General features: G+C 68.0%; 47 protein-coding genes and 5 pseudogenes. 29 read left to right on the top strand and 23 right to left on the bottom strand.

Features of this window, described 5'->3' with window-relative positions; all coding sequences use genetic code 11:
* Positions 1 to 91 precede the first annotated feature (91 nt).
* The gene (locus ACF06X_RS34290) at positions 92 to 523 is read right to left on the bottom strand and encodes an ATP-binding protein (protein ID WP_392291248.1); all 432 of its coding nucleotides are present in this window, start codon (positions 521 to 523) and stop codon (positions 92 to 94) included.
* Between the two features lie 522 nt (positions 524 to 1045).
* Between ACF06X_RS34290 and ACF06X_RS34295 the strand changes: the two genes are divergently transcribed.
* From ACF06X_RS34295 to ACF06X_RS34335, 9 genes and pseudogenes are all read left to right on the top strand, one after another.
* Positions 1046 to 1216: a hypothetical protein gene (locus ACF06X_RS34295; RefSeq protein ID WP_392291249.1), complete on the top strand. Its 171-nt coding sequence runs from the start codon at positions 1046 to 1048 to the stop codon at positions 1214 to 1216.
* Positions 1213 to 1449 (top strand): hypothetical protein, encoded by a 237-nt coding sequence (locus ACF06X_RS34300; RefSeq protein WP_392291250.1) that lies wholly within the window; start codon positions 1213 to 1215, stop codon positions 1447 to 1449. Before ACF06X_RS34295 ends, ACF06X_RS34300 begins: the two co-directional genes overlap by 4 nt.
* A 31-nt stretch (positions 1450 to 1480) precedes the next feature.
* Positions 1481 to 1684 (top strand): hypothetical protein, encoded by a 204-nt coding sequence (locus ACF06X_RS34305; protein ID WP_392291251.1) that lies wholly within the window; start codon positions 1481 to 1483, stop codon positions 1682 to 1684.
* Between the two features lie 564 nt (positions 1685 to 2248).
* A complete protein-coding gene (locus tag ACF06X_RS34310) occupies positions 2249 to 2473 on the top strand; it encodes a hypothetical protein (RefSeq protein ID WP_392291252.1) in 225 nt (74 codons plus the stop codon).
* Positions 2470 to 3039, top strand: a complete 570-nt coding sequence (locus tag ACF06X_RS34315; protein WP_392291253.1) for an RNA polymerase sigma factor — start codon at positions 2470 to 2472, stop codon at positions 3037 to 3039. Before ACF06X_RS34310 ends, ACF06X_RS34315 begins: the two co-directional genes overlap by 4 nt.
* Positions 3039 to 3800, top strand: a complete 762-nt coding sequence (locus tag ACF06X_RS34320) for a hypothetical protein (protein WP_392291254.1) — start codon at positions 3039 to 3041, stop codon at positions 3798 to 3800. The genes ACF06X_RS34315 and ACF06X_RS34320 overlap by 1 nt, the downstream gene beginning before the upstream one ends.
* Before the next feature lie 750 nt (positions 3801 to 4550).
* Positions 4551 to 5086 (top strand): annotated as a pseudogene (locus ACF06X_RS34325) (Tn3 family transposase); the annotation flags it as partial.
* Positions 5087 to 5435: 349 nt separating this feature from the next.
* The gene (locus tag ACF06X_RS34330; protein ID WP_392291255.1) at positions 5436 to 5609 is read left to right on the top strand and encodes a hypothetical protein; all 174 of its coding nucleotides are present in this window, start codon (positions 5436 to 5438) and stop codon (positions 5607 to 5609) included.
* Between the two features lie 94 nt (positions 5610 to 5703).
* Positions 5704 to 5895, top strand: coding sequence for a hypothetical protein (locus ACF06X_RS34335; RefSeq protein WP_392291256.1), 192 nt, complete (start codon positions 5704 to 5706; stop codon positions 5893 to 5895).
* Between the two features lie 181 nt (positions 5896 to 6076).
* On the opposite strand, the gene ACF06X_RS34340 is transcribed toward ACF06X_RS34335, so the two are convergent.
* Entirely contained in the window at positions 6077 to 6358 is a 282-nt protein-coding gene (locus ACF06X_RS34340; RefSeq protein WP_392291257.1) for a hypothetical protein, read from the bottom strand.
* Positions 6359 to 6773: 415 nt separating this feature from the next.
* On the opposite strand from ACF06X_RS34340, the gene ACF06X_RS34345 reads away from it, so the two are divergent.
* Positions 6774 to 6995 carry a hypothetical protein gene (locus tag ACF06X_RS34345; RefSeq protein ID WP_392291258.1) on the top strand — a complete coding sequence of 74 codons (222 nt, stop codon included), beginning with the start codon at positions 6774 to 6776 and terminating at the stop codon, positions 6993 to 6995.
* Positions 6996 to 7004: 9 nt separating this feature from the next.
* Here the strand turns inward: ACF06X_RS34345 and ACF06X_RS34350 are convergent, their stop codons facing one another.
* Positions 7005 to 7670: an ATP-dependent Clp protease proteolytic subunit gene (locus ACF06X_RS34350; RefSeq protein WP_392291259.1), complete on the bottom strand. Its 666-nt coding sequence runs from the start codon at positions 7668 to 7670 to the stop codon at positions 7005 to 7007.
* A 405-nt stretch (positions 7671 to 8075) separates the two neighbouring features.
* Entirely contained in the window at positions 8076 to 8504 is a 429-nt protein-coding gene (locus ACF06X_RS34355) for a hypothetical protein (RefSeq protein WP_392291260.1), read from the bottom strand.
* Between the two features lie 396 nt (positions 8505 to 8900).
* On the opposite strand from ACF06X_RS34355, the gene ACF06X_RS34360 reads away from it, so the two are divergent.
* Positions 8901 to 9668 carry a Ku protein gene (locus ACF06X_RS34360; RefSeq protein ID WP_392291261.1) on the top strand — a complete coding sequence of 256 codons (768 nt, stop codon included), beginning with the start codon at positions 8901 to 8903 and terminating at the stop codon, positions 9666 to 9668.
* A 59-nt stretch (positions 9669 to 9727) separates the two neighbouring features.
* On the opposite strand, the gene ACF06X_RS34365 is transcribed toward ACF06X_RS34360, so the two are convergent.
* Positions 9728 to 9952, bottom strand: a complete 225-nt coding sequence (locus ACF06X_RS34365) for a DUF6233 domain-containing protein (RefSeq protein ID WP_392291262.1) — start codon at positions 9950 to 9952, stop codon at positions 9728 to 9730.
* Positions 9953 to 10361: 409 nt separating this feature from the next.
* Here ACF06X_RS34365 and ACF06X_RS34370 point away from each other — a divergent pair, with 409 nt between their 5' ends.
* From ACF06X_RS34370 to ACF06X_RS34405, 8 genes are all read left to right on the top strand, one after another.
* The gene (locus ACF06X_RS34370; RefSeq protein WP_392291263.1) at positions 10362 to 10601 is read left to right on the top strand and encodes a hypothetical protein; all 240 of its coding nucleotides are present in this window, start codon (positions 10362 to 10364) and stop codon (positions 10599 to 10601) included.
* A gap of 29 nt (positions 10602 to 10630) precedes the next feature.
* Positions 10631 to 11596 (top strand): hypothetical protein, encoded by a 966-nt coding sequence (locus ACF06X_RS34375; protein ID WP_392291264.1) that lies wholly within the window; start codon positions 10631 to 10633, stop codon positions 11594 to 11596.
* A 676-nt stretch (positions 11597 to 12272) separates the two neighbouring features.
* A complete protein-coding gene (locus ACF06X_RS34380; RefSeq protein ID WP_392291265.1) occupies positions 12273 to 13412 on the top strand; it encodes a 2-epi-5-epi-valiolone synthase in 1140 nt (379 codons plus the stop codon).
* Positions 13409 to 14206: a hypothetical protein gene (locus ACF06X_RS34385; protein WP_392291266.1), complete on the top strand. Its 798-nt coding sequence runs from the start codon at positions 13409 to 13411 to the stop codon at positions 14204 to 14206. The genes ACF06X_RS34380 and ACF06X_RS34385 overlap by 4 nt, the downstream gene beginning before the upstream one ends.
* Positions 14207 to 14294: 88 nt before the next feature.
* Complete coding sequence (locus ACF06X_RS34390; RefSeq protein ID WP_392291267.1) at positions 14295 to 16061, top strand: aminotransferase class III-fold pyridoxal phosphate-dependent enzyme; 1767 nt, start codon at positions 14295 to 14297, stop codon at positions 16059 to 16061.
* Positions 16062 to 16095: 34 nt separating this feature from the next.
* Complete coding sequence (locus ACF06X_RS34395) at positions 16096 to 16893, top strand: phytanoyl-CoA dioxygenase family protein (protein WP_392291268.1); 798 nt, start codon at positions 16096 to 16098, stop codon at positions 16891 to 16893.
* A gap of 37 nt (positions 16894 to 16930) precedes the next feature.
* Positions 16931 to 17977, top strand: a complete 1047-nt coding sequence (locus tag ACF06X_RS34400) for an ornithine cyclodeaminase family protein (protein ID WP_392291269.1) — start codon at positions 16931 to 16933, stop codon at positions 17975 to 17977.
* Between the two features lie 297 nt (positions 17978 to 18274).
* Positions 18275 to 18628, top strand: coding sequence for a hypothetical protein (locus tag ACF06X_RS34405; RefSeq protein ID WP_392291291.1), 354 nt, complete (start codon positions 18275 to 18277; stop codon positions 18626 to 18628).
* 231 nt (positions 18629 to 18859) lie between these two features.
* Here ACF06X_RS34405 and ACF06X_RS34410 read toward each other — a convergent pair whose 3' ends face one another.
* From ACF06X_RS34410 to ACF06X_RS34440, 7 genes and pseudogenes are all read right to left on the bottom strand, one after another.
* Positions 18860 to 19120 carry a hypothetical protein gene (locus tag ACF06X_RS34410; protein WP_392291270.1) on the bottom strand — a complete coding sequence of 87 codons (261 nt, stop codon included), beginning with the start codon at positions 19118 to 19120 and terminating at the stop codon, positions 18860 to 18862.
* Between the two features lie 361 nt (positions 19121 to 19481).
* Positions 19482 to 19658 carry a hypothetical protein gene (locus tag ACF06X_RS34415; RefSeq protein WP_392291271.1) on the bottom strand — a complete coding sequence of 59 codons (177 nt, stop codon included), beginning with the start codon at positions 19656 to 19658 and terminating at the stop codon, positions 19482 to 19484.
* 110 nt (positions 19659 to 19768) lie between these two features.
* Positions 19769 to 19948 carry a hypothetical protein gene (locus ACF06X_RS34420; RefSeq protein WP_392291272.1) on the bottom strand — a complete coding sequence of 60 codons (180 nt, stop codon included), beginning with the start codon at positions 19946 to 19948 and terminating at the stop codon, positions 19769 to 19771.
* A 236-nt stretch (positions 19949 to 20184) separates the two neighbouring features.
* On the bottom strand, positions 20185 to 20703 hold the full coding sequence (locus ACF06X_RS34425; RefSeq protein WP_392291273.1) for a GNAT family N-acetyltransferase: 519 nt from the start codon (positions 20701 to 20703) through the stop codon (positions 20185 to 20187).
* 379 nt (positions 20704 to 21082) lie between these two features.
* Positions 21083 to 21486: pseudogene (locus ACF06X_RS34430) on the bottom strand (NAD(P)-binding protein); the annotation flags it as partial.
* Between the two features lie 17 nt (positions 21487 to 21503).
* Positions 21504 to 23150: a phytoene desaturase family protein gene (locus ACF06X_RS34435; protein WP_392291274.1), complete on the bottom strand. Its 1647-nt coding sequence runs from the start codon at positions 23148 to 23150 to the stop codon at positions 21504 to 21506.
* A complete protein-coding gene (locus tag ACF06X_RS34440) occupies positions 23137 to 24000 on the bottom strand; it encodes a thioesterase domain-containing protein (protein ID WP_392291275.1) in 864 nt (287 codons plus the stop codon). Before ACF06X_RS34440 ends, ACF06X_RS34435 begins: the two co-directional genes overlap by 14 nt.
* 491 nt (positions 24001 to 24491) lie before the next feature.
* Between ACF06X_RS34440 and ACF06X_RS34445 the strand changes: the two genes are divergently transcribed.
* The 4 genes from ACF06X_RS34445 (at position 24492) to ACF06X_RS34460 (ending at position 27636) form a co-directional block, all read left to right on the top strand.
* Entirely contained in the window at positions 24492 to 25622 is a 1131-nt protein-coding gene (locus ACF06X_RS34445; protein ID WP_392291276.1) for a cytochrome P450, read from the top strand.
* A complete protein-coding gene (locus tag ACF06X_RS34450; protein ID WP_392291277.1) occupies positions 25619 to 25864 on the top strand; it encodes a ferredoxin in 246 nt (81 codons plus the stop codon). Before ACF06X_RS34445 ends, ACF06X_RS34450 begins: the two co-directional genes overlap by 4 nt.
* 186 nt (positions 25865 to 26050) lie before the next feature.
* Positions 26051 to 26347 carry a hypothetical protein gene (locus ACF06X_RS34455; protein ID WP_392291278.1) on the top strand — a complete coding sequence of 99 codons (297 nt, stop codon included), beginning with the start codon at positions 26051 to 26053 and terminating at the stop codon, positions 26345 to 26347.
* 233 nt (positions 26348 to 26580) lie between these two features.
* Complete coding sequence (locus ACF06X_RS34460) at positions 26581 to 27636, top strand: methyltransferase (RefSeq protein ID WP_392291279.1); 1056 nt, start codon at positions 26581 to 26583, stop codon at positions 27634 to 27636.
* Between the two features lie 143 nt (positions 27637 to 27779).
* Here ACF06X_RS34460 and ACF06X_RS34465 read toward each other — a convergent pair whose 3' ends face one another.
* Positions 27780 to 29075 carry a cytochrome P450 gene (locus tag ACF06X_RS34465; RefSeq protein WP_392291280.1) on the bottom strand — a complete coding sequence of 432 codons (1296 nt, stop codon included), beginning with the start codon at positions 29073 to 29075 and terminating at the stop codon, positions 27780 to 27782.
* 1382 nt (positions 29076 to 30457) lie between these two features.
* Between ACF06X_RS34465 and ACF06X_RS34470 the strand changes: the two are divergent.
* A pseudogene (locus ACF06X_RS34470) lies at positions 30458 to 31726 on the top strand (hypothetical protein); the annotation flags it as partial.
* 41 nt (positions 31727 to 31767) lie between these two features.
* Here ACF06X_RS34470 and ACF06X_RS34475 read toward each other — a convergent pair.
* Positions 31768 to 32079 carry a hypothetical protein gene (locus ACF06X_RS34475; protein ID WP_392291281.1) on the bottom strand — a complete coding sequence of 104 codons (312 nt, stop codon included), beginning with the start codon at positions 32077 to 32079 and terminating at the stop codon, positions 31768 to 31770.
* A gap of 339 nt (positions 32080 to 32418) precedes the next feature.
* A complete protein-coding gene (locus ACF06X_RS34480; RefSeq protein WP_392291282.1) occupies positions 32419 to 33276 on the bottom strand; it encodes an IS5 family transposase in 858 nt (285 codons plus the stop codon).
* 568 nt (positions 33277 to 33844) lie between these two features.
* Between ACF06X_RS34480 and ACF06X_RS34485 the strand changes: the two genes are divergently transcribed.
* The gene (locus tag ACF06X_RS34485) at positions 33845 to 34759 is read left to right on the top strand and encodes a hypothetical protein (protein ID WP_392291283.1); all 915 of its coding nucleotides are present in this window, start codon (positions 33845 to 33847) and stop codon (positions 34757 to 34759) included.
* Positions 34760 to 35262: 503 nt separating this feature from the next.
* Positions 35263 to 38328 carry a hypothetical protein gene (locus ACF06X_RS34490; protein WP_392291284.1) on the top strand — a complete coding sequence of 1022 codons (3066 nt, stop codon included), beginning with the start codon at positions 35263 to 35265 and terminating at the stop codon, positions 38326 to 38328.
* 348 nt (positions 38329 to 38676) lie between these two features.
* Here ACF06X_RS34490 and ACF06X_RS34495 read toward each other — a convergent pair whose 3' ends face one another.
* Complete coding sequence (locus ACF06X_RS34495; protein ID WP_392291292.1) at positions 38677 to 38994, bottom strand: trehalose-6-phosphate synthase; 318 nt, start codon at positions 38992 to 38994, stop codon at positions 38677 to 38679.
* A 301-nt stretch (positions 38995 to 39295) separates the two neighbouring features.
* Here ACF06X_RS34495 and ACF06X_RS34500 point away from each other — a divergent pair, with 301 nt between their 5' ends.
* Positions 39296 to 40642, top strand: a complete 1347-nt coding sequence (locus tag ACF06X_RS34500; RefSeq protein ID WP_392291285.1) for a peptide ligase PGM1-related protein — start codon at positions 39296 to 39298, stop codon at positions 40640 to 40642.
* Positions 40643 to 41231: 589 nt separating this feature from the next.
* Here the strand turns inward: ACF06X_RS34500 and ACF06X_RS34505 are convergent.
* On the bottom strand, positions 41232 to 41402 hold the full coding sequence (locus ACF06X_RS34505) for a hypothetical protein (protein WP_392291286.1): 171 nt from the start codon (positions 41400 to 41402) through the stop codon (positions 41232 to 41234).
* Positions 41403 to 41804: 402 nt separating this feature from the next.
* On the opposite strand from ACF06X_RS34505, the gene ACF06X_RS34510 reads away from it, so the two are divergent.
* Positions 41805 to 42950 (top strand): glutamate dehydrogenase, encoded by a 1146-nt coding sequence (locus tag ACF06X_RS34510; RefSeq protein WP_392291287.1) that lies wholly within the window; start codon positions 41805 to 41807, stop codon positions 42948 to 42950.
* Between the two features lie 602 nt (positions 42951 to 43552).
* On the opposite strand, the gene ACF06X_RS34515 is transcribed toward ACF06X_RS34510, so the two are convergent.
* Entirely contained in the window at positions 43553 to 44011 is a 459-nt protein-coding gene (locus ACF06X_RS34515) for a hypothetical protein (RefSeq protein ID WP_392291294.1), read from the bottom strand.
* A 700-nt stretch (positions 44012 to 44711) separates the two neighbouring features.
* Between ACF06X_RS34515 and ACF06X_RS34520 the strand changes: the two genes are divergently transcribed.
* Positions 44712 to 45311 carry a replication-relaxation family protein gene (locus tag ACF06X_RS34520; protein WP_392291293.1) on the top strand — a complete coding sequence of 200 codons (600 nt, stop codon included), beginning with the start codon at positions 44712 to 44714 and terminating at the stop codon, positions 45309 to 45311.
* Here the strand turns inward: ACF06X_RS34520 and ACF06X_RS34525 are convergent.
* The 5 genes and pseudogenes from ACF06X_RS34525 to ACF06X_RS34545 form a co-directional block, all read right to left on the bottom strand.
* A pseudogene (locus ACF06X_RS34525) lies at positions 45282 to 45452 on the bottom strand (IS5/IS1182 family transposase); the annotation flags it as partial. The gene ACF06X_RS34520 and the pseudogene ACF06X_RS34525 overlap by 30 nt on opposite strands.
* Before the next feature lie 362 nt (positions 45453 to 45814).
* Positions 45815 to 46597 (bottom strand): class I SAM-dependent methyltransferase, encoded by a 783-nt coding sequence (locus tag ACF06X_RS34530; protein WP_392291288.1) that lies wholly within the window; start codon positions 46595 to 46597, stop codon positions 45815 to 45817.
* 1355 nt (positions 46598 to 47952) lie between these two features.
* Positions 47953 to 48240: pseudogene (locus ACF06X_RS34535) on the bottom strand (transposase); the annotation flags it as partial.
* A 282-nt stretch (positions 48241 to 48522) separates the two neighbouring features.
* Positions 48523 to 49737, bottom strand: coding sequence for a hypothetical protein (locus tag ACF06X_RS34540; protein ID WP_392291289.1), 1215 nt, complete (start codon positions 49735 to 49737; stop codon positions 48523 to 48525).
* 129 nt (positions 49738 to 49866) lie between these two features.
* Positions 49867 to 51096 carry a P-loop NTPase fold protein gene (locus tag ACF06X_RS34545; protein WP_392291290.1) on the bottom strand — a complete coding sequence of 410 codons (1230 nt, stop codon included), beginning with the start codon at positions 51094 to 51096 and terminating at the stop codon, positions 49867 to 49869.
* Positions 51097 to 51393: the final 297 nt, after the last annotated feature.

Consider the following 51393-nt stretch of genomic DNA (forward strand, 5'->3'; position numbering starts at 1 on the left):
AACTCACCCCGGAGCCGTTCCACCTCCCCAAGCCTCATACCGAAGAAGATGCCCACCACCAGGCGAGATCACCCGACGTAACGAAGCACTACTAGCCCGTCGCAGGTTCGAGAGGCACGCAGGCCTTGATCCGCTTGCCGATGGGCTCACGTCGCGCTTCGAAGCCCTGGCACAGGATGGTGACGATCTCCAGGCCATGCCCGCCGATCCGGCCCGGATCCGGCGCGCACACCTGCGGCATGGCCGGGTTCGTGTCCCACACCGTGATCTCCAGGGCCGGGCCGGCCAGCTCCACGTTCACGACGCACGGGCCGGGAGCGTACTTGCATACATTGGTCACCAGCTCACTGGCGACCAACTCGGCCGCGCCAGCCGCCGGTGAGGGAACTTTGATCCGGTGTTCCCGGCGCAGGCGGGTCAAGAAGCCGACGACGAACCGGCGGACGTCACCGATCGACTCAAGATTCCCCTCGTACGCCACACCCGCCCAGGCAACCGGAACTTCCCGATCCTCAAGTGTCATCAATGTCTTCCCCTGGGCTCCGCGGTTCTCTCCGACGAACGCGAGTGCGTCTACCCTCGCTTCGCCACAGCATCCCCGCAAACAGCGCGTCGCCGGGTCATTCGTTATAAGGAGCGCTCCACCGCGGCTCACTGCCGGCCTCTTGGACGAAGCCCGGCACCGTCGCTCCCGCCGGCGCGCTGAGCGTGGGCCTGGGAACAGGTCTTCGTTGAACCGAGCGGGCAGCAGGAGGAGTGCTTCGGTGTCCGCCCGTTGGGCCAGTCGCTCAAGCAGCAGCGCAACACGCCCCCAGGGGCCGCGCAGCCTGCATTTACGCAGGTCAGACCGCAACACTGTTGGGCCTCCTGTTGCACCCGGTGTCGCGTGGGTCCGTCCTCCGGCGGCGGGCGTGACGCCCTCGCTAAACGGGGGCACGCCCTCCGCCGTGACGTTCACGCGCAGCCGCGTGAATCAGTGACCGCCTTCGGTGATCCGGCGCCGTCTCGCCGCTGGTCCGGCCACCAGCCGCATAAGGTGACGGACGTGATTCCGCTGCCTCCGCACCGCATGCAGGGCCCCGGCGCCCTGGGTGCCACACCCGAGCAGCCCGACGGCCCGTTCGGCCGCTGGCCGGACCCGTACGCCGATGAGGACGACGAAGCCCTCGTACCCGGCATCACCCTGCCCGCTGCCCGTGACGGGAGCACGCGGTGAGCAGCACCCTGTGGCGGCGCGTCCTGACCGCGCTCGCGGACGAAAGCCTCGATGACGCCGAACGCGAACGCATCCTCGCCCTGGGCGCCGCCCACCTGGTTCGCACCCGCTGCAAACAGGAACACGAGCCGACCGTCGAGGACGTGATGACCGCGGCTTTCCACGAATTCGCCCTATTGCTGGACGCCGACACCGCACGCGCCGCCCTGCGGGAAGCGGCCCGCCGTGGGTAACCCGGAACGCCCCGGTCGCGTTGAGCCCCGTGTGACGACCACGACGATGCGCCTCGCTCCCGCCATCGGCGTGCAGCGACGCGGACACGGCGACGAAACGGTTCACCGGCCCGACCTGGAGCCGATCTTCACCGAACTCGCCCGCCGGTGGGAAAGCGACGGACGGCTCGTCCCCGGCCAGCCGGATGAGGAGTGGACGATCCTCGCCCGCCAATACCCCTGGCCGAGGCTCTGACCGCACAGTGCGGGCACAGCCCCCAGCGCCAACCGCACTGACAGGAAGGGGTGGGTGAACGAGCTCAAGGAGCACCTGGCCCAGACCGTAGTCCGTTACGAACGCGGCCAGTGACGCCTTCTGCTCTGATGCGCCAGTCCGACGGCGGTGAACACCGTGACGTCGTAGTTCACGCCGCTCCTTCGCCGAACACGCAACGCACCTGGTAGGGGAAGAACTCCGGCAGGACCGGTCAGCGGGCGAGGCCGGGGTGTGCGCGGGCGCGGAGTGGGGCCGCGATGGCCCTGGCGAGGTCCAGATCGGCTGGTGATCGGGGTGGTGCGCGGGTGGCGCGCCTTGGCGGCCAAACCTGATCGATCTGTGATCTAGCTCACACGTTCGGAAAACAGTGCAGGTCATGGGCACTGTCCGTAACCGGATCAGTACGTTCCACAGAGAACGTGAGTCCCGGAAGTAACCCTAATGGCGCCTCCTCTCGGTGAGTAAGGGTGAGGACACGCTGTGTTCTGCCCGGGCCCGCAGCGTCGCGACCCCGGGCTCCAACTGCTTGATGAAGGAGGCTTCGTGGAGCTCCACTGGGCCTGGTACGCGCTGGCGTTGGTCGGCGTCTACCGGATGATCGCGGTGTGCTTCGAAGCCGTGGTGCGGCGAACGGTCCATATCGCTCGGCAGTCGGCCGCCGAGTCCAAGACCCGTCCCGAGCGGTCGGCCACCCAGTCGAACGGCGCGCCGTTCGAGCGGGGATTGCCGCCGGGGACCGCCCCGGGGGAGGGGTGGGGGCAGCTGTGAACGATTCCTTCGGCCAGGGGTACGACCTGATCGAACCCGACCCGGAGCGGGCTGTCCTGTCCGTCTCCTTCGAGGCCTTCTTCCGACAGCACAAGGACAAGTTCTTCCGCATAGCGCTCAACCGGCTCGTGGACCCACGCGATGCCGACGAAGCTCTCAGCGACGCCGCGCTGGTCATGCACAAGAAGTGGGAGCGGATCCTGGCCCATGCGAACCCGATGGCCATGGCGCTGCGCATTCTCGACCACAAGATCATCGACTTCTACCGGGCCCGTGCCCGCCACGCCGGACGCGAGCAGGCACTCACCGAACGACCGGACGCCTCGTACCTGATGGACCTGCGCGAGCAGGACCGCCTCGACCGCGCTCTCGAGGCGCTGCGGAAGATCTCGCCGCAGCAGGCGCAGTGCTGGGAGATGCACAAGCTCCTCGGCGAGTCCTACAGCGACATCGCCGAGCACCTCGGCATCAGCTACGGCGCGGCCAAGACGAGCGCCTCCCGAGGACAGAGGAAGCTCAAGGCGCTTCTGGCCGAGCTCATGGACACGGAGAAAGGGGACTCCTGATGCTGGAAGACCTTCTCAACAAGCAGGTGAAGTACCTGCGAGAACAGGCGGACCGGCACGACACCGACGACTTCATGGACCGGCTAGCCGAACGCATCGCCAGGGACGCGCGGCGCCCCGCCCGCGTCGCCTACGGCACCCCGGACGCCGTCCAGAGGCCGAGTGCGGAACTGCCCGACGCCGAGAAGGCGACGCCACCGGTCAGCCAGCTCCCGCCTCCCGCCCAGCGCCCAGGCTTCACCACCGCGCACCCGCGCGGTTCGACCCGCCCGGGGGCCCGCCGCGAGATGCGCAGACGCCCCACTCCGATCATCCAGGCCGACCCCCGCGCCTCCCAGTTCGCCGTCCTCGCCTACGTGCAGCTCCTGTGCGAGAACGTGCTGCGCTCCAACGACATCGACGCACTGGCCGACTTCGCCGCCGACTACGACGAGACCGGAGCCCGAACATTCGCCTGCCTGCTCTACAGCCTCGACCGGCGCGAGAGCGCCCTGTACTGGTGGCGTTTCGCCGCCGGTGCCGGCGACCCGCTGGCCGCGCACCTGCTGGCCGCACACCACGCCGCAGTCGGGCAGAGCCCCGACGCCCGGCTCTGGCGCGCGAGCGCGCAGATGCTCGGCTTCACTGACAAGCACCTGCCCCACCCGGTTCGGCACACCACCGAGATCGCTGAAGGATTCGCCCGCGAGATGCCCTGGGACACCGAGATGCGTGTCTTCATGCGGTCCTCGCGACTGCCCGAGGAGCTCGTCGCGCGCTGATATAGGGGACCTGGTGGTGAGCCACGCAGGCCCACCACCAGGCCACGCTGCCCCGGCGTGCTCGTTCAGAGGACATCAGGACCTCGACCGGCCCGCTCGCCGAGAACCCGCTTAGTTTCGGGACGAGTTCGGGATCGACAGTGTCGTGACAACGAGACGCCGATCGGCCCGGCCCTCGCCGAACTCAACGGCCGCTCCCTGTCCCCAATGCAGCCCTCGACGTGGTGACGGACGAGGACTACCACTGGGTCTGACTGGCCGATCCCGAAGCACACCGGAGCTCAGGCATGGGGGAGCGCCCGCTACTGCCCTACATGGTCCCGGTCGTGGACCCGGCGGATCAGATCTTCTGACCCTCACGAGTCGGTGCCCGCCCGGGCAGCACGCGGGACGGGCGCAGTGCATATACCTGGGGTTCTTTCATGCACGCCCCTGTTGCGCACCAGGCGCCGGTGGCAGGCTGTGCGCACGCGGTCCTCGCGACCACCCCCCGGAGAGGGACCGTGCCCTGGCCCCGCCTGTCCCGAGCTGGCGGGGCCGCGCCGCCCCTCCCGGCTCCCCACGGGAGGGATCAGGCGTGTGCCCCGACCTCACTGTCAGCCCCGGCTCGTACCGTCGTGAGCGTGGGCCAGGCCCTGCCGGCCACCGGACCACGGGAGAGACGCGCACCGGCTGGGCATGGCGGTGCAGGTCTGCACCGCCCGCTACATCGGCCGGTTCCTGGGCGACGATCCGTTGGCCGTGAACGAGGCACTGACTCGCTCGCGCCTCTCGCACGTCGACCAGAACTACCTGCGCGCCGACACCATCGCCGCGGCGAACGCCGCGCTGATCGGCGCACAGTCCGCGATCGAGCTGGCCCAGATGTGGGGCGGTGGCCTCCTCGCCTCCGTCGACGGCCTGCGCTTCGTCGTCCCCGTCAAAAGCATCAACACCGGGCCCTCACCCAGGTACTACGGCTACAAACGCGGATCTGCCACGGCGGCCGGGGCCAGATCCGCCAGGCGTACCGCGAGGGCCAGGAGGACCAGCTTGCCGCGCTCGGCCTGGTCCTCAACGCCGTGGTGCTGTGGAACACCCGCTACCTGGACGCTGCGGTGGCCCGGCTTCGCGCTGAGGGCCACGAGATCAAGGACGAGGACGTCGCCCGTCTCTCCCCGCTCAAGGAGCGGCACATCAACTTCCTGGGCCGCTACCTGTTCAACATCAAAGCCAGCGGCCCCGGCCAGGGCCTGCGCCCCTTCCGCGACCCGAACACGTCCGAAGACGGTGACGAGGAGGAGTAGCCCCGGTCAGTCCGTCTCGAAGGCGTCCTTCCGCAGGTGCGCGGTGAGGATCTCCGCGATTGGTATCGGGGGCGTCCTTGAATGGCGACGTGGTCGACGCCGTTGATCGATCGTGGCGTCCAGAGGCACCGCCCTTGTCATGCAGGCACCCTGCTTCCTCGCCGGCCTGGTGGCGTCTTCCGCCGGGGGCCGCCAGGCCCACTGCTCGGGCGTGAAGAAGAGCTTGCCGTGCTGGGGAGTCCTCGGCCCCCAATGGAGTGAGACGCGGGCGCGGGGGACCCCATGTCGCCCGGAGGCGGGAAGCCATCAACCGCCAAGAGACCGCGCGACAAGGAATGGAGAAGCCCCCATGGGTGATCCGATTAGTGACCTGGCAGACGCCGCAGTAGAGGCACCCCAATCGGCGATCGACACGCTCACCGCAAGCGATGACCCGAAGACGGTCAAACTGGGCAACGCAGTGGCGACGGTCAGGAAAGCTCACGGTGCCTTCCTGCTGACTGACGACGCCGACGACGACTAGCCTCTCGATCTTTCGCGGCGGAATGAATGAGCTGACCCGCATTCAAGGGTTGGCACACGAAGAGCCGGGGCCCCGCAAGGTACCCCGGCCCTTCGTGCACCTGCTACTCCTCAAGCAGCGGACCGCTCCGGCCACCAACCTCCTGCGCGGGCCCGCTCCCACGATCGGCGCCATCGCGGCACAGGTCGGCTTCTCCAGCACCTGCGCCCTTAGCGTCGCGGTCAACAACGTACGCGGCACCAGCCCGAGCAAGTACCGCACAGCCGAGGCGCAGATCGGGGACTGACCACACATCCCAAGAGCCATAAGCACGGCGTGACCACCATCGCGAACGGCGGTTCCCACAAACGGTCGTTTGTGAGAACCCAGCACCGCACGCGGCACCGAGGCTTAACGGCGCGGGCCAGCCTCATGGCGAGCAACCCATGCGGCGTGGCTGGCGCCCGCAGCGGCCCGCCCGGGTGCGCCTACGGCTTGTACAAGATGTGGGTGAACTGCTCGTCGACAGTCTGGTTCGGGGCGACCTCATGAAAGAGCTCACCCAGCTCCTGCCCCGTGTACTGGACAGCTTCCCCCACAGCGCCGATCGGGTTCCAGTTCCCGCCACCGCCGTGATCGTACAGCTGCACGGTGGCGTCGCTGTTGTTGGTGACGGAGGAACCCTGAACAGACCACATCTGATTCGGCTCCGGGTCCTCGATCAGACGCTCGTTGCCATCCGCGTCGCGGACGGTGATGTTGAATCCCATGTAATCCTCCTGCGTGTACCCCATGTGGCCGACTCGGCAGCGCCGCACACTGGCCCGATCGAACGGGTGAGCACGCTATGCAAGAGGCAACTGACCCCTCTTGAGACTGGCGCCGTGCGATGCCACACAAGACGGCTCCGGCCGGGGTCCGACGGTCACACCGAGGCCAACGGGCGGCCTTGCCCGCCGCAGGCCAGGTGGATCTTAGTACTCTGCCCAGGGCCAGATTCACGCCACGTCACAACTTCGGACAGCAACGCCGGTTCCCTGTTCGGATTACTACCCGGACCCCAGAGGCCAGCGCCGGCCCCGGGTTCCGCTCGTCATCCATCTGGTCCAGCTCCCGGCGCGGAGGCCCGCCGCAGGCGTAAGCATCGAAGAAGGCATTACCGCCTGATCCCGAGGAGATCCCCCAGTGACTGTTGTCGCCGACGCAAGCATGAGCGAGGAGCGGCGCGAGCTCCTCTCCGAAGAGGCCGAAGTCTGGCTCAAGGCGTTCACCGCCCACCCGGCCACGGAGGCCAGAGGCGGCGACGAAGACGAGGGCAGTGACGAAAACGGCGGTGAGAACGAGGACGACGCCCCGCCCGAGGACGACCCGGACTCCGACAGCAACACCAACCCCTTCAACCCCTGACCCGACCAATCACCCGCCGGGCTGATCGTGGCACAAGTGTTGGAGATCGGCGGAGCACTCGTCAGCGCGGCCGTCGGCGGCTGAGCTCGGACCGGCTGGCGCGGGGGCGGTGAGGATGGCGTCGATGAGGCCGTAGTCCTTGGCTTCGGCGGGGGAGAACCATCGGTCCTGTGCGAAGTCACGGATGACCTGGTGGGTTTCGCGCAGTGTGTGCCGGGAGATGAGGTGGGTGATCCTCTGCTGGGTATAACGCAGCTCCTTGGGGCGGTTTCCCGGGCTGTGGGGGGAGGCGGTTTCGGTGAAGGCCGGCAGGTGCAGCATCATTCTTGTGTTCGGCAGGGCGAACCGTTTGCCTGGAGTCCCGGCGGTCAGGAGGAGCTGGGCCATGGAGGCGCAGAACCCCAGGCCGATAGTGGTGATGTCGTTGCCGATGTGCTGCATGGTGTCGTAGATCGCCAAGCCGGCCGTCACCAGTCCGCCCGGTGAGTTGATGTAGAGCGTGATGTCGTCGTCCGACTCGGCACCCAGGAGCAGCAGCTGAGGGATGACACGGTCGGCTGTCTCGCTGTTGATGGACCGGCCGATGCAGAGGGTCCGGTGACGCAGCAACCGCTCCACGACGCAACCCGCGGAGAGAGGCTCGCAGGTTGCGGCGGCCTGGGACATGGACGGCATGCCGATCCTCCTTCCTCCGGCAGGCCTCAACCCGCCCGACTTGCTGCTGCTGAGCACAACGTGCCCTTCTGGGCCGGTGAGATATCGGGCCGCCGCTGTCGGTGCCTCTGCGGTGGGCACGAAGCGCCGAGCGGGCTCGCAACGAAGGCCGCCGACGGGCGCGCTGCCGTGGAAGAGCAGCTGCGGCCGCCGGGGGCCCTCGGTGCTGCCGGTCGGTCGGCTTGCCCGCGGCGTGTGACACCACGGGCTGGGGCGCCTCAAGACGGCTGGGCCGGTGTGCGACAGCGCGTCGGCGGGCGGTTCATCTGCCCAGACTGCGGCAGGTCGGGACGCGTCCGACGGTGGCTGCCTCAACAGGCCGCCGCCCTCGCCGGCCTCATCCGGCGCGACCGGTGGGTGACCACCCTAGTTCTGGGCGTCGCGGGAGGCGTCGTAGCCACTGTCGTACTGGCCCGGCTTACGGTCGTTGCCGCCACCACCGCCGAAGACGCTTGCCAACGCTTCAGAGGCATGTTTGACCATGATTTCCTGGGCCAAGAACATGCCCATGGCGATCTCCGGCGTCTCCGCCTCCCACACACCGAAGGGCTTGGTGGCCCCACCGAGGGTGTCTTCGGCGGCCCCGCCGGCCTTCTGCGCTCCGCCGACCATCGCCTTCAGCTCCTGCGGCATCAGCGACGTGATGCAGCGCTCGATATCGACGCCCTGCCCGTTGGGCTGCGGGTCCTGCGCGATCTTGGTCAGGGCCTGCCTGATCTTGCTGTCGGAGTTTTCCCTGAGCGCCCGGACCAGCTCTTCCAGCTGGGCCAGACCCCCGGTGGTGACTGTGGTCATGCCGTACCTCTTTCGTGGGTGGGACACAACGAGCTGCCGGACATACCTGCGTGTCCGGCAGTACAGCCCTTCCACTGGAGATGCGGCGTCGACCATGCTGCACCCGATTGGTAGGTGGAACAGCAGGAGCGTTAGGGGGCACGCCGTCTTCCGACGCTCACCGGGGCCGGGCCCCGGGCGGAGATCCTCCCGCTGCTGCGCGCGGCCGCCGACCGGGCCTTGCTCGGTTTCACGCCCGCCGACCTTCAGGAGCAGGTGGAGGCGATCAGCAGCGGCCGCCCGTACACCCTGCGTGTCGTGGTCACGGGCCGCTGACCAGCGGCGGAAGGTGTGCGATCACGACGACGGTCTGCATAGCCTGAGAGTCCGTCCCCAGGGGGGTGCCTGGGAGGTCGCATGCCACGCCCCATCTGGTCCGGAGCTGTCAGCTTCGGCCTGGTCACCGTGCCGATCAAGCTGGAGCCGGCCACTGAATCGCACGCCGTCGACTTCCGGCAGATCCACAGCAAGGACGGCGGCCGGATCTGGTACCGCAAGGTGTGCGGCATCGACGGCAAGGAGCTGCGGCAGGACGAGATCGGTAAGGGGTTCGAGTACGGCGACGAGATCATCCCGATCACCGACGAGGATCTCGCGACCATGCCGCTGCCGACGGCGAAGGCCATCGACATCGTGGCCTTCGTCCCGTGGGACTCCATCGACCGACGGCACATCGGTGAGGCCTCCTACTATTTGAGCGCCGACGGCCAAGTCGCGGCCAAGCCGTACACCCTTCTTCGTCAGGCGCTGGGCCGGAACGAGAAGGTGGCGGGGATCGCCCTGATGGAGGCCCTGAGCGTGGACCGCTTGGACGACGTGGAGCTCGTGGACCACTACCGCGACGCGCTGGTGGAGGTCATCGAGGCGAAGGCGGAGCAGCGTGAGGTCCGGCCGGTGGAGGGCGAGGAGGAGGCGCCGTCGGGCCGTGTCGTCGACCTGATGGCCGCGCTCCAGGAGTCGGTGGCGAAGGCGAAGGAGTCTCGCGGCGAGACCGCAGGGGGCGACGCCACCGTCCACGAGATGCCAAAGTCCAAGAAGCAGGCCGCGGCCAAGAAGACGCCGGCGAAGAAGACGGCCGTCAAGATGACCACGGCGAAGAAGACCGCCCGGAAGCGGGCGTCCTGAGAAGATCGCGTCTTCGGGCTGGCCACGAGCAGCTACGCCGCCCCACCGGCCACGACTGCTCAGTCCAGGATGCCGAGGTCGGAGTCGGGCCGACAGATCTCGCAGGCTCGTATCCCGCCGGCCGTGAGCGCGTGGCGGGCCTCGTCGCGGCTGATCGGCTTGGTGTGGGTGCCTGCCATGCGGCAGTCGCCGATGTGGATGCTGTCCACGACCGGGCGGCCGCCGACGCGCAGGTAGGACGAGACCCAGCCAGGGCCGGTCGGCAGAACTCGGACCGGGCGCATTGCGGCCTCGCGCGTCTCGACCTCGGCGATCCGGGTCCGCGGTCCAGGACACCACGAGCCACGTCTCCAGGGTCCGCAGGCGCGGCAGGTCGGGAGGCAGCTCGGACACCGGGGATCACGCCCCGGCGTGGGCGCGCTTGGGCTTTTGCAGCTCGGCCACCTCGGCCTGATGGGTCTGGCACAGCGGTGAGCCACCGACCCCGTAGCGGTGGCAGGGGGCCAGGCAGCGGGCGCAACGGCCGAGGAGGTGCGGCGGGCACATGTTCGCGGGCAAATTGCGTGGCGCGGGGACGGGGCTGGTCATGGCGCTCTTCCTCGGGTCGGGCCGGGCGCAGAGTAGAACTCGCGTCTGTCGATCTGGTGCGGCACAGCGTGCCCAGGTATTCGAACACATGCTCTACTGAAAAGTATGAGGCACGACCCCTTCCCTGACGACCTCGTCGCCGCCCAGCGATCCTGGGCCGCGACCTACGAGGAGCTCGCCCGCCCCGGCACCACGCGCTCGACCGTGCTGCGCCGCCGGCTCATACGGCTGTCGGGACAGGTGTACTTCCACCCCTCCTGGGACCAGCCGCGCCCGGGTGCCGGGCGGCCGGAGCTCGCGCAGCTGATTCGTGCCGAGCGCGATCACGTGGGCGGCGCGGCATGAGCGCGGCGCCGACACACACCCTGTGGCATGTGCGGTGCCGACCGGACACGTCGCCGGAGGATCACCGCCGCGTCCTGGAGCTGCTTGCCGGGTTCACGCCCCAGGTGCAGCCGCTCCCGCCGCTCGCCGCGCTCGCACAGGTGAAGGGATCGCTCAGGTTCTTCAGCGTGGACGCCGGTGAACTCGCCCGGCGCTTCAGGGTGCAGGGCCTAATCCAGGTCGGCGTCGACACCCACATCAGCGTGGCCGACACCTGGGCCACCGCCGCCACCGCATCCGCGCGGGTCGGCCCGTCCGGCGTGCTGCACCTGCCCGACCACCGCGCGGTCGACAGCTTCCTCGGCCCACTCCCGATCCAGGCCCTGCACGGCATCGGGCCCGCCCAGGCCCGGCAGCTAGAGGCCTACGGGCTGCACACGATCGCCGCGCTCGCCGCGATGCCCGAGCCGGTCGTGTGCCGGATCCTCGGCGGCAAGGCAGGCCGGACCCTCCTCGACCGGGCCCGCGGCATCGACCCGAGGGCCGTTGCCGTCCACCGCATGCCGGAATCAACCAGCGCGAGCTTCGCCTTCGACCGCGACATGTACGACCCCGTCCTCGTCCGCGCCGCGCTCCTCGACCTCGCCGTCACCCTCGCCGGCCGGATCCGAAGCCGCGCACAGATCGCCCGCGGCCTCACCCTCACGGTCCGGCTCGCTGGAGGCGCCACCGCACAGCGCACCAAACGCCTGCCCATACCCTCGGCCCACACCGACGACCTGCGCACGGGCACCCTCCGGCTCCTGGACTCCATGGCGTTCCAGCGGGCACGGATCCGGCGCCTGACCCTCATCGCCGAAGACCTCCGACCGGTCGAGGAGGGCCCGGGCACCCAGCTCTCGCTGGACCGGGCCCGCGAGATGCGGCTCCGGCTGGAACCCGTGATGGATGAGCTCAACGCCCGGTACGGGCACCGGGTCGCCGGGCCGGCGGCCGCCTACCGGCGGGCGAGCTGAGACCCGGAACGACGAAGCCCCGGACGTTGCGGCGGGCCGGCTGGTGGCGGTGATGAGCTGGCGGGTGTGCTGGTGCCGGCCCTCCCCCGGCGGGGCCGGGGCCCTGGTCGTCGCCGTCCTCCTGGCCGTCGCCGTCGCCGTCGCCGTCGCCGCCGTCGCGGTCGGCATCGGGGTACCAAGGGGGGCGTCCGCCAGGTCGGCGTGGACACGGCTTTCTCCTTGGCAGGACGGCTCGAAGGGGGGTGCCCGTAGCCGCACGCGGACGCCATAGGGGTTGGCTGACGGGCAGCCAGACGCTAGCGGCGTACCGCTGCGCCCCGCCGCCGATCACGCCGGCGGGACGCAGGAACGATCCCCCTCACCAGGACGGCCCTCGTCTTCGTCGTCGCCGGTCTCGCCAGCAGACGGGGTGGTGCCGATTACCCGGTTCATGGCGGCGCGCCAACGATGCGGGGCTTCCTTCGGGCGCGGTCGACGTCGGCTGGCCAACGATCACTGAGCCCGTCGGGCCGCGACTTCATACATCGCTATAAGTAGCCCCTTCGTCACGGTGTGCATATGTTGTAGTCAAGTGCGCTGCCCGGCCCCGCTCATCAGGCGGATGTGGTCCTTCCAGACCAATTCGAGGTGCCGCACACCGCTACGGCTGACGGTCCCCGAGCCCGAAGGAAGCGACGTGCCGCTTCACGAACACAGCGAAGGCTGGACGATTACCGCAGAGCAAAGCGTGACCTACGAGGTCCGGGTTCACCCCCGCATTCTCGATGTTCCGCAGCCATCCGCGGTCATGGACGATGGTCGACTACCGCCCAGGCGCCTTGCTGTGGTCGATGCCCAGGTCTGGGCGCTTTATGGCGACCGTATCGACGCGTGGCTGGCTCGCTTCGATGCGCCCTACCGGGTGCTGACTGTCACGGCGGGCGAGACCCGAAAAACGCGGGCGAGCGTGGACGAGATTCAGCGCATGGCCATCGACATGGGACTGAGCCGCCGTGACGAGCTGGTGGGCATCGGTGGTGGCTTCACGATCGACCTGGTCGGCTTGGCCGCCTCCGAGCTCCGCTGCGGCACGCCGTACACGCTCATCCCGACGACGGTGGTCGGCCTGGTTGATGCCAGCGTCGGGCCCAAGCGTGTCATCAATCAGTTGGGCCGAAAGAACCTTCTGGGCACGTACCACCCCGCCCGCCTGATCGTTCTGGATACAACCTTCCTTGGGACCCTGGATGCTCGGGGCCTGGCAGCTGGCCTGGCGGAAGTCAAGAAGGTCGGGGAAATGGTTGACCCTGGCCTGGTCAACCTCCTCGACCGTCATGGCGCCGACCTGATCACCAGTGCATTCACCCATCCGGCTTCGACCGAGGTGGTGCAACGCGCCGTGCGAAGCCATCTCGAGCATTTCGCCGAGGATCTGCGCGAGCGGGAGCTTCGGCGGTGGCCCAGCTACGGACACACCGTTTCCCCGGCCTTGGAGATGGAGACGAGGGGGGCTGTCCTCCACGGCGAGGCCGTCAACATCTGCTCCCTTCTGAGCAGCGTCCTGGCTGCTCGGCGTGGTCACGTGGACGCGGAGTATCCGACGCGCATGGCGCGTCTCAGCCGTCGTCTGCGGCTTCCTCTGCATCATGAACTGCTCCATGAGCCGGCGTTCCTCGAGCAGGCACTCGGCGGTGTGATTCTTACCCGCGGCGGGCAGCAGCACTGGCCCGTGCCGTCGACCGACCCGCTTGGTCATGCCTTCATCGAGGACGCCACGCCTGGCGAACTGGTGGCGGCATCCGAGCACCTTCGCGCGCTGGCAAGGGAGCTGACGTGAGCGCACTCCTTAAAGATCGCAAACATATTCTCGCCCTCCAGCACGTCAATGTGCGGGACGAAATTCGACTGCTGGGAGGCGCTGCTCCTGACTCTTCCGTGTACGAGCGTGACGGAATCTTCGCCGCCGTAGTGCCGTCCTTGCCGCATCAGACCATGGTCAACACAGTTACCTATGAACCTGGGGCCTGTCTCCTGGATGGGCTCGACGGACTGACGAAGGCCTACGACGCCGCGGGAGTCTCCTCCTGGAGAGTCTGGGTCCCAGAGCACGATCCAGACACCGGCGCTGCGCTTGAGGCGAAGGGCTACCGCCTCGCAGCCCGTTACCCGTTCATCGTGCTAGACCTTGCTGCGTACGAGCCGCCGGATCTCACGGGTTTCGTCTATGACGCCGAAGGTGACATGGCAACCCTTGGGCGGGTCAACGCGCTGGCATATGAGAACGGACAGGGACTGACAGCGGCACTGCGGACGACACCGCCCGGGCTGGACGTGCACCTCTACCAGGCGCATCACGACGGCCACCCGGCCACCGTGCGTGTTTGTGTGGATCACTTGGTCGACGGCCAGCTCGACAACGGTGCCTATTTCGGGGCAACGGTCCCAGCTGCCCGCGGCAAAGGGCTGGCTCGGATGCTGGGCGCTGCCACCCTGGTCGACGCAAGGGCGAGAGGCTGCGTGACGTCCTCGGCGGTGTCGTCCGCCATGGGCCTACCCGTGTGGACCGCCATGGGCTACCGACCAGTTCTCAACGTGGGCGCGTATGAACCCCGCCCACTGAGGCCCTCCTGAAGTCGCCTGACAACAGGGCCTTGCCCGGCCCACCAGCGTTGTCAGCACCGACGACGGATGACGACGCCCACACCCCGAAGGGACCCCCATGCTACGGCTTGACCACGTTGGGCTCTGCGTGCCCGACCTGAACGCCGCCGTTGCCTGGTACGTCGAGCACTTCAAGTTCCGCGTCCGCTCCACCGAAGTGGTGCCCGCGCATGGCGTCATCCTCGACTCTGGTTCGGCGTACCTGCGACTCTATGAAGCGGCCGACCAGAGCGAGCACGTCCAGCGCAACACCGGCCACAGCGGTACCGGGTGCGTCTCACTGATCGTGAACGATCTCGAGGCAGAGATCGACCGACTGGCCGCCGCCGGAGTGGAGTTCCACCTCCCGGCACTGCGGGGCGAGACCGGTGATCCAGCGCGGCTGCGCTGGGCTGACGGCCGGGATCCGTGGGGAAACAGCATCCAGCTGCGTCAGTATCCGCCGCTACCTGCCAACGACCACGCGATGCGCACCGACGAAGCGCCCAAGCAGTGCGGCACACAGCCAGAGCGAACCCAGGCCCTGATGCGGCGAGCCGGCCGCGTGGTACCTGGCGCGGTCCACTCCGGCCGGCGCCACCTCGATCCGCCGTTCTGCGTCCGCCGCGCCTACGGCGCTTACATCGAAAACCTCGAAGGCCGCCGCTACATCGATTACCACGCCGGTTTCGGCGCCGTCGTCCTCGGCCACGCCGACGCTGACGTCAATGCACAGGTGGCGGAGGCCGCTGCACGCGGCACCCTCTTCGGAGTCGGCACCACGGAGGACGAAGTCAGGCTTGCAGAGAAGATCGTCTCGTACGTGCCCTCCATCGAGCAGGTTCTGTTCTGCAACAGCGGTTCCGAAGCAACACTGCACGCAATCCGACTCGCGCGAGCCGCCACGGGCCGTCAGCTGATCCTGAAGTTCCAAGGGCACTACCACGGCTTCCACGACTTCGTTCTGCGCAACTGCGACAGCACCGCGCAGAACATCGGCCGCCGCGACCCACACTCGCGCGGCATGCTCGACGCAGCCGTGGACGCGACCTTGGTATGCCGCTACAACGACCTTGAAGACGTGAAGGCGGCTCTGAGCGACCATCCCGACCAGGTCGCCGCGATCATCGTCGAGCCCATCGCTCACAACGGCCCGGGAATCCCCCCCGCACCCGGCTTCCTCGAAGGGCTGCGGGATCTCGCCAACCAGCACGGTTGCGTCCTGATCTTCGACGAGGTCATCAGCGGGTTCCGTCACCACCTCGGCGGCTACCAAGCCATCGCCTGCGTGACCCCTGACCTGACGACACTCGGCAAGGCAATCGCCAACGGCTACCCGTTCGCCGCCCTCGGCGGGCGTCGTGCGCTCATGGAGCGGTTCAATACCCGCTCGGGCGGTGACGTGATCCACGCCGGCACCTACAACGCCAACGGCCCCGGGGTCGCCGCTGCGCTCGCCACCATCGCACGCCTGGAGGACGGATCGGCATACGAGCACCTCAACCGGCTCGGTGCCGAAATGCGACAGGGTCTGCTCCGCATCGGCGCGGACCTCGACATCGAAACGACCGTATGCGGGCATGGCTCCCTGTTCGCGCTCTGCTTCATGCGCGGTCCAGTGACCAGCCATGACGACGTCGTGCGAAACGACGATGCCGCGCTGGTCACGTATCGGCGTGAACTCATGCGGCGCGGAGTCTTCCAGTTCCCCCACCCGGGCGGCCTGCGCTGCCACATCAGCGCCAGTCACTCCCTGGCGGACATCCACCGGACCCTTGAGCTGTCTGCAGAAGCGCTCGCCGCAATGACGCGTTGCCGTCCGGCCCTACAGCCCTCCGACACGTAGACCCCCCACCCCCTGAACGCGAGAGGAAGCCCCGATGACCGACCTGGATTACGTGGAACAGTTTCACACCGAAGGATTCGTCTTCCTGCCCGAACTGCTGCCGCACGACCTGCTGAAGAGGATGCAGGCGGAGCTCCCCAAGGTGCTCGACGAGCCCGGTCCACAGCGGTTCCTCGAGGACGACGGAACCACGGTGCGAGCCATCTACGGACTGCACCAGAAAGAGGGCGTTTGGCGGGAGGTGGCAACCGATTCGGTAGTCTCCAAGACAGCCAAGAGCCTCAGCGACCAGGACCTGTACGTCCTCCAGTGGAAGATCAACCCGAAGTCCGCCCAGACCGGGGACCAATGGGAATGGCACCGGGACTTCCCCTTCTGGCAGGCCGAAGACGGCGTCCCGGCGCCGCTGGCGTTCACCGCTGGCATCTTCCTCGACGACATCGACGAGGAGAACGGCCCTCTGCGGCTCGTGCCCGGCAGCCACAAGAGCGCTGCTCTCCAGGAAGAACGGGAAGCCTGGGAACGCCGAGGGATCACCGACCGAGAATCCAACGACTGGTCGTCTCTGGTCTCCAACAACCTGTCGTTCGCCATCTCCGACGATGGGGCTTCGACCTTGTCAGGCGACCGCCAGGCGTTCACGGCGTGTGGGCCTGCGGGCAGCGTGGTCTTCTTCAACAGCAACGTCGTGCACGGATCCCTCCCCAACCGCTCCCAGCGGCCGCGGACGCTCGCGCTGATCAGCTACAACCCGGTCGACAACGCACCGAAGAACTGGCCGACGCCCCGCCCGGCTTACTTCGTCAACCTCGACCCGACTCCTCTGGCCTGACCCCCAGAGCCAGCCGAGCACCCGGAAGGGAAGCACCATGCCCACCCTCGTTCTCGATCACGATGCGATCGCCGACATCATTGATGGCCTGGGCATCGACACACTGATGGATCTGACCATCGAAAACCTGGAGAAGGCGCTTCAGCTCACCTCCCCCACCCCCGAGGACCTGCCGCCGCGAGCCGGTTTCGAACTGCGCGATCCGTCTCGGCTCGGGGTGTTCGAATGGATGCCCTACCGCAGTGCAGACTGCATCACGATGAAGGTCGTCTCCTACGCCCCCGCCAACCCAGCAGGCCGAGGTACGCCCACCATCCTGGCGAGCATCGGCGGCTTCGACTCGGTCACGGGACAACTGCAGGTCCTCTGCGACGGGGTGTTCGCCACCGCGTTGCGCACCGGCGCCGCCTCCGCAGTGGCCTCGCGGCTGCTGTCGGTGGCGGACGCCGCCACACTCGGCGTTATCGGTGCAGGCGCCCAGGCCGTAGCCCAGGTGCACGCACTGAGCCGGGTGCGGCCGCTCACCACCTGCCTCGTCTACGACACCGACCCCTCGGCAGCCCAGTCACTGGCCGCCCGGTGCCCGGTGTCGCACATCGAATTCAAGTATGTTCCCCTGCCCGAACTGACCGAGCAGAGCGACATCGTGTGCACCACTACGTCGGTCGAGCCGGGCGGTGGGCCTGTCTTCCCAGATCAGGCACTACGCCCGCACATCCACGTCAACGCGATCGGCGCCGACCTGCCCGGCAAGACCGAGGTCCCTCTGACCCTGCTGCAACGTGCACTCGTTGTCCCGGACATGATCGAGCAAGCCCGCCGCGAAGGTGAATGCCAACAACTGGACGAGAAAGCCAGCCCCCTGGTCACAGACCTACCTGGACTCGTGCGCAACGCGGAGCTCTACAGCCAGCACTGCCACACCCCGACCGTGTTCGATTCCACCGGCACCGCCCTGGAAGACCACGTCGCCCTCAGCGTCTTGACCCAAGCAGCCGAAGTCTGCGGGGCGGGCATCTACCGCCGTCTTCAGGCTGTGCCGGACGACGCCCTCAACCCGTACTCAATCCGACGGCCCGCGTGAGCCGAGTCAAGGTTCGTCGTGAGCCTTGCACCTTGGTGGGTGACCATCAACTGCTGCCGGCGGCCAACCTGACCTCTCGCGGTTGGCGCTCGGTGTGCTCGCGGCAGCAGCGCTGGCCCCTGCCAGTCCACAGCTCCGGGCCGGGAGGTGCGGAGGGCAGGGCGGGGCAGGGTGTCGGCTGCGACATGGTGATGGCGCCCACGGGGGCAAGCCCTGGCCGCCTCTCGGACCAGTGGGCTGCCGTCCGCGGTAAACTTCATCGACGGACTTGACGGGCTAGCGGCTGGCGTAGTAGCCATTGCCGGGTCCGCACTCTTCCTATACTGCTACCGTCCCTGGTACGGCTACGGAATCGAGGCGGCAGCGTCTGCCACCATGCTCTCAGCAATAACCGTTGGCCTCTGTGTCGGCTTCTTGGGCCACAATGCCCACCCGGCACGCATCTTCATGGGCGATTCAGGTTCTATGTTGCTGGGCTTGCTTCTCGCAGGGGCCTGCGTTTCCTACCTCGGACAGGTAGATCCTGACACGCTCGCGAACCACCTCGGCGGCGAGCGCAGCGCAGTCTACGCATCAACACCGCTGTCCTTGCTGTCCTGCTGCCAGCAGCAATCATTGCGCTCCCCCTCGCCGATCTCGCCATGGCAGTGACACGTCGCACTCTGCGTGGACAGTCCCCATTCGCAGCAGACAAAGAGCACTTCCACCACCGCCTTTTGCGGATTGAGCATACACACCCCAGGGCGGTACTCGTGATGTACTTCTGGTCTGCACTTCTGTCGTTTGGAGTCGTGACCTACTCGGTGCTTCCCGGAATTGGGACAATATCCCTCATCGTTGCACTTGTGGCTAGCGGGATATGGCTGCTAATAGTTCCGCACACTACGGTTCGAAGGTTGTAACTGAGTAGACAATGAGGGCAGCCAAAATTGCGAGCCCGACCAGAAACCCGATAGCCGCAGACCTGTCCGACCGCGCCCTGTGATCTCGATCCTCCTCAAGGTTTTCCCTGTCCTGAATTCGTTCATGGATTTCCGACGCATTGGGATCATCAGCCAGTTCATCGAGCCCACGCCTCAGCAGGCGGGCTAGATCCTCGTCCGTGATCTTCCTTGACGGGTCGGGAACTGATTCATCTGCCATAACCCGCCTCATGCTTTCCTGCCCTGTGACATCCTCGCATGGAGAGGAGTCGTGCAAACCTCGTCCCTTCGTACTCGGTGGGCTCTGGAGGCCCATCCCGACTCCCCTGCCACGAGTCTTTACGGCGCCGGGGGTTATCCCCGCCCCCATCCAGGACAAACTGCGGTTGCTCTCTGAGCAGCATTCAACAACGCGGCAGAACCTCGACTTGACGTGCGATCACCCTGCCACCGAGCTCCTCATCGCCCGGGCCCGGGCGATGCCTCGGCGGCCGGCTGGGACGAGGCGACCATGTCGCTCGGCGACGTACTGCAACTGCGGCGACTGCGGATCCCGAGGAGACTGGCCGGATTGCCGCCGTCTACGCCGCGCGGCTGAAGGATCTCAAGGAGCCGTAGCCCACGGCCCTGCTCGGTACGGGCAGGGGCCAGACGCCCGGGTACGCCCGATCGAGCCGGGCCGGCTGCACCCCGGCGGGCATCAATGAACGGGCGAGGGCGACGATCTCGTCCAGCTCGTCCCGATGCCGGGGGAACACACGGCGCAGGCGTTGGTGGTGGCAGAGAAATGCGACGAGCGCCGATGACGCCCGCCCGGCATTGCCGTCTTCGTGGTGGAGCAGGCGCCGTGCCTGCGGATCACCGGGCCTCAGGATGAGGGCGCGTCCAGCAGCTGCTCCAACCGCACCTCGGTCACGCTGACGCCGTGCGGAGCGCCGAACGCCTCGACCATCACGCCGTAGCCGATGTCGGTGACCTCCAGGGCCAAGTGCTCGGCCCCCACGCGCAGGTCGAGCCTTGCCACGGGCTCGCCATTGAAATCCGGCATACGGTGGATCCGCGTCGCCGGGTGGTTCAGGCATATCAGCTTGATCTGCAGTTCCTCATACGTGGCCGTGTCCGTCCTCGAGCGCGCGGCACGGATAGCAGGCCAGCTCCGCCCGCTGAGCGGGATGCGGGGCGACGGTAGGCACCAGCTGCGGGGCGAAGCTCTCCGACGACCGCTGGGCGGCGCTGCGCGGGGATGGCCCGCTCTGATCAGCTGCAGTCGGCCTGGGTCGACGACTACTGGTGGGGATCGACCCGGTAGGGGCGCATGCCGCGTTTCTGGTAGTTGCCCAGGGCATGGGGGTGGTCCTCGGTGCAAGTGTGCAGCCAGACCCGGCGCGCGGTGGGCGCGTCGAGGGGCTCGGTGGCCCATGCCTGGCGCAGGGCGAGGGTCAGGGCGTAGCCGCCGAGCCCTTTGCCCAGGTATGCGGGGAGCAGACCGAAGGCGGTGATCTCGACGTTGCCGCCGGTCCCGGGCTGGAGGTAGGCGACGCCCGCCGGTGCGTCCTCGAACGTGATCAGCCAGTACTGGCGCTGCGGCCGGGCCGCCAGGTGCTCCTCCCACTGTTCCTCGGTGCGGGCTGCCGCGCCCCAGCCGTGGTTCTCGCCGACGCGTGCCTGGACGCTGCGGACCAGGGGCGAGTCGGTGTCCAGGCGGCGCAGGGCTAGGCCGGGGACGGCCGGGGCCGGGTTCAGGTCTGCGGGGTCGGTCATCTCCAGGTACGTGGTGATCTTCTGCGGGACGCTGTCGTTCATCGCGCTTCCAGGTCGGGTCGGTCGTCGGCGGTGGTGGTGGCGGTGGTGGAGCCGGTCTTGCCGGTCCAGGGTGGTGTGCAGGGCGTCGAGGAAGGCGTCGAAGTGCTCCTCGGAGCGGTGCTTGGCGCAGGTGGTGGCCCCTCTGAGGGGCTGACCGGTGCCGCGAGCTGGATACGCCTCGGTGTCGGTTCACCTCCGCTCGCGCGGAGAGTACGACAGGCCGCGCCGCTTCCGCAGGTTCCACACCGGTTCACCTCCTCTTGCGCGGAGAGGGCGCCGAGTTGGGCGAAGGATCGGGGACGGGACCGCGTCGGTGGTGATGAGGCGGGCGGTGGCGCCGAAGCCGACGATGGCGGGGTCGTTCGGGTGGTCACCGGCTATAGCGGATCAGACAGGGGCGAATCTCGCGCAGACCTGCGTAGAACTCCCAGATCGGTCGGGCGTTCTGAGATGCGAGGCCGGCAGGTGTGCCTCCAGCCGGTCCGGGCCGAGTAAGAGCGGCCCGACCGGCCGTTCGGGCCGCGAACGATGTTGAAGATGTCGAAGTGTCGAATCCGCTTGCCTTGCGGCGCGCCGAGTTCGAGCCGGGTACGGTGCATTTTCGTGCTGGGGCCGCGCCCAGGAGCCAGCTGACTCAGCAGTCGAACGTGAAGTCGCTGCGGCGTCTCACGCCGTGCAGCACCCGGGGAGCTCATGCATGTCGAGGATTCTCGTACGGTAGCCGTTCATCTGTGCGTAGCAGCCGGTGGACAGGCTGCCGAGCCGGGCGCCGGTGATCACCATCGTCTTGCGTGCCCTCCTCACATCGGCCTGCGTGCCGTTGCCTTCGCGGGCCGCCGGTCGAGCTGCGGCAGCCGGCCGAGCATCGCCGGGTGCCACGGCGTGGCGCCGGAGCTTTGCGTGGTGCGGAACTCCATGCCCAGCTCGTCGCAGAGGTACTGGACTGCGAACCGGCCAGTCGTGGCGGCGCGGATCAGGCCGCCCATCCCCGCCCACTGCCCGGCCATGGAGAAGCCGTGCAGGCCGGGCAGCCGCAGCCGGTCGCGCCGCACCAGCTTCGCCACCAGGTCGTCAGCTTCGGAGAACGCCATCCAGCCCAGGACACTGCCCTGCCTGTTCCCGGTGTAGCGCTCGGTGGTGACGGGGGTGGCTACTTCGATCACGTCGATGCGTTCACCGATGCCCGGGTAGCGGCGCTCGAGGAAGTCCCGGACGAAATCGGCGACTTGGTTCTTGCGGGCGCGGTAGGCGCGGCGGTCGGTCCGGCGCAGGGTTTTCCAGGACTCGTAGTCGCTGAGGTAGGTGCAGTGCAGGACCGATTTGCCCGGCGGGGCGAAACCGTCCGAGTAGCGCGAACGCAGCTGAACCACCAGGCTGTTCTGCAGGGAGCCCGGCAGCAGGATGGCCTGCTCGGCGGGCAGCAGGTAGGTGGTGCTGTGCGGATCGGGTGTGCCGAGGTCGCCGTCCACACCGAGGAACACCGAGACCATCGCGGGGAAGACGGTGCCGGGCCGGTTCAGGACGTCCTGGTAGAGCCGGTCGATGCGGGGCCCGGTATAGCGGCCGCCGAGCAGGCCGTAGACGGCCGTGAAGCCGTCGCAGGCCGCGATCACGTGGTCGGCCTCGTGCCGGGATCCGTCCTTGAGTAGAACGCCGACCGCGCGGCCGTCCTCGACCAGGACGCGTTCGACGCGTGAGCGATAGCCGATCTCGCCGCCCAGGGAGGTGTACCGCCGTTCGACCGACCTCGACAGGCCGAGCGAACCGCCTTGCGGGAAGCCGCCGTTGCCGGCGTGGGCAGCGGCCATGCCGAACAGGTACGGCAGCAGCGGGAAGCTTCCGGGATCCTGGAAGAAGATGTTGCGGAACGCCTGGCGCAGCAACGGTTCCTGGAATCGGTCGGCGAAGCGGTGCATCGGTGTCTCGGCGGTACGCCACAGCAGACGGAAGGCCGGCAGCAGAGTCCGCAGCGCACGAGCCTTCTCACGAGGGGTACGCAAGGGCGGCGGCTTCAGTGGATGCAGGTCGAGCGTGGCGAAGCGGCGCAGATCGCGGCAGAACGAGCGGATCAACGGGGCGTCGGCCGGTGAGATCGACATCAGGTGCCGTTCCAGCCGGTCCGGGTCATTGTAGAAGCTCACCGAGCGGCCGTCCTCGGCGACCACCTGGTTGAACAGGTCGAAGTGGGTGATGGTCTTGCCGTCGAGCGCTCCGAGCTCCCGCCAGATCTGGTGGGCCGAGCTGCCGGGGGCAGTGCCGCTCAGCCACTCGATGCAGTAGTCGAAGACGTAGCCGTCGCGTGACCAGGCCGTGCAGCAGCCGCCGGGCAGGACGTGCTTCTCGAAGATCCGGGTTTCCATGCCGCACATCTGGGCGTAGCAGCCCGCGGCCAGGCCGCTGATCCCTGCGCCGATGATGATCACCCGTGGCTTCTCATACGAGGACACGGTCGTCGCCTCCCGTCAGGACGCGGCGGGTCGGCTCCGCGTTGCGGGCCACGAACTCCTCGTCCAGCATGCCGGCGTGGCTGCCGAAGCCGGGGAGCATGGTGGCGTGCGTGGTCGAAGCGCCGGGCCGGCTTCCGGGCCGGTCCGCGGCGTAGAGTGGCACCTCCTCCTGGTCGGAGACCACGCTGATCCGGGCCCGGACCGTCCCGAGGCCGGGGCTCCGGCTACAGAAGGCGATGAACTCGCGGACCTGCTCCAGCGTGTGCCGCGCCACGAGATCCGAGCCGGTGTGCCGGTGCAGATGCCCGCTGAGTCCGTGCTCGAAGGCTGCCAGGTGATGGTCACCGAACTCGAAGGACTCGGAGATCCGGTACGAGTCCGTGATCACGACATCGGCGACCTCGCGGCCGCGGCGTTCCAGCCCCTTGGCCCCCTCGAAGGCCAGGTTGCCGCCGAGCGAGTAGCCGAAGCGCGTGCAGGGGCCATCGGCCCGCAGCGACTCGGTCAGATCGGCGTAGTGCTCCACGTCGCCCTCTCCCTCGACACAGTTGAAAGCGACGAGCGCGTACTCGGGTAGGCACGCGGCGAGTTGCCGGTACACCAGGCCATGGCCGCCGACGGGCGGGAAGCAGAACACCGTCCGCTCCTCGTCCGCCTCTCCGGTGAAGGGCGGGTACGGCTGGGCTCCGTAGCCTCGTTCGGTGACAATGTCCTCCAGTGCCCGGGCCATGCGCTGCACTTTGGTGACCTTGAACAACAGGCTGACCGGCACCCTGACGGCGAACACCTCCGGCAGCAGGGCGATCAGCTCGATCAGCTTTGCCGAGGGGCGGCGAGAGCCGCACGGCATGCTCGGTCCCCCTCCGGGCGAACCTCCCACGCGCCCTGCCACTCGGCTCATTCCCCGTCGGCAATGAGGTGCGTCAGCCTCCGGACGTTTCGTAGCACGCACCGTCCGGTCCGGTGTCAAACGCTGAGTGGTCCGGTCGCCGCATTGGGCGTCTGATTCGCGTCGCACACCACTGCCCCTCCGGTCCGGGTTCCCGCGAACGGACGGCATGCTAGCCAGGGCACGCGACTCCGTGATCACGCAACACGACGTACGTCAAGAAGTCCTATCAGTGATCCGATATGTCAAAGGGGCGTCTGCGAATTCGCAGGTGAGCGCGGCGGGTCAAACCCCATGCGCTTCCTGCGCTGCGCCTAGGGTGATGGCATGTCGATGCCCGTCACTGCACCGCCATCGCGGTGTGCAGGAGGTATGTGATGTCTTCCGGGACCGGCCCGCAGGGCATTCTCGGCCAGCCGCTTCAACCGCCGTACCGTCGCACCCTCCTCCCGGTGGGCCCCCCGCGGTTCACCGCCCTGCCGGACGGCACGTCCGCGTGGTTGGTGACCAAGTACCACGATGTGCGCCAGGTGCTCACCGACCTCCGTTTCAGCCGCGCCCCGCAGACCGGTGCGGACTCCCCACAGCCCGGCAACGCTCGCAACGCCGTGAATGACCCTGACGCGATCGTCAACCAGGACGGCGCGGATCACCAGCGGCTGCGCCGCATCGTGCAGGAGACCTTCACCCCGCGCGCGGTCGCACGCTGGCGACCCTGGATCGCGGAACTCACCGAACAACTGCTGGACGACCTGGAGGACTCCCGCCCCCCGACGGACCTGATCGCTTCTTTCGCGCACGCGCTGCCCTCCGACGTGATCTGCAGGGTCATGAGGCTGGACGGCGTGCTGGACCGTGCGGACCTCGCCCGCCTGGCGCAGTACATGCTCGCCGACGAGACGCTCCCCAGCGAGGTCGTCGGCAGCGTGCGGGATGAATACTCCCAGGTGATGGCTGGCCTGATCACCGAGCGGCGGCGCCGCCCCGGTGACGATCTGATCAGCGATCTCGTGCGGGCCGCGGACCAGACCGGAGACCTCCCCGAGGCCCAACTCGTCCACCTGATCTGCAGCCTCCCCACGGCCGCCGCTGACAGCACGGCCAGCGCTCTCGGGAACAGCCTGGTCTACCTGTTGAATGAGCGGCGGGACAGCTGGCCCCGGCTGGCGGCCTCCCCCGAGGCGGCGGAGCTGGCGACCGAGCGGCTCATCCACCACATTCCGCTGGGCGACGGCGAGGTGGTCACCCGGCATGCGAACGAGGACGTGGAGATCGCAGGCGTGACCATTCCGGCCGGATCGACGGTCGCCATCGGCGGCGGCCACGATCCGGAGGTGTTCCGGACGGAACCGGGCGAACTGTTCGGAGACCTGTTCACTCCGCTGGAAGCACCCAGCCTCACCTTCGGCGCGGGTCCGCACTACTGCCTGGGCGCTCCGCTGGTTCGGTTGCTGATGCAGCTCTCCCTCCACCGGCTCGCCGCTCGGCTCCCGGACCTCCACCTCGCCGAGCCGGTCGAGGCCATCGAGTGGCGCCTGGGTTCCACCACGCGCAGCCCGCGACGCCTGCTGGTGGCGTGGTGAGCGCGGACCGGCCCGACGGCGAATTCCGGCCCCAGGTCGACCGCTCGCGGTGCGTGGGATCGCGTATGTGCGCCGAGGCCGCCCCCGAGGCGTTCGAGGTGGACGGCGAAGGGCGGGCCCGCCCACGTCTTGACGTCAGCCACCTGTCTCAAGTCCTGATCAAGGCCGCCGCGCTGTGCCCTGTGGAGGCGATCGCCGTCTTCGAGGCGCGCTCAGGCCGACAGATCGCACCGGCTGACTGAGCCGAGCCGGCGTCGAGGTGTGCGTCGAACGGCTGACAACCAGCGACCGTCCGAGTGATTCGGACGACCCGCCGGACACCGGTGCCAGCGCCTCGCAAGCGTGAATCGACGGCCTGTCTCCGCACCCACCGATCCTCGTGAGGCCGACACGCGCACAGGACGACATCTCGAACCACGGAGTTCACAATGCGACGAACCGTCATGGCAAAGCGGTGTGTTGCAGTGCAGTCGCCGCCCTCGCGCTCATTCGACTTCTCGAAGGACCTTCCCGGCGAGACCACCGACAAGGCGTACGGCATGCGGGGCGCGGTCAGGGGCACGGCCGGCACGCAGATCGGCGGCGCGGTGCTCTCCCGCACCGACGTATCCGGCGAGGCAGGCGAGATCGTCTACCGCAACGGTCTCATCGGTCTCTACAACCATGGCAGCGTCACCCCTTCAGGCCGCCACCCTGGTCACTCTCGACCACCACACGGCGCGTGACATCGATGGGGTCGTCACCAGCGGCACCGAGGAGTAAGAGCGCCTAACGGCCCAGCTACGCCTGCGGACGATCGCCGACGGCGTGTACCGCGCCACCTGCCACACAACCGCGAACTGAGCGCCATGACACACACGACGCAGGCCGCCGCTGGCCATGGGGCGGCGGCCTGCCGTTGCCGCGCAGGCCAGGCCCATGGTCATGCCCATTTCTCGACGAAAGGCGACAGCGCCACATGGAAGCACAACCTGACCAACTCCCGATCATGCGGCTTGCCGCGGGCGGATGCCTCTCCAGAGCGCTCGCGATGGCCGCCAGACTCGGCATCGCCGACATCATGGACGGCGGTCACATCCCGTACCGAGACCTTGCCGCGCGCACGGCCTCGGATCCAGACGTCCTGCTGACACTCATGCAGGTGCTGGCCCTCGGTGGCGTCGTCGAACGCGACGGGGAGGGCGCGTTCGCGATGAGCGAGGCATTCGCGGCGCTCCGCAGCGACCACCCGCGATCCTTGCGCAACTTCTGCATCCTGGTGGCCGAGACGTACGACGACGCCTTCGGCGCGCTGCCGCATACCGTCAGGACCGGGAAATCCGCCTTCCACAACGTGTTCGGCACGTCGCTGTACGAGTATCTGGAGCGCGACCCGGAGACCGGACGGATCTTCGACAGCGCGATGTCCGAGCTGGCCCGACCGGTCGCCGCGGCGCTCACGGAGCACTACGACTTCTCGTCGGTGAACACCGTGGTGGACGTCGGCGGCGGGGACGGCACCACGCTCGCCGGGATCCTCGGTGGACACGCACACCTGACAGGGGTGTGCGTCGACCGGGCCAGCGTCTGTGCGCGGGCCAAGGAGACCGTACGCGCACCCGCTGAGCAAGGTGTGGCTCGGCGCATCACCTTCCGGCCGGCGGACATCTTCGAAGAAGTGCCCGCAGGCGGCGAACGGTACCTGTTGAAGAACGTCCTGCACGACTGGTCGCCGGAGACATGCGTGCGGCTCCTGACCACGGTCGGACGCGCCATGCGGCTGACCGCCGAGATGCGCGAGCCCGGCGCCGCTCCGCCCCGGCTGCTCGTGGTGGAGCCCCTGCTGGACCATGAGTCCGACGCGGGCCACATGCTCTCTCAACTGGTGATGTGCGGCAAGGGCTCCGGTGGCTACGGCGAGCGTGAGCTGCGCCTGCTTCTTCAGCGGTCAGGACTCACACCCGTCCATGTCGAGCGACTGGCCGGCGTACACCACCTCTACGAATGTGTGCTGGACGCCGACCGACACGCGTGAGCGGTCACACCGCGGAGCACACCGGCTCGGACAACGCTGCCGTCGACTGGGCTGAGGCATGCGACGTCCCGTCGGCAGACCGACGATGCCCGGCCGACGCGGAGCAGCGCTGATGGCAGGCCGCATGCCCGGGAGTGATGCCTTCAGCCTTGTTCGGTGTCGTACCGCCCCAGTCCGGTCTGCCTCCCGATCGGCGTGCCCAGGGACGCAGCGCGCCCTGAAGCCGCGTGCCGGCGTCCGCCCGAGCGGATATCGAAGGTGACGGGCAGTTCGTGCAGGCCGCTGATGATGCCGCTGGGCTTCCAGCGCAGTTCGTCCTCGGCCACGGCCAGCCTCAGTCCAGGCAGACGCTGCAGCGCTGTTTCCAGGGCCACTTCCAGTTCCAGTCGTGCCAGGTGCGCACCGAGGCAGTGGTGCGGGCCGTGTCCGAAAGCGAGATGGGGGACACCGACGCGATTGAGGACGAGAGCATCGGGATCGGGAAAGGCGGCTGCGTCCCTGTTGGCGGAGGCCACCGCAGCCAGCACGGGTTCTCCGGCGCGGATGAGGACACCGCCCAGTTCGACGTCCTCCACCGCGTAGCGAGGGACCGTGAAGTCGACAAGCTGAACGTAGCGCAACAACTCCTTGGCGGCGTCGGGAATCAACTCCGGCCGCTCACGCAGTCGTGACAGCTCCCGCGGGCGGGTCAGCAGGTGGTAGAGGGAGACCGTGATCTGACCGGCGATGGGCCCGAACCCCGCGACAAGAAGGTCACCGACCAAGGCGTGAAGCTCTTGCTCGGTGAGCCGGCCGTCCTCGTCGCAGGCCCGCAGGGCTACGTCGATCAGACCATCGCCCGGTTGCTCACGGCGCAGTTCGACCAGCCCGGCGATGCGAGAGGAGAACTGCGCGAGACCGTCACCGAGGTCACTGTCGGTCTGGATACCCGACTGGATGGTCTCCACCCATTCCCAGAAACGGGCATACTCCTGCGGCAGCCCCAACAGTTCGCAGTTCAGCTGCACCGGAAAGGGGACGGCGAAGTTCTCGACGAGATCGACCGGCGGCCCCGACTCCACCATCCGGTCGAGCGATTCCTCGGCAAGCCGCCGTGCCCGCAGCCGCAGTGCCTCGACCCGGCGCGCTGTGAACTCCTTGGCCACCACGCCGCGAACCCTGGTGTGCTCGGGCGGATCCAGCGACATCAGTCCTCCGTGATAGCCGGCCGCCGGACCAACTCTTGGGTAGTCCCGGCGCACGGTAACGGCGACGCTGAACCGGGGGTCCGACAGCACCGTCTTCACGTCGCTGTACCGGGTGGCCAGCCAGGCATCCTCCCCATACGGCATACGCACCCGCACGAGCGGCTGATCTCGCAACTCCGCGTAGAGTGGATGAAGTTCCAGTTTGGCGCCAGATGCGAAGGGATATGCCAGCGGTTCCTGCTCCGTATGCATGCGTGCGTCAGCCTTTCTTGCGAGTGGTGAGGTGGACTGCGGGACACCACAAGCGTCAGGACGCCATGTCCCGCGTCGTTGATCCACTGGTTCAGGTGCCCTGGGCATGTTCGCCCGGCGAGGGTACGACCGCAGAAGTCCGCTGCCCGGTGGCGTGGGCCGGGAGGACCGACCACTGTCGGAATGGCCGAACACCGGCTGACTAAGGCCCTCAGTGCGTGAGGCTGGTGCATGGCCTGGCATCGCGGCGGCTCGGCTCGTGGGTTGTCGGTGGGCTCTCCCTTGTTGTCGCGGGCTTCGTGATCAGGATCCAGCAGCTACCTGTTGCGCTGAGTAACGTACTGCATGCGCATGGTCATATCCATGCTGACCTTGCAGGCGTGACCGGCCGTGGCGCGGGGTGGGTGCCGGGCTCCTTGGTACCGGGGGGCATGCACGCACCTCGATCTGTGGTTGTGCTCCCGGGATGTGGGAGTGGCTGCCAGGCGGACATCTTGGTCCGCCTACTCCCGTTTCATCCCAAGACACCGGGCTTCGCGCCGGTGCTTCGGTCGCCGGTCCGCGCGCCGGGGCCGACTGGGTAGCCCGGAACCATGTTTGAACGCCGCCGATACCCCAGTGGCGAAGGGCTGTGCTGCCCGGGTGAGGGGATAACGATCCGTTGCCCGGTCGGGGTAGGTGGTCGGTGGCGGGGCCGGGAGCATGTCGGTGCTTGCCGGTTGCCCGCGCTGAAGCGGGGCCCAGGCGTCACATCGTGGTGCCCGCGTATGAGTCACCCCCGCCCGCGTGGGGACGTGGACGTGTAGGGCATGCCGCGCGGATCAGCGTGCGCGCTCCGCCGAACGAGCGGTGGGAGATGTGCCACCACGGCTCATAGGGAGGCTGGGGGGCAGCTTTCGTGGCCACGGCATCTTCCGCGTCATGGGGCCGGGGCGGTGAGCTTGCGCCGCCAGTGCCCCCGCTGCGCCGCTGCTCAACGGGTGACGTGACCGCTGCCTTGGGTGAGCACTGGGGAGTGACAGTGAAGCGTCGCCTCCCGTCCCCGTGCTGCCCCCACCTGTCTCAGAACCTCGTGACGTCGACCACCACTCCTGCCGTCACCTCACCGTCCGACCCGGCGCGTCTGCGTCAGGTACTCACAGCCGCCGCTGACCGCTCGGCCCGCATCGTAGGAACCGACGAGCTGTTCCCGGCTTCCGAGGGCGGTGAGACACGCCAGGAGCGTCAGGAGCGCAAAACCCGCCTTGCCACGGAGCGGGTGCGTGCCAATGCGCCGGTCAACGTCTTCACCCCTGTCCTGATGAACGCCTGCCACAAGCACTCCAGCGGCCGGCCACTGACGGAACTGGAGCGGGGTTCACTTCGACGACCAGTACCGGGCGCTCACCGCTGGCGCCGGTGCCTTCGTCGCCTCGACCATGCTCTACCTGCGGGTGACGGGACCCAAAGCAGGCGCATGCCTGGACGCGCTCTCCCCCAGGACCGTCACCGACCTGCCCGTGGACCGCGCACGCTTCGTGCTGTTCACCACTCCGGCCGGAACCGTCGATGAAGAAGCCGTCGTGGTACGCACCGCCCCAGAGGAATTTCAGCTGTCCTGTGGCGGTGGCAAGCCGCCCGGCTGGCTGGCCGACACTGCACGGCACCTGGGCGGCGTCACCGTCGAGGAAAGCGATACGTTCAGTTTCAACATCAAAGGTCCGCACCGGCTGGCCGCGGTACAGAGCCTGGTGCACCCCGACGACGCCCAAGCCGTCGCCATGCTGAAAAACTTCCACTCCAGCGTCGTACGCGCGGCAGCTGGCGGCTGGTGCCGGGTACTGAAAACCCTTATCGGCTACGATGTCTGGGCACGGCCGGACATCCTGCACGAGACCTGGAAACTGCTGCTGACCGCACGCCCGCACATCGTCCCCTGCGCCTGGGACGCCCTGACCACCTACCGCATGGAATGCACCTCCATGGTCTTCGGCCTGTATCCCATGGACTGGCACAGCGGTACCCACCTGCGGGATATCGGCTTCACCTGGATGTGCGACCAAACTCCAGCACACCAGTACATCGGCGCAGAAGCGCTGCGGAATCCCGCTCACCGGCCACGACTGTGGCTCGCCGGGCTGAGGACGACCGGTGAGGCACCACTGCCTCCTGTGGGGCGGGAGATCGTCTCACGTTCCGGCACCTTCGCCGGGCACCTCACCTCAGTCGCCACCTCGCCCGACCAGCGCCTCGCCCTGGGATTCGGGCACCTCACCCCAGACTGCCCCCCGGCAGTTCCGTCTTCATCGACGGAACCCGGTGGACCGTGTGCACACTCCCGCACCGGGCCGCCTCCCGGCTGGACAGCACCTAGGTTCTGTCTCTTTGGTCAGAAGCCGTGTCACAACTACCGTGAGTGTCGGAGGTTGGAGGGGTACTCCGCTTCGGTCGTTGACGGATCGGGTACGGGCTCAACTCGTCGCATAGTGAAGATTGTTTCGAGACGGGTGGGCCTCGGCAGCAGCCCGAGTCCCGAAGTGCTGGAGCCCTTCTCCTTCCCGGTGCAGACGAACGCTGTCTCGCCGCTGCCTCCGGCGGCGGCCACCGGGGACCAGGCCAGGGAGGAGCCGGCCAGAGCCTCTCAGGGCGACGTTGAGGCGCCGACACGTTGAGGGCGCCCGGGAGCACCCTCAACTGTGCTGCGTGCGCCCTTCTAGCCGAACATCACCGAGTGCGGGACGGTTGCGCCGCCGTAGACCCCGCTCTCGTTAGGGGACAGCGAGTCCTGCCCGATAGTGCAGTTCTCGTCCCGGTAGAGGACTGCGGTGGTGTCTGTGAAGTTGTCGGCGATGGCCGCGCCACCGGACATCGGGAGGCATGTGTCGTCCGGTGGGTCCCCCAAGGACTCCCGGAATCCCGTATCGGCCCGGTTGTAGAAGAACGTGCCCGTAGCTGCCTGAGCGCTGGTTGATACCCCGGTCACCAGCACGATCACCGAACCCGCGACGAGCGTCAGCCTCGCCATTCGTTTCCACAGGTACACGTAAGCCCCTTTCTCATCGCGGATGATTCCAACACGGACGCTTCGGCTATACGGCTACTCCACATGCAAACCACCTGAAAGAGTCCATGAGGAGACCACCTGGACACCACTCGCATCATCCGTGCTGGACAAGGCCCGCCTCGTGACGATCGTGGACCAGTGGGCGCCCGATCCAACCCGCCCGCACGGAAGTCAGCCTCCCTGCACGCGCGGAACTCCGCCTCCCATCGCTGCTGCAGCCTGCGGTTGTCGGGAGCTCCACACTCACCTAGCACCCCTGACCAGCACCGACTACTCGCAGCGAAGAAGCGACACGGCTTCTCAGCGTCGGGTCCAGATGAGGATGCCGGCGAGGTGGAGTGCGGCCTGGTAGACGATCGCGAGCTTGTCGGTTCGTGTGGCCAGGCCGCGCCACTGCTTGAGGCGGTTGATGTATTGCTCGACGGTGTTCCGCTGCTTGTATGCCTCATGGTCGAAGCCGGGAGGACGGCCACCGAGCCGGCCCCGCCGCAAGCGGTTGCCGACTTGGTCGGACGGCTGCGGGATGACCGCGCGGATGCCCCTGCGCCGCAGGTGGATGCGGATGGCACGTGAGGAATACGCGCGGTCGGCCAGAACGGCTAGAGGCCGGGTCCTGGGCCTGCCCGGGCCGGTGCGGGGCACGCGGATGCGGGACATCACCGTCTCAAAGGCGGGTGCATCACCTGCCTGGCCTGCGGTGACAGTGAAGGCGAGGGGCCGTGCTCGGCCGTCTGCGGCCAGGTGGACCTTGGTGCTCAGCCCGCCGCGGGAGCGCCCGAGCGCGTGATCGGCGGTCTCGCCGGAACGGGCCGCCCCTTTGCGTGCTCCGGCAGCGTGCTGGTGGGCCCGGACGACCGTTGAGTCCACCGACACCGTCCAGTCGATGTCGTCTTCGGCATCTGCCGCCGCCAGGGTGGCGGCGAGGATCATCTCCCAGGTGCCGTCGACGGCCCATCTGATCAGCCGCTTGTGAGCGGTCTGGAATGAGCCGAGCTCGTCGGGAAGGTCCCGCCATGGCGAGTTGGTGCGGTATTTCCACGCGATGGCCTCAAGAGTGCGGCGGTGGTCGGCCCATCGCCGTCCGCGCACCGGATCGGCCGGCATCAGCGGCTCGATCCGGTCCCACATCGCATCAGTGATCAGGAACCGGACGGACACATCCGATCAACTGATCAACCCATCAAAGAGACACGCGCTAGCAGACCACCTCGATGACTGAGCAGGCGGTGCCGTGAGAGGTCCGTGAGGGACTGTGGGCCGCCGTCATCACGGGAGGCGACGGCCGTGAGAAGACTCTGGACCAGGCGACCAAGGGGCCGGAGCGGAGGGCTGCTGCACCCCCAGGGCCTTATCGGCGTACCCATCCCGGCAGACGCTTCTTTTCAACAAGGCACAGCGGGCTGACCGGCCAACGGTTGCCGCGCTCGCCGGCCGAACCGCAACACGCCTACGGATGCGCCTCCAACGATCCGTGCTGGTCAATGGCTTCCCTGGCCACATGTCCTGGAGCGGCGACGGGCCGTGAAGCCGGAGTGACGACCTCGGTGCTGCTCCGGCGCCGATGTGTGGCATCTGCTGCCCCTTTGTGACTCGTTCGTGGCATCGCGTGTGTCTTTTTCGCACCGGCGGCGGATCGATTCGCCGCTACGGCCCACAGCTATCCACGCGGTGGGCATACCAGTCATACCGGGCGGATGGGCCGTGGGTGGGCTGTCAGGATCCGTCCATGACTCAGGCACCCCCCACCGCCACGGGCGCGGACACCGCCGGATCGACTCCTGCCCCGCCCTTCTACATCACCAAGGAGGAAGAGCGGCGTCTGCGGCTGAGGGCCGAGCGCATCGAACCGGCGCTGGTGATCTCGCAGCCGTCGTCGTTCGACGAGTACGTCCGCCAGCTGATGGTGCCCCCGGCGGTCATGGATCTGGCTCGCAAGGCCGCCGGTATCCGGCTGTCGGCGTGGGAGATTCAGGCGATCCGCTGGCACTTGGAGCCCGGTGATGACTCCTCACGGCTGCTGCGGCGCATCCTCAACGAGAAGGTCTACGGCGACGGCGGTGACACCAGCCACCCGCCCTACATCCGCGTCGCCTGCACCGGCAAAGGCAAATACGACGACTGGGCCAAGGACCACGGGATTGGAGAGCTGGCGTTCGACGAGAACGCGCGATACGGCTCACCGGTAGTGCTGGAGATCTGGCCGGCACAGCACTATTCGCCGATGCACTCGCACGGCAACACGACGGGGATCGTCTACTGCCTGGCCGGACAGCTCGACATCATGGCCTACAGCGAACTGAAATGGACTGCGGAAAAGCGGGGCCTGCTGACCCTGACGCCGGGCCAGACCGCGTGGCTGACCCGGGAGACCTACGCCGTGCACAAGGTGTTCTGTCCCATGGACGGCGGAGGGATGAGCGCGGACGGGCTCATGAACAACACCGGGGACTTCGCCGCCAGCTTCCACGTCTACCTCAACGAGTCCGAGGTGCACATGGAGGCGTATGAGGGCGCCGACCTGACCCGCGACGTCTTCCACCTCATCCACGAGACCAAGCACGTGGAAGAGAAGTTCACCACCTACTCCGACCTATCCTGGCCGGTCCTGCGCGAAGTCCTCGCCAGGACCTCCCTTTCCTGAAGCGCCGGTCCGTCAGTCGGCTGCGGCACCAGCAGGACGACCGGCATGAACGCCGAAGGTCGGCTTCGGCTCCGCAGCCGGTACCCGCAGTTATCCATCATTCGTGTCTTCCGTGGGAAAGGTATGTAATGCCGGTAGCGGCTTTGGATCAGACGAGAGCTTCTGCGGTCTCTGTCCGCGAGGTGATGATGCAGGACGTGGCGGCAGCCTCTGGCATTCCGGTGGCTGCCGACGACAGCAAGCGGCGGGTAGCCCCGTTCCGCAATCCGTACAACGGACGCGTCATGGATCCCGACGCAGGGAAGTGGACGGGGCCCCGGCGCCTGGACGCACTCGTGGTGAGCGAGGTGGCGGGCAGCAGGTCCGTCCTCCATGTGGCCAGGGACGCGGGGGCGGCACACGGCTGGAGCGTCAGGACGGTCTTCTCCGACTACGAACCGGACGAGATCGCCGTCGTGGAGTACGAGGACCATCTGCTGTACGTCTTCCTCCAGGGCGGAAAGATGTACACCGCCGCACTGAACTCCGCGAACGGCGGGGAGACCTGGCACGCGCCGCAGCAGGTTCACACCTCGATGGAAGGTCTGTTCGGCCTTGCCGTCACCTACCGTGAGGACGGCGCCCCTCTCGCCTCCGCGATGCACGGGTCGGGGGAGAGGGCGCTGCTGCACTATGTCCCCGCTTCGGGATGGCAGCAGCACAGGACGACCTTCTCCTTCGACACCAGCAAGGGGCAGGTAGCCTACGCGGGCGGCTCGGGGGGCGAGGAATGGATCTTCGCCGCGACGGCCACCGGCGACCGAGAGGTGAAGGTGGCTAGGCACCGCATCGATCCTCCCCCGGCCAAGGCCCCGTTTCCCCAGAGGGTGGCCTTCGGAAGCACCGTGCGCCAAGTCCTCTCCGGGCTCAGTACCCACGGCAGCGTCGGACACTTCCTGGTGCTGCTCGTGGACGGCTCGCTGAGCCTGATCACCGTGCACGCCGACGAACACACCCCCGTGACCATGACACCGCTGGAGGCGGCGGGAAACGGCACCGGTGTTACTTTCCGCTCCGTCGAGGTGCGCGCCGGCAGAGAAACCACCGCGTCCGGAACCGGAGGCTTCTGGGACATCTACGCGGTCGATACGACCGATCGGCTGTGGGTGATCCGGCAGGACAGGAAAACCGGCCCCTCCCATCCGCGCTTCTGCCCGCCGGTTCCGGTCGCGCACGGCGTCGGCAGGGCGATGGTGGGCGCGGAGCAGGACGCCGAGACGTCGTTGTTCACCTACGGCAAGGCGGACCGTCTCCTGCGGCTCGAGACGCAGGACCCCTTCACCCGTATGTGGCGCGAGGTCGACGTGCTGCCGCCGAGCGGCGGCACAGCCGTCGAGACCGTCGTCCACCGCGTCGAGGCCCGGGTGACCAACCCGCGCGGCGCTCCGCTCCCGGGCAAGAAGGTGACCGTCAGCGTGCCCGCGGGGGCCTCGCGGTGCGAGATCTACTGGCATGACGACAACACTCACCAAGGTGTCGGCCTCCAGAACCAAGCAGACGGGGGCCTGCCACGGATGCTGACAGTGACCGCGGACGGCCAGGACCTTTCCACAGATGCCTCCGGTCGGCTGGTGTTCTGGCTGCGTGCGGACGGTCTGGCCACCGGCGAACTGAACCTGACGGTGGACACGGTGACCGAGCGAGTGCGCCCCGGTCAGAACGTGCTGACCTATCTCAGCGGACGTGGCACGCTGCGCGAGACCGACCCCCGCCGCCCGAACCTGCCGCCGCGCTTCACCGCGGACGGCAAGACCCTGCAACACCTGGGCACAGCTGAGAACGAGGAAACCCGCAAGACCGCGGCGGCGTGGATGATGAAGGTCGCCCAGGAAGGCCTCAAGTCCGCACCCCAGGGCATCGTGCCCGCCCCCGAAGCACAGGTGCTTGACCAGCCGCAGAGCCCGGGACGGGACGACCCTCAAGGCTGGGACACTTTCACCCACTGGGCGGCCGATGTCTGGCAGGGCATCAAACGCGGCGCCATCCAGGTCAAGGACTGGGCCGTGCAGGGCAGCCAGCTCATCGTGAACGGGGTGACGTGGCTGGGCAAGGAATTCGTCACCGGCGCACAACTCGCCATCGCGGGAATGCAACAAGCCGGACATGCCCTGGCCGCACTCTTCGACAAGGTCGGCGCCGCGTTGAAGACCGCCATCGACTGGCTCAAGACTCTGCTGGACTTTCCCGCCATGTGGCGCACGAAGAAAGCGTTCGAACAAGGCGTCAGCGCACTCTTCCCGGCCCTGGCGAACAAAGTCACAGGCTGGCAGAAGGCAGCCGACACCTGGCTGGCCACGGAGAAGGCCCAGCTGGAGGCAGCACTGAGAGATGCGAAGGAACGATACGGAGGGCACAAACTCGGTGAAGGCTTCGGTGACGGAACCCCGCCGCACGCACTGCGACAGCACACTACGAATCCGCAGGCGACCTGGCTGTGGGACAAGGTTCGCCAGGCCCCGCCCGAGGAGACCACCTTCACCACATCCGGAGAGCTGCAAAAGGCGTGGAAGCAGTTTTCCCAAAATTTGCAGGAGCTGGAACAAGGCGGCGTGAGCGTCGGACAGACACTCCAGGAAGCCGGCAAGGATCTGCTCGAGAACGCTCCCGCCGAGCGGACCGTCACCGACATCATCACCCTGGCCCAAGAACTGATCAACACCGGATTCAGCCTGTGCAAGATGGTGGTCGACGGCATCAGCGGCCTGGTCAAGGCCGCCCTGGCCGGCATCCGTGACGTGCTCACCGCCCCGCTCCCCGTGCCCTCCGTACTCAAGACACTGTGGTCCTGGGTGGTGAGCGCCGCGGGTGGTGAGCCGGACAAGGAACCACTCACGCTGCTGTCGCTGCTGAGCCTGCTGGCGGCGGTGCCGGTCACCATCGTCTACAAACTGGCGAACAGCAACACCGAGCCCTTCCCCGACGGGAAGCTTCCCGACCTCTCCACCCGCGACGCGGCGGCACGCGCACGGGGCGCCGAGCTCTGCATGCAGATCTCCGGAATCGTCACGGCCGTCTCCGTCATCACAGCGGTGGCCGGTGACGCTCTCGGTGACGCCACCCCCAGCTTGGTCAGTGGCTTCAGCTTCATCCTCACCGCCGCCACACTCGTCCTGGGCAACTGGGCGCTGGTGTCCGGCACGGTCGAATCCCTCGGTGTGCTGCCCTCCGCCCTCTTCGCAGGCGTCTTCGCCCTCTTCGCCGGCGCGCTCATCGCGCGCGTCCTGTCCGTCGGCACGCTGTCGGGGGCATGGTCGGCCTTCACCAGGGTCCTGCCCCTGGTCGTCACCGTGCTGGGGGTCGTAGCGCTGGCCTACTGCCTGTACAGGGTCGCAAAGGACGTCTTCCCCGAACCGAAGGTGGCCACGATCCTCGCCGGAGTCCTCGGCACCCTCTCGGCCGTCACGGCGGCTCTCAACTTCGACAGCTTCCGCAACGAGTACACCACCCCCGCCAAAATCGCGATCGACTCCACCTTCATCCCCGCCAGCGGCGTCCTCATCGCCGTCTACGCCGGCCCCCTCACCACCTGACCCTTCTCCAGGCGCCAGCTGTCCTGGTCAGTTGAGTGCACATCACCTGACCAGGCGCCGGCTCCATCCGCGGAGGGTGGTCGGCGCCGCTTCGGCCAACGCCACTTCAGACGGTGCAATCTCCACGGGCTGATCCCTCGCTTTGACTCCCGAGACCATCTTCTACCAAACCGCTCCGAGGTCATGATTTCGGCGGGCGAGGAGGTCGGCCTGGACCGGCCCGGCCGGGGGCCGCGGCAGAAGGTGGCGCTGGCTGCGGATCCTGCTGCGATCACCGCGCCTTTCGTTGCGATCGCCGCAGTTGATGTACCGAGCAGCAGGACAGGTCGTGGACGGCTCGGAGGTGAACTACTTCGAGTGTGCTCGGATCGCGGTGACGACGCTCTGCGCCCATTCGACTGGTTCTCGGAAACGCATGCGGGCCGCCACGTCGGTGATGTGTCTACGGCGTTGTTCTGGGGTCATGGTGAGGGCTTCGTGCCGGGCCCGCGCCAAGTCGGCCGGGCTGTGAGGATCGGTGAGGACCGCCGCTCCTGCCAGGTGCTGGGCGATGCCGGCGTGGCGGGACAGGACGAGGACGCCGGGGCGGGCGGTGGCGGTGCGCGCTGTGACGTACTCCTGGGCGGTGAGGTTCATTCCGTCGGCGAGCGAGGCCACCCAGAAGATGTCCGCAGATCAGTTGCGCCGAGGCCGCGCACGCAGCGCCTCAGCTGCCTGGAAGGGTTGCCGGTTTTTCCCGACGCGGCGCCGAAGAGCCGGTGCTCGTGTGCCCAGTCAGTGCCGCGCGCGGGTTGGCGACCAGCAGGGTGTCCAGTTCGTCACCGCTGACGCCGGCGGTTTTAACTGCCTCAACGGCTTTCTCGACCGGCTACGGGAGCTGACTACCCGGCACTTCGCGTGGCCGATCCGGCCCGCTTCGGGGGCGTGACGGTTCATGTCCTAGTGGCCGGGACAGGATCGATCCACCATGGTGCCGACGGATGAGGGTGACGTGCGCAGGCTGTGGGTGGCCAACTGCAACAGCGAGTACATGGTTGACCGGCTTGACGAGCTGGATCCCAAGGAGCGGGAGGGGACGCCGGTCGTCGGGGCGCGCATGGTGTGGCTGCTGCGGGACGGTGACGTGCTGGTGTTGCCGCAGCCGGTCGATCCCTCGTTCGTCTCACAAGTCGGAGCCCTGATGGGTTTCGATCCGGCTCGGGTGACGCTGCTGACTCCCGAGGACGACTCCGTGCGGGTTCTGAGCCAGGACGTGCTGCATCGCGCGGACATTCTCGGTCCGCTCAGAGCCCTGGTGCAGGTGCCCGGCGACTGGGAGGTGCGGGCGTACCTGTCAGACCGCGGCATCGCGGCCCTGGCCCGGGCGATCGGTCTGCCCGAGGGCGCGGTCTCCGCGTTCGACTCGGCCGGCGGAGCGGAGTTGTTCAACAGCAAGGCCGGCTTCCGCGCCCTGGCCGCCGGTCTGAGCGTCCCGGTCCCTGACGGCGCGGTCTGTGCCACTCGCGGCGATCTGGAACGTGTGCTGGACCGGCTGACTGCCCCGACGGGCGCGGTCATCGTCAAGGCCGACCGCAACTCTGGTGGTACGGGCAATCTGCTCTGCCTCGCCGACCCGCGCATCCCTGCCCTGGGTGCCAGCCGCACCCTTCCCTTGACCGGCGAAGGGGCCCTGGAGGCGATCGTGAGCCACACTCGCCTGGAAGCCACCCACGCTCCCCACGGCCAGGTCATCGCCGAGACGTACCATCCCCACTGCCGCTCGCTGTGCCTGGAAGTGCTCTGCCCCGCGCCGGAGGACGGACCACCACACGTGCTGAACATCGGCGAGATGCTCATGGAGCCGGTGTGGAACGGCTTCATCATGCCCGCCCCCGACACCCTCGCGGAGAACGTGCACGACACCCTGGTCGAGAACGCCCTGCGGCTGGCCGCGGGCATGCGGGACTTCGGCTACCGCGGGCTGGTCAACATCGACGCCATCGTCGCGCCGGACGGCCACGTGTGGTTCAACGAGGTCAACGCCCGCCTCGGCGGCTGCACACACCTGCACCACCTTGCCGCCGTTCTGCTGGGCCCGCACTGGCAACGCGACCACGTCCTGGCAACCCACAACGACCTGCCCACACGGAGCCTGCCGCAACTGCTGAAAAAGCTCGATGAGCACCGGCTGGCCTTCACCGCCTCCACCGGGCAGGGCGTGGTGATCACCGCCGACGACTCCCGCCGCTCGGGAACCGTCGAATACGCAGTCCTCGCAACCGACCTGGACACGGCCCGCACCATGGAGAGCAGACTCCGGGCCCTTGCGACCTAGACAAGACCGACGTTCTGTTGTGCCCCCCGGGGCGCGGTGAGATGCGAGTCGATGTCCCGCCCGCCCCAGGATGGAGCAGCGGGCCGGATTCCGGCCTTCGAGGGCTCGATGCCCACACTGCCGCCGACCACTGCGATGCCGGCGCCTGGCCCGGACCACGGTGCCGCTCGCACGGCGGCGCGGTCGTCTCTGTCTGCCACACGGTTGCCGCCCCGGGCCGACCGTCTCTGACGACGGGTTAACTGCGTTGACGGCGCTGGCGGCCGCCGGTTGAAGGAGGCGACGCCGCCTGCGGTCCTCGTGCACCGGTCGCTGGCCGGAGTGCTTGGCCCGATGCCCTCCGATCCGGGGGCGACTGCCGCTGCCCACGCGTCGTGCGGCCGCCATGTTAGGCGAGTGCACTCACAGCCCTTCAGAGGCGCGTACGGGCGCGTCTGCACCGCGCGAGCTACGGACAAGCACTCCTGGACCAGGTGGTGGAAGGAGGTATGACAAGACCGCACCCTCCTGCGGACGAAGAGGCTTGGAAGCGGTCCTGCGCCGCAGATGAGTGTCGGTTGTCCGCTCGCCTCGTCTTTGCCCGTCTCGTCTAGTTCGGTGTTTCGCCCTCGTAGTCCATGTTCGCGGCCTGGTCCTCCCTGGTGGCAGCCTCGTCGTCGGTCTGGTCGGGCTCCTGGTCAGTGCTGGTCTCGACGGCGTCGGGGTCAGGAGTGGACAGGATGGCGTCCTCATCTTTGAGCGTGCGCTTGCGTTCCAGCAAAGTACATGCGGGAGCATGCCGCACTTCGGGCCTTCCAACGGACGGCTCCGTGCATTCCACCCAAGCCCAGACTCCGTTCCGCCCGACAGCCTTCGCCGGCCGCCCTGCCACGTCGTCCCGACGGCGGGCGCACGCCGGAGCACTGGGGTTTCGTCGGTGCTTCTGGAAGCGTGACTCTCCGTGCGTGTGTGCTGGGAACGACGTGACGGTTTGCGATGGAATGGCCGCATCACCGGGCCCGGCCCCCTGGGCGCTTCGGCTCTGCGACCCGCCACACCACGCACCGTGCTGCAACGGGCTGTTGTTACGGCGACTATTCCCCGCAAGGGCACTGCTGCCGGACGCCCCGGGTGTCTGATGCGCTCGCCGGGACGCGGGTCAGACCAGGATGAAGGAACAAGAATGACCGTCACTCCCGCCGCTGGCCCCCTGACCATCACTCTCCCGCCGCTCTACTGCCCGCTGCAGGGCCGGACCCACCCCGACGTGGAGCTGATGGCGCAGCGGGCCGTCGACTGGATGGCCGGCTACGGCTTCGCCTCCACCCCTGTCGAACGAGCGCGGCTGGAAGGCACGCACGGGGCAGTGTTCGCCTCATCGCTCTGTCCTGACGCTCCCACAGAGCTCCTGCAGCTCCTGGTGGACTGGACCTACCTCACCTTCACCTTCGACGACGACCACTGCAACGACGGCGTCAACGCGGACGCGGACGAGTTCGTCCTCTACAGCAACCGCCTGATGCGAACCCTCGAGGCCGGCGATGCGGCCCTGATGGACCCCGCCGACCCCTACACCGCCCCCTGGATCGACCTCACGCGGCGCCTGCGGCACGCAGCCACCCCGTCCCAGATGCAGCGGTGGACCACCGGCATGCGCAAGTGGCTCGACGGCGAGGCCTGGCAGATCAGCTACGAGTCGGCCAAGATCATGCCCGACCTGAGCACCTTCGCGGCCATGCGCATCCTCAGCTGCGCCGGCGAGGCCACCTTCTCCCATATCGGTATCGTCAACGGTTTCGAGCTGCATGCCACGGAGGCGGATTCCCCGCTGGTCCGGGCCGCCAGTGAAGCGGCCATCCTCACCGCCGCGTGGGACGACGACCTGTTCTCCTACGGCAAGGACCTCTTCTTCGCCCGTGCCGCCGACGACACCCGCAGCTACCTGCCGGTCAACGCCGTCGATGTCGTCATGGCCGAGCACGGCTGCTCACTCGACGAAGCGCTCACGCGATGCGCCGAACTGCACGACACGTTCATGTGCATCTTCCTGCGCCTCAGGGACAAGGCCCTGGAGGACCGACCGAGCAGCGAGCTGCGGCGGTACCTGGCCTGCCTGGGCTACGTGCTGCGCGGCAACATCGAGTTCGGCCTCAAGGCCCCCCGATACACGAACCCCGACGCCCAGTCCCCCGGCGCCGTCCGTACCATCGGCGGCTGGGCCGAATCCCCCTCCACCCACGCCCACCACGCACCCGACATCCCCTCCATCACCTGGTGGTGGAACCTGGCGGACAAGGGTGAAAAGCTCGACCTCCCCTCACCGAACTGACGGTCTCGGCGGCGAGCGTTACCGCCGAGGAAAACGACCCGGCCAGGCCACTCCGCCTCCCTCCAGCGGGTGGCCGCCGTGACGAGCCGCCGCAACGTGGGCCCCAGTCCGCAGGTCGTGCCGTATCCCGGCCGCCCAGGCGGGCCTGCTCGCCGACCTGACCGGTCTCTACCGCCCGACCACCGCGCCGTCACCGCGTTCCTTGCCCCGCTGCCGGTCGATGCCCTCTACGGCACCGGCTCCGCCCAGGCTGGCGCCCTGATGCGATACGGCCTGCACACCGTCGGCGCGCTCGCGGCGATGGACGAGACCGTGGTGTGTCGGATCCTCGGCGGCAAGGTCGGCCGCGTACTGCGCGACCGTGCCCGCGGCATCGACCCCAGGGCCGTGACCGCGGCCCGGATGCCGGAGTCGACCAGTGCGTCCCGCTCCTTCGACACCGACCCCCTCGACCCCGTACGGCTCCGCGCCGCGCTCCTGGACCTGGTGGTCACGCTCGCCGAGTGGATCCGGGGCCGCGAGCAGACCACCCGCCGGATCACCCCACGGTCCGGCTCGCCGGCGGCAGTACTGCGGAGCGCACCCTCACTTTGCCGACCCCCTCAGCGCACACCGACGACCTGCGCACCGCGACGTTCCGGCTTCTGGACGCCATGGCGTTCCAGCGCGCCCGGATCCGCCACCTCACCCTCACCTCCGAAGACCTCCGCCCCATCGCCGAAGACCTCCGCCCCGCCGGCGAGGGCCCCGGCACCCAGCTCTGCCTCGACCCGGCCCGGGAAAACCGGCTGCGTCTGGAGCCGGTCCTCGACCGCATCAACGCCAAGTACGGCCACCGGCTCGCCGGCCCCGCTCCCGGCAGAACCGGATCGGCAACGCCGCCGCGCGCCGTGATGCCCGCGCCCTGTCCCGAGTGCGGCACTCCATCGCCTGGCTGTGGTGACGATGCCGGACATCGTCCACCGAGTGGAACCCACCGAGTGGACCCGATGCCGGGCGCCCGGTGCGGTGGTGCGCAGCGACGGTGCGGTGGAGGACATCGTGCGCGGCATCCACTCCACCCGCGACCCCTTGTCCACCTCTGCTACCGCCCGACCACCACCGCGTTTTCCCTTGACCGTGCCCGCTACCGGCCACGGTTAGACCGCGGACAAGAGGGTCGGTTGCACGCTGCTCCCTCGAGTCCCCGCCCACCAGGGCGGCCCGAAGTGAAGGAGCCACTGCGATGACGACGCACCGACCCCCGGCAGGCGTCCGGCGCGTCCGCCCCGACCACGGGCCCGACCAGCAGCGGGCAAGCCGTCCCGGCCTCTTGTGGTGCGCACTTGGGAGGCCACTGTGGAACCCACTTTGGTGCCCGGCATCGAGCCGGACGGAGAAAGCCCAGGTCAGCACGCAGATACGGGCGCGCGTCGCGTTGTCACAACCCTCTTATCTACTCCTGAACTTTGAAGTGATGTCCGTAGAGGAGGAGATCATCGGGTTCGGGGGCCGGGTGCCCTCTGCGGCCGGGCGCGGCCGGCGCTCGGCAGGTGGCCGCGCGTGCCAGACGACGGGGAAGGAGCGCAGCTGATGGCGGGGAAGCGTGAGGAGAACCCGGCGGGGTCGTCGAACAACCTGCGCGGTGACGTGCTGCGCGTGCTCGGAGTGCTGAAGGTCGTGACGGTCGAACAGATCAAGTAGATCTCAGCCCCGCACCTGAGCTACCGGCACACCGACAAGCCGACCCCGTCGAAGCGGAAGCAGGCTCGCACCGCCGATCTGCGCAAGCACGGCCTGGCGGAGAACGGCGGGCAGCTCCCGGGCGGGGACACGCTGCGCAACCTGACGCCCATGGGATTGAAGGCCGCCGCTCGCGAGCTGGGGCGGCCGGTGGGGGAGATGGGCAACCCGGCCCGCGGCGCGGGCCGCACCGGGGCCTCCCACCCGATGACGGTCAACGAAGCCGTGCTCGCCCTGCTGCGCCCGAAGCGGGACCTCACCCAGCTCGCCAAGGAGCCGGCCGACATCCGCGCCGCCGCCCAGGCCGCCTTCGACGCGCCCGCCGGGCTGGGCACCATCGCCTCCTACGCGACCGAGGTGGCGCTGCCCGCGACGGGCACCTGGTCCAACCCGAGCAAGGACGGCGCCCAGGCGGACATCGTCATCACCGCGCCCGAGGACGGGGTGCCACTGCTGTTCGTGGAGATCGACAACTGCTTCGAGTCCGCGCAGGTCCTCGCCGGGAAGATCGACAAGTACATGCGGTTCTGCCAGCGGAAGGTGAAGGACGTCGACGGCAAGGAGCGGCCGATGTGGCGCACCCGATGGTGGGTGCCCGACGGCTGCCACGGCGACCAGCAGCACCCGGTCAGCCAGTGACAGGCTCCATGGCCGGCCCTTGCGGACCGGGTCCACTCCCTCTCGCCGCAACGCGGTGCCCAGCTTGCCGAACTGAGGCGCGCTCAGCCCAGGGAACGGGGCTATCCAAGACGGCTCCGACGCCGTGATCACATCAGCCACACCAAGATCATGTTACCGGTGGCCCCCTGCCTCCGTTGGCGGGCTGGTCAACCGCGCTTCTCACGACCGCGTGCGGAGTTGGGGGGTGGGGACACGGCAAGATACCTCCAGTCCCGAGCTGGGTGCCGGGGCCTGTACGACCCACCCCCCATGGCCGCGAGTCCCTCACGATCTCCGTCCGGCCCATCACCTCGCACCGTATCCCGAGCCACTGACAACACGGTCGGTCCGAAGCCGAACGGTACGGGGCGCCTGCATGGCAACCAGCCAAGGTCGTCCAGCCACACCGCCCGACGCGCAAATACGGGACAGCCCTTAGGCTGCGGTACACCGCCACCAGACGACAGCGGGGCTGGACCGGATCACCTCTTGCTACCAGGCCGGGCGCGCTGGAGGCGCAGTACGTGCTGGTCGTGACGCATGACGTATCCGCCTTGGCCGTCCCGCAGGTGCTGTCGGACATACGCCTCGATCGCTTCCCGCCTGGGAGTGGGTGCGCCTGGGACGGCGAGGTGGAAATCGGCGACGGCGACGGTTTCGTTCAGGTCGCCGCTGCGGTAGCAGGCGGGCACGGTGTCCAGTTCGATGCCGCTGATGAGACCAGGCGGGAGCGCGGCCAGTTCATCGGCCAGTTCTCTCAGATCGAACCGGACTCCGGTGAAGTGCTGCACCATGCGCATGCAGGCTTCGTCGGGGTTCTGTAGCAGCACGAGCAGGAGGCCGCCGGGCGCCGACCACTCCATGATGCGTGACACCGTCGCCACCCATTGGGCGCGCGGCACGTAGTACAGCACGTGAGAGAGCAGGGCCAGATCGGCCTGCGCATCGATCCTCGCCTCCAGAACGGGTTCACCCACCACTTCGGCCTGCGGGCACGCCAGCGCCAAGGCGCGCCGCATCGGCTCGCTGGGCTCGATACAGACGGTCCGTTCGAAGTACGGGGCGAGGTGCCGCGTCGTGGTGCCGTCGGCGGGTCCCACGTCCAGCAGTACCTGCCGGGCGGGAAGCTGCTGCAGGACATCCCGCAGGTAGGCGTGCGTGGTGGTCTTCTCGTCCGTCCCATCGATGAATCGTGTGAAGGCTTCCCGGTAGGCGTCCTCCTGCGTGCGCAGTGTTCCCGCTTCCACGGTCTTCTGTCGCTTCACGGCCGTGGTCCTTTCGCCTGAAGTCACGTGCCGACCGGCACGTGACTGACACATCCGACACGACAGTGGCATGGCCAGACCGCTTGCCCGGTGAGCGGCACTCGTCCATGGCGACAAGGTGGGGCGCACTGAGGCGAAACCGCGTGGCACGGCGTACGCTCCGCCACCGGCGGTGCTGCTCTTGGTTTCCCAACCTGTTTGCCGAGGCTGGGAGACGCCCTGGCTGCTGGAGCGAACCTGAACAGACTCAGCCCGCCCCTCTACGTCCACGCCGGCGACTGTCGGACCACCGGTAGGCGCGGCACGGGCATCAGCCGGGACCCAGGCACTGGGCGTCCTCACCGACGGCGTCACCCCTTGCCCGCAGTACTGTCCCGACACCGCCTCGACATTCTCGGCTGATCCCGGCTCTACTTTGGCCGCCCGTTCTGGGCCGCTGACTGCGCGGTGACTCCGACGACGTGCGAGCGGAGCCGGGCACACCGCCCCCGAGGAGCTGCGCCCTGCTGCGTCGCCCATGGCGGCCCTGACAGGGGAGGGAGTGAGGCGGGGGGCCGCGCCGCCAACGTCGAGGGCAGGTCATGCATGACCTGCCCCTCATACCTGCCGCCGTACTCGATCGACGCAGCGCTGTTCGCCCAACGACAGGGCTGGGGCAGAGCTGTCGTCATGGCCTTCGCATGTTCGCGGACTTCATTGCACTGGAAAATGTCTGACATACGCCCTCCCGCAGCCGCGCCGGCATCCACGAACTCCTCGACATTGAGACCGTCCGGGCGGTGGCCGACACCGTCACTGAACTCAACGACAACCTCGAATCCGGCACCGGCATCTCGGGCCCGGCCGCCCGCCGGGCCATCAAGGCCGCCACTCGCGCCCCACGCGCTTCGCCGGCCCCACCATCACCGCGACCACCGCCCGGCGCCTGCTCGCCGCGTCGGCGAAAGAGGCAGGATGCCCCGCCGCCGGCCCCCCCCGGGGGCTGGTGTGTTAACTGCACCTTCTCTGGCTCGTTGGGCAGGGCGATCCGGCCGGCGTAGGCTTCTCCTCCACCTGGGGCAGCCGCGACCCCCTGGACGTCATCCTGGTCGCGGAGCTGGTTGCGGAAGTGGATGCAGACACCGCCATCGATCGAGGGGCCTGGCGTCACCCGATGCGGTTCGCTCGGCTGCGCGTGGACGTCACGGTGGCCGACGTGCCCCCGTTCGGCGAGGGCGTCACGCCCGCCGCCGGATGACGGACCCGTGCAACACCGGCCGGTCACGGCGGCTACGGGCACCTGCCGCGCCCTCGGCAGCGGCACGAGCGCCGCCACTGTGGGCCGCTGTGCTCACTACTAGGTCGTGTCCGCAATGTCAGGGCAGCCAGAGTCGTAGGCAGGCGATGGTGACCAGGGCTTGGTAGTGGCGGGCGAGTTTGTCATAGCGGGTGGCCAGGGCCTTGTTGTGCTTGAGCCGGTTGAAGCAGCGTTCGACAACGTTGCGTCGCCGGTAGGCGGCCCGGTCGAGCCGGCACAGGCTCTCGCCGCGCCGGATGCGGCCGTTGATCTGGTCGATCCGTTCCGGGATGGCTGCTTTGATGCCCCGCCTGCGCAGGTAGGCGCGGATCTTTGTGGAGGAGTAACCCTTGTCGGCGACGACCTTGGGGATGAAGGCGCCACGCACCGGAAACTAGGCTGAATGCACGCCGGGATGCGCATCGGCCACCACCCGGAAGGCCCCAGACGCTCCTTGTTGGCCTCTGGTGGCCTTTCACCCCTGCCTGGGACTCCTTGGGCCAGGTGGGGTGTGTTCGGGTCTCAGACGTCGTTTTAGTGCGTGTTTTTCATCTTCCGGGTGGTCGATCACGGGGGTCTTGCCGAGCACCAGGTCCGCGGGCTGTACCGGTAGCTGGTGTCGCCACGACGAAGACGGGGACGAATGGCTTCACGGCGTCGCAGGAAGCACGACGATGGGGCGTGTCTTACCGGAGCTCAGCAGCTCCAAGGGCGCGGCTTCGGTGAAGAACGCGTCCGGGGCCCTGGAGATGACGGCCCTCAGTTGCGGATGGCGGGTGAGCACCCGGTCGGCGGCCCGTGTTGCCGTTCCGCCGGGGTCCGTGGCCCGAGCGGCTCGCGGCTGGACCCGCAGGCCCAGCCGCAGCATGGTGCCCGCGGGGTCGGCCGGATCGGCTGGAACGGCGAGGAGTTGGGCTCCGGTGACCTCCGGCGAGTCCGCCGCCGCAAGCCACAGGCCGTCGACCGGCAGATCGGTCGCGCGCAGCCGGATGGTGTGGGCAACTCGCCCGACAACACGCAAAGCGGGCAGTGTACGTGGGCAATCGCACCGGGCTGCCGCAAGTTGGTCACCGAGGGGCATACGTACCAGGGGGCGATCGGCGCCGGGCTCGGCTGCGCGGGTCAGGAGGCATTCCCGGGGCGTCAATTCCACCAGCTGGCCCGGGCACAGGTGGAGCACGCCGGGCGTGCAGTCCGGCCAGCCGACGGCCACACAGCCTGTTTCGGCAGACGAGTAGGTACCCCACAGTTCGATGCCGGAATTCAGTTCACATAGGGCTTCACGAGCGCCGACGGTCAGGTGTTCCCCGGTCCACAGGGCCGTGCGCAATGCCGGCAAAGTCCTGCCACCTGTGAGCTGTTCGGCGATAGCAACAAGCGTGCGCGGGTAGCCGGCCACGACATTGACTCCGATGTCGCGCAGCTGGTCGGCCATTCCGGCGACTTGCCGCAGATCGGAGCCCGCGGGAACGGTATGGACGCCATGCCTCTCGGCGTGCCGTTCCGTATGGAGGTAGGCCCCGCCGGCCGGATAACAGTTCAGCAGTACGTCCCCCGGCTGCAGGGGCAGCCAGTCCATCTGTTGCGGGGCGTAGCTGCCGTGCCCCGTCAGGGCCCGCACCGACCGCTGGCCGTGACTGCCGCTTCCGCTGCTGACCAGATAGCGACCGGGCAGTCCTCGCAGATGCCGACGGGCGGCCTCCATGGCCTGTGCCCCTGTCATCCGCGGCAGCACGGCCACGTCACTCGCGCGAACGCGGGCTGCCGCACTGCGCTCAGCCGTGGTCTTCAACCACCCTTCGCATGCAGCCGCCAGGGCCGGGCAAGCGGCTGCCCACTGCACGGTCCGGCGCGTCTGCTCCATGGTGAGACCACCCAGGACGACCTGAGTCGATGCCGCAGGCACAGATGAATCGGGCATGAGCCCATCTTCGTGTTCCGGCAACCGCCCCCGTAACCTCCACGCGAGTGAGCCTCTACGCCCCCGGGGTAATCACAGCCTGCCACGTATCCGCCCTCGTGTTACTGGCTGTCGTGGTGCGAACAGCATGCCCATCAGGCCGATCACGCCGTCCAGGTGCTGTTCGGCGACGCCGGCGTCCTGCAGCCTGGTGCGCCAGCGTTCAATGCCTTGTTCGGGCCGCTCGTCGCGGCGGGAGGGCAGGTCGACGCTGGTGCCGGTGAGTTCGGCTCGGTGCTGCCACAGCAACTGGTAGGCGCGGGGCTCACTGGTGCGCAGGAAGGTGACGATGAGGAAGTCGACGATGTCGACGTTGCCGGTGAGCCGGCCGAGGGTGGCGTCCGCCTGGCCGAAGAACCGCTTGATGGCGCGCGGCGTACGCAGCCGGGTCTGCAGGTGCCGGTAGTAGGCCTCGGAGAGCCTTTGCTGCTCGCCAGGCGTCAGAGTCAGGCTATGTGAGGAGAGGACCGCGGCGAGGGAGCGGTCGACCAGAATGTCGGCGTCGCGCTCGCGGAAGGCGGGAAGGTCCAGCCGGACCTGGATGATCTTTTCCAGGAAGTCGCGTGCGCGGGGCTCGCTGTTACCGACGAGCTCACTGCGTTGCAGGACGTCCAGCAGGGTCCGTTCGTCGAAGCTGATCAGGTAGTACACGCCTGGCAGATGGCCTACGAGGCGTACCAACTTGAAGACGACGAGGAGCTCTTCGGGGGTGAGGCGGTCCAGATCGTCCATGACGACGAGAACAGGGCGGCCCGCTTTGCGCAGGGCTTCCTCGGCTTTGCGTTTGGCGGCGGATGCGCTGGTGTCCCCGCTGATGCGGTTGCTGACCTCTTGGAACAGCGGCTCGGAGTCCAGGCCGAAGAGAGCAGTGACCTTCCCCAGAGGACTGATGGCCTGTCCGAACCCGCCGATCTTCTCCCGCGCCTCGGACCACCGCTCGCTTTTGGGGAGGGCTTCGCGGATCTCGCTGAACAGCGCCAGGGTCAGAGACTCCAGATCGGAGTACAGCCATGGGTTGAGCTCCGCGATCAGCCAGCCTTCCCCGTTCTCCGATTCCTGTAGTCGGCGTGTCACCTTGCCCAGGACGCTGGACTTCCCGGAGCCCCACGGGCCGATCAGCGCGAGGACTCCGGTTTCGGTCTGGGCTCGTACCCGGTCCAGCAGGCTGATCACATGCTGGGCGTATTGCCCGTGTCCGAGCAGGTCAGGCCCTTCCTCGTGGTCGAGGAAGGGTTCGTCGTTGAAGAAGTGCGCGCTGGCCATTTGCCCATTGTCGAGACAGGAAGGGAGCCGGGTGCGGGAGTTCGCGCTATTCAGGTTGCAACGAGGCTGGCTGTGGTGAGGAGGTGTTGTTGGTGGGGGTGAAGGAGTGGCCAGGCGCGCCGTTGTTTGGTCAGCCAGCGGCGGGTGGCTGGACGGCGGGGGTGGGTGCGGGCGTGGTGGTAGGCACGTTGCCAGACCATGCTGTCGTTTCGTGGGGGTGTGGTTGAGGTGCGGAGGGCGGCGGGTGCTGGGGTATCCGGGACTGGTTGAGATTGTGGGTGCGCGGGTTCGTGGGTT

The organism is Streptomyces sp. NPDC015346, from assembly GCF_043078785.1.
In the GTDB taxonomy this organism is placed as follows: Bacteria; Actinomycetota; Actinomycetes; order Streptomycetales; family Streptomycetaceae; genus Streptomyces.

Coding starts and splice junctions, on each gene's coding strand:
- ACF06X_RS34490 (WP_392291284.1), top strand. CDS start 35,263: ATGTACACCGCCGCACTGAACTCCGCGAACGGCGGGGAGACCTGGCAC.
- ACF06X_RS34540 (WP_392291289.1), bottom strand. CDS start 49,737: ATGGAGCAGACGCGCCGGACCGTGCAGTGGGCAGCCGCTTGCCCGGCC.
- ACF06X_RS34360 (WP_392291261.1), top strand. CDS start 8,901: ATGCCACGCCCCATCTGGTCCGGAGCTGTCAGCTTCGGCCTGGTCACC.
- ACF06X_RS34440 (WP_392291275.1), bottom strand. CDS start 24,000: ATGCCGTGCGGCTCTCGCCGCCCCTCGGCAAAGCTGATCGAGCTGATC.
- ACF06X_RS34465 (WP_392291280.1), bottom strand. CDS start 29,075: ATGCATACGGAGCAGGAACCGCTGGCATATCCCTTCGCATCTGGCGCC.
- ACF06X_RS34425 (WP_392291273.1), bottom strand. CDS start 20,703: ATGAACGACAGCGTCCCGCAGAAGATCACCACGTACCTGGAGATGACC.
- ACF06X_RS34410 (WP_392291270.1), bottom strand. CDS start 19,120: ATGGCAGATGAATCAGTTCCCGACCCGTCAAGGAAGATCACGGACGAG.
- ACF06X_RS34340 (WP_392291257.1), bottom strand. CDS start 6,358: ATGGGATTCAACATCACCGTCCGCGACGCGGATGGCAACGAGCGTCTG.
- ACF06X_RS34370 (WP_392291263.1), top strand. CDS start 10,362: ATGAGGCACGACCCCTTCCCTGACGACCTCGTCGCCGCCCAGCGATCC.
- ACF06X_RS34330 (WP_392291255.1), top strand. CDS start 5,436: ATGGGTGATCCGATTAGTGACCTGGCAGACGCCGCAGTAGAGGCACCC.
- ACF06X_RS34355 (WP_392291260.1), bottom strand. CDS start 8,504: ATGACCACAGTCACCACCGGGGGTCTGGCCCAGCTGGAAGAGCTGGTC.
- ACF06X_RS34545 (WP_392291290.1), bottom strand. CDS start 51,096: ATGGCCAGCGCGCACTTCTTCAACGACGAACCCTTCCTCGACCACGAG.
- ACF06X_RS34420 (WP_392291272.1), bottom strand. CDS start 19,948: ATGCCGGATTTCAATGGCGAGCCCGTGGCAAGGCTCGACCTGCGCGTG.
- ACF06X_RS34320 (WP_392291254.1), top strand. CDS start 3,039: ATGCTGGAAGACCTTCTCAACAAGCAGGTGAAGTACCTGCGAGAACAG.
- ACF06X_RS34365 (WP_392291262.1), bottom strand. CDS start 9,952: ATGCGCCCGGTCCGAGTTCTGCCGACCGGCCCTGGCTGGGTCTCGTCC.
- ACF06X_RS34290 (WP_392291248.1), bottom strand. CDS start 523: ATGACACTTGAGGATCGGGAAGTTCCGGTTGCCTGGGCGGGTGTGGCG.
- ACF06X_RS34500 (WP_392291285.1), top strand. CDS start 39,296: ATGGTGCCGACGGATGAGGGTGACGTGCGCAGGCTGTGGGTGGCCAAC.
- ACF06X_RS34460 (WP_392291279.1), top strand. CDS start 26,581: ATGGAAGCACAACCTGACCAACTCCCGATCATGCGGCTTGCCGCGGGC.
- ACF06X_RS34395 (WP_392291268.1), top strand. CDS start 16,096: ATGACCGACCTGGATTACGTGGAACAGTTTCACACCGAAGGATTCGTC.
- ACF06X_RS34350 (WP_392291259.1), bottom strand. CDS start 7,670: ATGCCGTCCATGTCCCAGGCCGCCGCAACCTGCGAGCCTCTCTCCGCG.
- ACF06X_RS34510 (WP_392291287.1), top strand. CDS start 41,805: ATGACCGTCACTCCCGCCGCTGGCCCCCTGACCATCACTCTCCCGCCG.
- ACF06X_RS34390 (WP_392291267.1), top strand. CDS start 14,295: ATGCTACGGCTTGACCACGTTGGGCTCTGCGTGCCCGACCTGAACGCC.
- ACF06X_RS34485 (WP_392291283.1), top strand. CDS start 33,845: ATGACTCAGGCACCCCCCACCGCCACGGGCGCGGACACCGCCGGATCG.
- ACF06X_RS34475 (WP_392291281.1), bottom strand. CDS start 32,079: ATGGCGAGGCTGACGCTCGTCGCGGGTTCGGTGATCGTGCTGGTGACC.
- ACF06X_RS34400 (WP_392291269.1), top strand. CDS start 16,931: ATGCCCACCCTCGTTCTCGATCACGATGCGATCGCCGACATCATTGAT.
- ACF06X_RS34455 (WP_392291278.1), top strand. CDS start 26,051: ATGCGACGAACCGTCATGGCAAAGCGGTGTGTTGCAGTGCAGTCGCCG.